The sequence below is a fragment of the Spirosoma panaciterrae DSM 21099 genome (genome assembly GCF_000374025.1).
Taxonomy (GTDB): domain Bacteria; phylum Bacteroidota; class Bacteroidia; order Cytophagales; family Spirosomataceae; genus Spirosoma; species Spirosoma panaciterrae.
This window is the reverse complement of the sequence record NZ_KB893183.1, coordinates 1-57,671: the sequence shown is the minus strand read 5'-3', so window position 1 is coordinate 57,671 and position 57,671 is coordinate 1. Positions and strand designations below refer to the sequence as shown.

Below are 57,671 nucleotides of genomic sequence, written 5' to 3'. Positions count from 1 at the left end.
GGAAACGATACCAAAATAAATGATTTGAAAGCTGATTTGATAGCTTTTAAAGGAATTGCCGGAGCCTGCTATAGAAACTGTATGAATTACAGTCAATCTGTAAAATTAAATAAAGATAAATTCATTAATGAAGTTTGCTCAAAGGCTCATGCGCCTAATAATTATAACTTAAAAGATATTATTGAGAATATAGCGTTTGATGAAAATGAGCAGCTCATCACCTTCAATGCTAAAATTTACGCGTACTTAGATAATTATGTTAAAAATAAAACACTAAATGACATTTCAAAATATATTGTTAGTGTCTTTATTGAGGGTGAGGACATTGAGAGACTGCATGCACTCGCAACTAAAGAGCCTGACAACCTCATGCATCGATTGATCCTATCAGCTCTACCTGACCTAAAAGAAGAAATAAGAGTCGATGAGTTTGTTTATAGAGCACCTAATAAAAGTAGAGAAAAGTTCAAGGAAGATTTCCTTACACTTACGAAAGATCATTCGTTATTTGTGTCAGGGTTCCCCCAGTTGCTTAAAGTTTATTTTTTCTTATACATCTCAGATCTCATTTTCCAATTGAATTCTTTCTTTGAAGAGAAAAGGGATAGATATTTCTTTTCCCTATCATGGGAGAAATTACAGGCTTCTCGGCTCCCCATGATAAACGGCTGGAAACTTTTTGAGAAACACATTGCCAGTATGTTTACCCATGCTAATACACTTGAACTTCTCAACCATATTAAAGGATTTACAATTCAAGGAATAACGTACGTTGAATTAAAAGAACTTGTAAAAAAATTAAGTGATCAAGAAAAGGCAATTCTTCAGCTTTCTATTGAAAACTTAATTTCTTTTTATCAAGAAAGAATTACGAAAGATAATAATCCTTTTGATTGGAAAAAGTATCCGCTGAAAGAAATAAACTCAGACGAACCAATATTTAATCTGGTATATAAACTTTGGCAAATGGTTGATGTCCAGTTTCAAGAAACAGAACGAAAAAAAGTGTATAGTGCTTATCGCAGATACTTTCTGTTATTTACCCAATATAATTATACTAGAAGAAGAGGCCGTAATGGATACTCCTTGAGTATAGATCAAGAAAGCCTTTTGTTTTTAACAACTCTTTGTATTGGCCCCGATGAAGACAAAATTAGATTGAGCAAGCTGTGGTCAGAGTTAGAGGATCGAGGGTTTTTGTTCGATCAAATTTCTAAGTCCGTCATTGTAGATTACTTTGAGAAGATAAACCTTCTTGAGAAGAAAAGCGATAGTGGCGATGCACAATATGTAAGAAAATTACGCTAAGTTAAATTCGCACATGGAAAAATACATATTTAGTTTTATTTCTGATTTATTAATTAATTTTTTTTCAAAATCTAATGCCTCGTCTGGTGGACGTTTCCATATTCGATATGAGCAGAGTGAGCAAGTTCTGGGTCAATATGAACTATTAAGAAGCCAAATTATTTCAGATTGGCCCCAGTTTAATATACTACCATTTAATTATTTAGATTATTCTACATACTGTATTGATTTTAAGAATTACAGGTTAATAATTTCAGCAAATATAAATGGTGTAGCTGAAGATTTTTTGACTAACCTAAGAAATAGTATTAGTGATAAAATAAATTCTACATTTTCGAATACATCTATCCTATTTATTCATAACACATCACTTGATAGTATAACAGGTGGATGTAAAAATTTAATGGAAGCAGGAATGCCTCTAAGTCGCGTTGAAGTACAAACTAGCATTAAAAAAAGTATATCTGAATTAACAACAATTCAAAATCATGAAAAAACCCTCTTAGAGATTTTACTGACTAGCATACAAGAGAAATCAGATGGTCTGTATTCTTTGTTTGATTATACAGCCTTCTTTGATATACTTGGGAAAAAGCGTATTGCCCAAAATGATTATATGCCTTTAGGCATATTTCCAGACAAAGGCCTTGCGTTGAGTAATACAAAAGATGAAATTAGAAAAAGGCTATTTAGAAACAAAGAACTCTTTGAAGAAATTAGTACTGGCGTTCAATATGGAAATTTAGAAAAAATACTAGAAAGAAATTTTAGCCCAGCGGGAGTAGAAAAATTACAAAAAGACGATTGGTATTTAAATGACTTTACGCAATTAGAAGCATGGGAACAAGAAAAAGATAAGGCAGAAACAATTGAATATCTAAATAGTAGCGTTGCTTCTGAAAATATGATCCATTGGGATAGATCAGAAGATGAAGAATCAGTTTCTAAGTCTCGAAAAAGACATTTGATAGTTTTCAATGTTGAAAAGCAAAACGACTTGGCTCTTTCATTCCATTTTGATAACCGGCCCAAAATAGCAGGGCTCCAACATGGAAATTTCAAACTAAGTGAATTAACCACTAGTGGAAAGATAATTAATGCTCAACTGACTCTAGATAATGTTGAACAAGTTCTTTTTAAACAGTTCACATATCAGCATCCAGATGTTGCCATTAAATTTACGTTTTCAATACTAATTGTCCCTTTTCCAGAAAATATTTTAATTGAGTTTAAAACAAATTTTTTAATTAATAAACGAGGCAATACTTTTTCCTTAGCTATAGGTAGTGATGAAGCTGTTTCGCTAAATCCTGGGTATGTTTCATATGTTCGTAAAGAACTCGTCGCTGCCGATAGTTATCAGGTTTCTCAAGATCAAACACTTGAATTGGTTATTGATCTTGAGAAATTGACAGATGAAGGACAGGATGAAGTTCCCTTCTTTATTACTATCGAGCAGGCAACATTGCCACTTAAACTTTCGCTTAGAGAGGAAAATAGGCCTATACAGATATCAGGATCTAGAGTTTGGGATTTAAAACGTATTTCTGGTGAGTCCTTTACTTACACTTCACGAATCGATAAGTATACCAATAAAGAAGTCGTCATTTTAACGCATGGAACAAACAAATTCTTTCCAATTGAAAACTTTAGAGGAAATCTGAAACTAGAGCAATTACTAATTGATTCAGGTTATTTATCGTGTTATCAAAATACTAGTAATGAACTAGTTAGTCTGGATGGTTTACAGGTATCGAATGAGCTACAAGCCGCTTATGATGCTTTAATCTCGTATTTTAGACGTAACAATTTACTGCCTAGTTTGGCGTTTCTCGATGATGAATTAGGTGATCTCTATCAGTCATTTGTTGACGTATATGTTGAACAGTTAGAGAGTCTTGAAGCAGGTAAACCACTAGATAAGACTGAACAGGACCTGTTCAGAATTGCAGTTATTGAAGAGCGGTTTGAAGACAAATTCATAAAGTACACACCTTTACACCCGCTTAACTTAGCATATAGACTCCTTCTTAAGGATGCTGTCAATCAGGACCCAATTCCGGAAATATTATTACGTAATCTTACTCCTTTAAATCTTGTTCCTTTAATAAAGGGTCAAACAAAACTTACTGGGATTGATAATTACTATTATCAGCCTTTGCACCAAGATCACACTTCTGAGTGGAATTACTTCTATTCAGAAGAACTTAGTAGCCAACAAGTATCAAGACGCTTTGTACCCAATCTTGTGCAAGAAAAGATAGACCAGTTTATCTTGCATTTCCCCTATTTATTTTTGGAGGGCAAAGCACCCCTAAAACTAAACTTAGTTAACCAAGGAGACTGCAAAGAAATATTGCAAGGGATTTTATCTTTTTATTTGGGATACTTACAAAAAAAAGCAAAAAGCAAAACGACTGGGATACCAGGAATGATAATAAGCATTTATAATTCGGATGAGTATTTTACTAAGTTTGAAGAATTAGCTTCCTGGCAAGGTAATTTTACATTAAATGTACCCTTCGATTTCTTTCCATTAGCTTCAGATGAAGATCGAGAGGATCTTTTTCAGCTTTACAATGAAAAAGTACGTTTTTACAAACTAGCCATAGATCTGTCGCCTTATGAATATTCCCATCTAACCTTTTATCAGTTCTCAAACAGGGAAGTCAAAAAATCGTATAGTAATATGTCAGAAATGCCTAGTGGAATTAGCTTAGGCGGCCTACTATCTGATGTACCCTCTTCTTTTCAAAAGAATTCATACAGGACCGGATTCGGTACGAAGTTCCTCCCGGAGACATATAATAACTTACTACATCTAGCTAAACTTTACAACTCGTTTGTCAAAGTAACTCATTCGGATGAGCAGTATTCAAAAGATCACGTTAATTCTTTTGTCATTAATAATGAAACTAATACCTCTTTAGAAAAGCTTTACTCTAGATCACAATGGGTAACGTTTATTGACCCTAAAGTAGATTTAAGTTTTTTCAAATTACACAAAGACGTGGTCATTATTCATTATAGTGATCAATATAATAATGCCAGCGGTTATGATGCGATTACGATTACGAGTAAATGGAAACCCTACGAAGCTACAATAAAAGAAATACTTTCGGAACAAGGCGTTGCTTCTGAGGAGGAAGAAATAAAAAGATTAATTGACATTTTTAACGCTGTTAATGGCCATTGGCTTTTAAAATTAAATAGTTTTCGGGAGGGTAATCAAGTTTCTTATTTTAGGGAAGAAAAGCTTAGCTTATTGAGTACGGTTAAAACAGCGCTGGCCTTCTTCTATCATCCAGAGATTACTTGGATTCCCATATCATTAGAAGAAATCCTTAGAGTATCTGGAGCGGTCGGGCTTCCCCCCAAAGAAGGACTTTTTTCCGTTAAAAATTTAGGATCGCATGGGGTGCATACAGATGACCTGTTGATGATCGGGTTAGAAAGTAAAGAACAAAATCTGTATATGCATCTTTACCCATTGGAAGTTAAGATTGGCAATAACCCATCGAATGTTCAAAACAAAGCTAAAGAGCAAGGTGCTAATACGGCCGATATGCTTACAAAATTCCTGGTTGAAGATACAACCTTCGCAGCTAAAATATATAGAAATTTCTTTGCCAAGTTAGCTATAATTGGCGCGGAGAAATTGGCTTTATATGAGGTTTGGCCTTCATACACAGAACGTTGGAAGCAAGTAGAGAATCTTAGAGGCTATTTATTAAATGACCATTTTGAAATTAGTTCTACGCTTAAAAATTTAATAGGCAAGTACGGAGTCTTCTCATTTAAGTATAGTGAAAATTATTTCCCTAGATCAGTAGAATACGCTGATGGAAGCTGCATGATCACCTTGCCTAAACAAGATGCTATAAATTTCTTAACTAAAGACATTGATCAGCTTAAAAGCTACTTTGAAGAGGAACAGCTTTCGCCAATAAAAAAGGATAAACTACTGGTAAATCGGTATGTAAAAAACAGCCCTGAGTCAACTACTGTGGAACTTTCAACTGGACCAGAAACTAAATTCATTCCACAACAACTAATCACAGATATTAGTAAGATAGATAATGAGGTTAATCCAGAAGCTGAGTTAGTCTCTATTTTTACGCCCAACTTCTGCAACATTAGCCCAGAAGAGATTAGAAAGATTAATCATTCTATTATTAATAAATTAACCGCGATCGGAATTGAGGTAAAAAAAGATTTAGATCCTGATATCAATTTCATGGAGGGGCCTGGATTTTACCGAATTGAATTGAAGCCAGCGCCTAGTACTACTTTAAAGAAAATAAAAGGAGCTATCGAAGAGTTAAATATTGCTCTACAGTTACCAGAGGAGCAAAATGTACGGATATTTCAAGATGTAGGAAAGATCTGGCTTGAAGCACCAAAGCCAGATTATCTAAAAGTTAAAGTGACGACCAACCACATCTGGAGCAAATTCACTAAAGACAAAGAATTCAAAGTCCCATTCGGGCTAGATATAGAAGGAAATTTATGTAGTTTGAATTTTTCATCGTCAAACTCACCACACCTACTAATCGCAGGCACAACAGGATCGGGTAAATCTGTGGTTCTGGATACCTTGCTTCGAGGAGCAGTTAATTTCTATGATTCCACCGAGCTTCAACTATTTTTAATTGATCCTAAAGGCAATGAACTCGTTGACTTTGAGGAGTTTCCTCATGTTCCAACACCTAATGGAATGTCCTCAGAGGACGCCATTCGGCTGCTTGAGCAGTGTGTGACTGAAATGGATCGACGGTATCTCTTATTTAGGGATAGTAAACCAATAGCGGGCCGGGCAGCTAAAGATATAATTGACTATAACTCAATGTCGCTGGCATTTGATTCATTTAAAAGTCTTCCTCGGTGGCTTATTGTGTTGGATGAATATTCAGATCTATTGGATGAAAATCCAGGCAACCGAAATTCAATCGAAAGTTTGTTAAGGCGTTTGGCCCAAAAGGCTCGGGCTGCGGGCATCCATGTAATTCTTGCGACTCAAAAACCACTAGTAAGCATTGTCAGTTCAGCCATTAAGTCTAATCTACCAGCTGTTATTGCCTTAAAAGTTAGAACAGCTACTGATAGTCGAGTTATTTTGGATGATAATGGCGCTGAATCGTTGGCAGGGCGTGGAGACGCTTTATATAAAAATGGGGCTGGCCAAATGGTTAGAGTTCAATGCGCAATTCACGAAAATTGAATTGGATCATTTACTGGTCTTTCCTTGTTTTATCAAATGAGGTTAATAACCTTTTTGACGAATGAACACAAATACTGATAGTATTATATACCTGGATTATGCTGCTACAACGCCAACCGACCCAAGGGTAGTTGACGAAATGTTACCCTATTTTACAAATAAGTTTGGTAATGCAGCTAGTCGCACACATGCCTTTGGTTGGGAAGCTGAAGAAGCTGTCAAAACAGCTCGTCATCAAATCGCTACTTTAATTGGTGCCAAAACTGAAGAAATTACATTCACATCCGGCGCTACAGAGGCTATAAACTTAGCTTTAAAAGGTATTTTCGAAAACTACAGACACAAAGGCAATCACATTATTACAGTTTCTACTGAGCATAAAGCTGTGCTTGACACGTGTACCTATCTCGAATCAAAAGGTGCAGACATTACATACCTAGCAGTAGATAAAGATGGTCTTATTGATCTCAAAGAACTTCAATTAGCTATTACTGAGCGGACGATTTTAATATCAGTAATGTTCGCTAACAATGAAACAGGCGTCATACAGCCAATAGGAGAAATTGCGAAAATAGCTCATGATCATAATATACTATTTATGACGGATGCCACTCAGGCAGTAGGTAAAATTATGGTAAATGTTGAACTGGATAATATAGACATATTAGCTTGTTCCGCGCATAAACTATACGGCCCTAATGGAATCGGAGCTTTATTTGTTAAAAGCCAGTTTCCTCGAATAAAACTTATTCCTCAAATGCATGGGGGGGGCCATGAACGGGGTTTTCGATCGGGCACTCTCAATACTCCTGCTATTGTTGGATTCGGTAAAGCCTGTGAATTAGCATTGGGAGAAATGAAGGCTGAATCAGAACGACTTATGGTCTTAAAGAATAAAATTGAAGAAAAATTAAAACTAATCGATGGCTTAATTATTCATGCAGAAGAAGCTTTGAAGCTACCGCACATAATTAATTTTCATGTACAAGGGATAGATGCTGAAGCACTAATCATTCAGTTTCGAGATCGAATAGCTGTGTCGAGCGGGTCCGCTTGTACCTCTTTAGAGGTACTGCCATCGCATGTGATTATGGCTATGTATAATGATGAGGAAATTGCCTACGGTTCTATTAGAATTAGTTTGGGAAGGTTCTTAAAAAACTCATCTATTGATGCAATAATATCATCAATTACGTCTTCTATTGATACAATGCGTATGGCTTACTAAACACAATTGATTATTACAGCCTATGCAATAGAATACTCAAAAAAGACTTAATTGAGATTCTATACCGCTCTCAATTGCTTTAAGCAAAAAATCAGTCCCATCGCTAGTAGAGTACTCTTTTAATTCATGTAGGCCATGATCTAAGTGTAGTTTAATGTACTTAGGAATATCTTTATCTGATTTATGTATTTGGTAGAGCTGGCAAATTAGGGCAATATAGACTTCTAAATGATTGCCAAATAATATTTTAACAGGGTATGTTTTCCCTTTAGCATCTTGTAAACCTTTCAGATCTAGCTTGTTCTCTTGAGCAATTGAGTATGCAAAAGCAAGCCTAGCGATAATGTTTTCGGTCCCTAGCGAAAACTTATTCGTTAATTCTGTTATAATTACTTTATTAGCTTCAGATGTTGTTATCGAATTAAACATATTGCTCTTCCTTATTATCTAATTCAGCCGCCACCGAAAAAAGAGAATTATTATCAACAGATATGAATGTAGATGAGTGTTCACTCCAATTTTTAATTAAATAGCAGCCTTGTACATTTACTTTAAAAAGCTCAAATTCTTCTACTGTCATCTCTTTGTTTAAAAGAGGTAAAATTACAACTTGTTTTGAAACTTTGGGGTAGAAATCGGTGATTATATTTTTTGCATGGGTTGCATCTAGCTTTTGCATTGGACTGTCAATAAATACAGGGAATTCAATATTTGATTCCTCAACAAGTGCTTGTAGAATTGAAGTAGCGTACAGCTGTTTTTCCCCCATTGAGAGATCTTCCTTTATAATTCGTTCATCTTTATCATTAAACAATTCAATATCAATAATCTCTCCGTCAACGACAACAGATACTCGTTTAATTAAGTCTTTTTTGTGCATCAATTTATTTAAACCTGTGCAAATTCGACTTTGTAATGTTGCTTGCTTTTCCTGCTGAATATTTAGGATAAACTCATCAAGTTCATGAATTAACCGTTCAGCTGTAATATCTTTCTCCAGCAAATCTTCCTTGATAGATAATTTTTTTCGCGTTTCTTGAAGTACTTTTTTCCTCGTATTTAGTTCATTTGTTCTAGCGCCGATCTCATGAGAAATTGAAATAATAAGATTTCTAATAGAGTTAATTTCGTTATCTATATTAGCTTTCTCTTGCTTATGTTTTTGAATAAGAATATCTCCTTCTTTCGATTCCGCTCTAGAAAGTTTTTTATTTACTTCATTTAACTCATAACGATTTCGTTTAATATCTCTACTCAAATGTCTGAATTGTTCTTTAAAAGTAGAGCTTAAATTCGTAGCAATTGCGCTGAAACTTCTATGTAACTGTTCATCAAATTCATGTAATACCTGAATGTCTAAATTTGGTATATCTTCTTGATTATTACCAATAAAGTATTGATTCAGTAATTCATTTATCTTGTTTTCGACATCTCCTTTACTTAAATATTCTGGAAATTCTTTTATCGATAAATTAATTTTATTAATTGATTCTTTTATTTCCTGGAGAGTAAATCCTCTCCGTTTATTATATTGTTGTTCTAATTTTAATTGCTGTTCTAATTTGAAAAATAATTTACCAGCAATTGCAAAAGGAGCAAAATCAAGCATACTATCAAAGCGGCTTTTATACTCACTTGCCCGATCTATTAGAGTTGCTTTTTCTTTTTTGAGTACTAATAATTGCTCAAGAGAAATAGAACTACCCTCTCGTACTAGCTTTTCTTGCAATTCTGATGATCTTTTACTTTTATCTTCTATGTCTTGATTATATTCTTTAATTACTTGTTCTCTTTGCAGTATTTCATGTTCTAATTTGCTAACATGAAGTTCATCCAACTCCAGTTTTTTTAATTCTTCTGGGCTGGCAGATTCTCTTTTATACTTTAACCTTAAATCATTGAGGCTATTCCTTAAGTCTATGTATTTTTTTATTCCTAGCACTTCAGAATAGGCACTTCCTAGTTGCTTTTTTTGGTCAAGAGATTGGATCTCAGCTATTGTAATAATCTTTTCAGCATCAAAAAAGAAGAATTTTGCAATTTCTTTTGGTAATATAAAATCTTGTATAAATATATCATTACCAACATCTTCAACGAGTTCATTATGATGGCCGTCAATTTTTATTTCTAAAATATCGTGCCTATCACCTAAAGAATACGACCGTTTGATTTCAACCTCTTGAGCTGTAATTCCAGGAATTTGTAAATCTGATACTTTTAGAGTAACAGAATAATTAGTGTCATTACTATTTTTAGAGTTTCTATTTAAGCAAGCTTCAAGGAACTCTAGATAGCCGCCAACTTCTTGGATTTTCTTTTTAAACAACTCATCAACATCTTGCATATATCGCCCATATAGGCACCACACCAATGATGTCAAAAAAGTAGTTTTACCATATCCATTATAACCAGCTATAATATAAATATTTCGGCGCGAGTCTTCAGTAAAAGAAATTTTGTTGTTTCCTTTATAAATCCTGAAATTGTTTAGGGTTATTTCTTTAATAAACATTTTAGTAGTCTTCTAACTTGGTAAATGTTGGCCTTACGTGTTCCTGCAAAATATTTTCTATGTCGTTTTGTAGGCCGCGTTTTTTAAGTAGAAGAACTTTATTTTTTTGTGCATTCAATAACCGATTGATTAAATTGTAATCCTCAGGATGATTTTGACAGACATCCTTTAGTATTTTTTTCTCTTTAAATATGCTGGCATTTCGTTGTTCAAAATCTACTTCTTTACCAAAAACTTCATTGTAAACTTCTGAAACACTATATTCATAAATGTGATCTCGATTCCAGATTATTTGAATAGCAGCTAATTCTTGCAAGGATATTAGTTGATTATGTGGATCTTCCTCTTGGGCAATTTTTTGCGCCCCAAGAACCATTTTTAAGACATGATATCTCCATCTTGGCCAGTAAGGCCCTAAACCCTCAGATTTATTTCTTCTGATCGGCATTCTATACTTATCTGGATCGTAGTTAGTAGCCTCTCTGTCTATTGTATTAAACAGGAAATCACGGATTTCGACCAGAGGTTGCATCCACTCTTCACCATTATCAATCAGAGCTTCCATTGATCGGTCCCGTTTAACCACTGTACAAACCCAACAACCGAATCGACTATTACCACAGGAAGGGGTTTTAACGTCCATTACGAGCGGACAATCACCGCCACTCCCATTTTTATAAAGGGTAATCAATTCCCGATTTTTCTTTCCTGTCCAAGGATTCGTGGTGTTTTGCAGATAGGTCCATACCTCATCGGTAGTCACATCCTTGATAGGGGCAAAAGCCATTGCATTGGGTAATGGATGTTTTCTTAGCCTTTGTCCTTTGATTTCATGGCGCTTTATTGAACCTGCCCGACTTGAGCTTTCATCAGATCGTGTTCCCAATAAGATGATAACTTCACCGTTTTGTGAAATCTTATCTTTGATGTATTGGGTTGTAGGAGAAATCTTTAGACGCTCTGTGCACCACCTAAACATGTTATTAGGAGCTGGGTATCCCCTACCGATCAAGTTAACCCAAAAGCTATCATCTAATCTTGGGGTTGTATGATCCACTGCGATTGGTAATCCTAATTCGAGTGCCTTTTCACGAATTAGCTCTAGTTGGCTGTTCACGAAGGTAAGTACCTGTGGATTTTCAACTAATGTATTATTACAAATGACGTATACAGGTCTTCTTTTTAGATCGATTGGATCAAGGTCGGTTAAGGCCTCCCATACGAGCATCAACAGAGTCGTGGAATCTTTACCTCCACTAAATGCTATAATCCATGGCTTATTGCCATCTTCCTCCAGAAACTGTTCCTGAACTTCAGCTATGAGTTCTCGTCTGTTAAAAGCCATAATCTTAATATCTACTGGCTAAAGTAACACTTCTGGGTAAGCTTTCATTGAGACTTGCCTACAAAATCAAGTATTGCATTGCTAATTTTAATAGTCAAGCTGACTTTTAAGCTTTTATGTATTCACTACTTTGATGGCAGAGTTCGAACCGAAATCGAGTATCTTAATAGAATCAAGGTGTATTGAAATAATCTGTTTGCAAAAAAGCAGCATCTTAACTTTTAATCGCCTAGAAAAATCATCAGACATAACTCTACTTTCAGTACAAAACATGTACTTTTCGCTTATCCCTGACAAATGATTCCCACATCGTAGATGCTACCTTCCAGAAGCCAACAAAGTAAAGAGAAGCACAATAATAGTGGTACGGAGAACAGACTAAGCGAAATCCGAGTATGGGGCGCTTACATCGATGCACAAAAGAACTTGCTTGAACGCTTATCGCAACCAATTCCGGTAGCTTCGTTTATATATTCAGATGAGACGCTTCAAGTCACGCTCAAACCGCATGATGACAAGCGGGATATCCTGCAATTACTGATCGATACACTAGGCGTCAATCCCAAGCATCTCCGCTTCGAGGATGGATATTTTCTGATGCCTAGTGATCATGAAGTTACTGCCGAAAAGATCGAAGCTGTCAACAAGCAATTAGATAATAACTACGCACGTATCATCCCAAAGCCCGCCATTGACGGCGTTTTTAAGCCACAAGTCGCCTATTTAAGCGAACTGATTGCCAAGTTATTACCTAACGAATCAGATCAGTCAAAAAGGTTTGCAGCCGATGGGGCGCTGCTACTGACACTTGAAGAGATAGAGCGACTCGATAAATTACTTACTAATCATCCCACCATTTCCCGTGAAGAGAAAATAGGGTGCATTTACCATTACAAAGTGGCCCCCATCGCTAATCTCATTCAGAGTTATACACAGGAACAAGTTGAGCTACAATTAGGTCTCGGCTTTACAAAAAAAGGCGATTTACTAAGGACATATCAGCCTCAGAAAGTTGAACTTGGCTCTTATCCCAAATATCTTTATAAAAACGAATTTACTGTCGAAGGAGAAGGGGTCAATTCAGATCTAATAACTAAGCTTGAAAATACCATTGGTTTAAAACGCTCAGAAGTTAAAATAAGAGTTACTGATAAAAAGACAGGCAATAGCTTTGACAAGTCGTTTCAAGACCGTCCGGCCCAAGACCCGGCACAGTCAGACACTAAAACTTTGCTTAACTATCAAGAATTGGGTATCACTGATCCACTGAAGGCTGCCGCCTGGTGGCTCAGACACATATTCCCGACCAGAAAGAGGTCTCAACAATATATAGTAAACTTTGTGTCCTCAACTTATAAGTTTGAAGGTGAACTCTTTAAAAACACCTACAGACAGCTAAGAGTAGAGATTGATGAGCGTTTAGTTGCAGGAATGGCTGACGCTTTATCTGCAATCTGTCAACACAATGAGATTCATCATGATTTAGAAAAGAAGCTGCTGGCATTTGATATCACGACGACTGAAGACCTGCTCCATAGATTAAACCTTATTTCAGAGATCCCCAACTTATTGATCGACCACCGGGGATCGGAACAGCGACTAAAAGTTCGACTGGTCTACACCACTCCTCTTGAACGATTATATACACTTATTGAAGAATATCTTCCCGAAGCCGATTTCATTTTTGAGCCACATAATGAGATCATTCGTTTTTTTTATCAGCAAAACTCTCGTAACGTCCGGGATATACTCAATATAAAACTTAGATCAAACGAATGGACATTCGTGGAGTCTCGTCAAACGGCACTTTATGATACATACGGTTTACTCTATGATGCAGAGAAACGTAAGGCCGATGATATTCAGCAATATAAATCATTAGCCAATTGTGAAATAGAGGTTGCAGGCAAAGTGATCGGCGAAGTAAGCAAAGCGGCTTACCCATTATTAGAGATAGAGTTAATACCGGATATTGATCCCATAGAAAGCCTGCCTGTTGTTCGCCCGGTGTTTACAGGCGAATACGAACGGATTTACCGTTTGAACGCGGTTTTAGAATCTGTTCAGGGACAGCAATCCGCTCACCCCAAGAATAAGCGCGTGGCTACGTATTTGTTTGACAGCTCGAAGGCTAAACCAATTCCGGAGCAAATCAGACCTAAAGAAGATTGTAGCGAATGGCAGACAATGATTCAACACTTATGGGCTACATCGCTAAATCAATCACAACGGGAGGCCATTTTTAAAGCCACCTACGCGCCCGAACTAGCGTTGATTCAGGGCCCTCCTGGAACGGGCAAATCCACGGCCATTGCCGAATTGGTTTGGCAGTTGGTACGGACGAATCCAAGAAAACGGCTGCTGCTTACCTCGGAAGCCCATTTGGCTGTTGATAATGCGATGGAGAAACTGGCCAACTCAACACACAACCTGGTCAAGCCGGTACGTTTCGGTAATGAAGAGAAACTGGAAACGGAAGGGGCTCGGTTCGCTTTCGACCGTATGAAGAATTGGGTTGATGCCGATCCGCTAACGCAATCTGAGTCTGATGATAACATCCTCGTCCGATGGCACCAAAACATTCAAAACCGCAGCCAGGCTTGTGACGACATCGACACCGTCGATCTACGCAAGCGGTGGAATCAGGTTTTCACCACCGATGACTTATCGGTTCGACAGCTACTGTTCAACCAGTACATAACCTATGCTAATGTGATCGGAGCTACCTCCGGTTCGATAGGCTGGCAGGGATCACTAAAGAAGCCAACCAGTTTTTTTAGAAACTGGCTCAATTTGTATCCAGGCGATCGGAGCAAACAGGAGAACCCAATTCGTTTTGATGCGGTAATCATCGATGAAGCCAGTAAGGCTACGCCACCAGAGTTGGCTTTACCGATGCTTTACGCCCAAAAAACAATCGTCGTGGGGGATCATCGACAACTGCCACCCATGTTAGATGAGGGGGATTTTATCGAAACCCTAGAGCGGGTAGGCGAATCTGAATTGGCCACCTTTTTTCGACAGCAGGATAATCAAAAATCACTTTTCGAGAAGCTATTCTTAAATCCCAATCTGTCGCCCACCTTGAGGGCCACATTTAACCTACAGTACCGAATGCACCCGGCCATCAATGATGTTATTAAACAGTTTTACATTGACGATGGTGGGTTGTTATGCGGACTGAATGAACAACTTGTCGAAATCCCTCAACTCAACGAACCCCAGAGTCGGTATCATGGCCTATCCTATCCCGGCTTGTTTGACGTGAACACGCACTGCGTGTGGGTTGACGTTAAAACGCCCGAAATAAAGGATAAAACATCACGGATCAATCCCGGCGAAGTACGTGCTATCCGGCAAGTGCTCCGGGCCATCGCAAAAGCCGATGGCTTCGCTACTTACATGGCTCATTGGCAGCAGCCTAAATATAAACCGGAAGAGCAAGAAATAGGCATTATTTCTTTTTATGGCAGCCAGCTAGGTCAGCTGAGACAGATGACGAATGAGCTGAGCCGCGAGGTGTCTGAACTTCCTATCCGACTTTCTACCGTTGACCGATTCCAGGGTATGGAGCGGAATATTGTTATTGTCTCTATGGTCCGCAGCAATGGGTTGGCGACTGCCATTCATCAACCTCCAAACGTAGAGGCTTACCCGCAGACTGGATATGCTCCACAGTCAAGCCTGGGGTTTGCTGAATTTCCTAACCGGCTGAACGTAGCCCTGTCACGAGCCAAGCGCTTACTGATCATCGTTGGTAACTCAGATCACTTCAGCCGGAAGCAGATCTATAAGAATGTGTATCAGACCATCGCTGATTCCCCCCAAGGCCGTGTAATAGATGCAACTTTACTACCTAACTTTTAACCCGCCCTACTTACTGATTCATGCAATTGCTTAGTACAGTCAATCATAAGTTCGTTATTGGGCGCTTACAATTTCCTGTAGCGTACATTCTCTCTCAACCAGTCAACGAAGTGGACCTGGTACTCTGCGAGATCGTTCAACGTAAAGGGGGTAGCATACCTACTGAAGAATTAGCCTACCTGCTTGGATTTTCGATTGTGGAGGATGCGCAGCAAAAACGATACGCTGACCCGGCGGAACGGATGATTTTTCAGCATTATTTACGAACCCAACAGGCCTTTTATCTGCTTGAGGAAGTGAGATTGGGCTGGTTGGAGAGTCACACTGAGAAGCTATCCATTGTACTGACAGAGTGGGGTAAGCTGGCACTTGAGAATCAAAAGAAGCTTTTATTTTACCAGGATAGTACCCACTCAGGTTACTACTTTCGTAATCTGTCCGTTGCGGACGACTTTCCTTATCAGTGGTATTTTAATCTTGCCAGCAACCTCACCGAAGGCAATTCGTGTAAGCCAGCTAAATTCATGGAATTAATGGCCTTATCGCTTCCCTTTGGGAAAGAAAGCGAGCGATTCCAGGCAGAGCTTGGTAAGGATAGTGGCACATCGATTATGTGTCTTGGCGACGGCAAGTTTGCGGGCAATGAAGAAGTGACTTTTACCTGTGAGGTATGGCAATCTGATGGGCAATCGCATCAAATCTTTGTTTTGATTAACGGCAACCGGGATGATTATTTAACTGCCGTTCTGGCTGATCCCCGTAATCGTGAACAGCATGATGCCATAATCAAGCAAGCTCAGTTTCAGGCCTTATGGGACGATCCCGATGGTGTGTTCAACGCAGAAACGATTGCCGAATTTACAGAGAAGTGGGATTGGAATACCCTAGTAAAGGATACTCGAATTGACTGGTCTGACCCCACTATCTTGGATGCTTTTCATCTACAGAATGCTACGATTTGGTATACGATCAGTCAGCTCGCACCGGTAGAACTAATTCAGGAGCAGATAGCTGTATACCCCAGTTTATGGGACTGGTCTGTATTATCAAAGAGGCTGGCAGATGAGTTCATATTTGAGACTTTAACGGATGAGCTCTATTTCTGGGATTTTGAGGTGCTATCCGAACGAGGAAGCTCCTTCATGGCTCAGGCACTGCCAATAGCTGCCCAAAAAGGCTATTTCCCACACTGGAACCTGGTAGCTTGTCAGCGTGAACTTAGTACGACCTTCCTAATTGACCACTTTCATCCGGATATTAATTATGATTATCCTGAACTTCAGTCCCGAGGAAGTCAGGTAGTCGTTGACATATTGATAAATGCGGTCAAATACCAATTCAGGCCCCCTTTTGATTACACGTTGTTTTCCAACACCCTCACTGCGGATGTGTTGACCAGGCAGCTTGCGCTACTTGGGCGCGTCATCGATTGGAACGTAGTTATTCCAATGGTTGCTGCAAAAGCAAGATGGTTGTTCAACGAAGATGAGTTTGTCACAGCGCTTAAGCAAAATGCCGGCCGCACGACTGGGTTTACACTTGAACAACTTGAATGGGATGAACCCCTAATTCGATTACTGGATGAATGTAGTTTACTGCGCTGGCGAAGTTATGGAGCGGATCGGGGCTTTGAATGTAATGCCAATATTGAATGGACTTTACCCCTTTTTAACGAATATCATTCACGAATCGTAACCCAGCAAGGACGCACCTACCTGAGTAGTATAATTACTTCTCTGGAATTTATCCGTCAACAACCTCAGTTTGGCTGGGAATGGGTGCAAATCATATTAAACGATCACCTCCAGATCGACGATTCCCTTTTAGATGAGTTCGGTGATATCGTTGACTGGTCGATCCTGTCGGCACGTTTGCCTGAACACTATATAGTTACCCGGTTAGAGCGTTACCGCCACCGCTGGAACTGGACGGATCTCTCGGAGCGGTTGAACGTCGATGTAATCAGCTACTCGCTTGGCGCATTTCCGTGGGATTACAGGGTGCTTTCAAGTAGAGGAGGGGATTTTCTGGAAAAAGCCCTGCGCTTAGACCGAACACTTCGGCAAGCCTGGCATTGGCCGACAATTGCCCGTAGCCTATCCGAGACTTCCCTACTTAACATTTTACCTAAATTCGCTGAGCTAATCCCAGAGGGTGAGTTACAACAGGCCTTTTGGCTGGAAGTAACGCGACGAGTATCCATCGACTTTGTATCTACTCAGCCCCATTATCCCTGGGAGTGGAGCTTTCTTACCAGGAACACAGACAAAGAATTCATCTTATCTTATCTCGTAGCATTGAAAGATAAGTGGGATTGGGCTTTTTTGACAACCAACGTTTTTACACTCGAAGAAATTAAGCAACTGTGTGGTGAGCAGCCTGTCACAACCTCCCATTGGGACTGGTCGTATCTTTTGGACCAATCGTATACGACTGAGTCAATCGAACTTGACGTTGAGTTCATTTGCCGAGCGTTAAGCCAGATAGAGGAGGAAGCGAATTTTAGAAAGGCGTGGTCACTACTAACAAAAAAGGTCACGGTAGATTTCCTCTATGAAAGATTGATGCCGGAAGATGATGGTAAATTAATCGCCTTGGATTGGACTTACCTGTCGTCCTTAAAACGGTTTCGTTGGGAGAGCGTTGATTTTATAAATCAATACATATCGAAATGGGATTGGAAGACATTATCAAGAAATAATAAAGTTACTGGTGACTATAAGCACCTTCGTCGATACCGGCAATATTGGGACTGGAATTACATCTCTGAAAAAGGCCCGTTCTTAATAAACGAAGTTAAAGCGAGTAACATCAAAAGGGGTAGTTTTACTGTAGACCTAAGATCAAGAAAAGAAAATCTTCAAAGGCTACAGGCGTTAAAGCCTCATGTTGACTGGAAAGCGTTATCAAGTAGGGAAGACTTAGTATTAGATAACGAGTTATTAGATTTTTCGACCGAATGGGATTACGGGCTTTTATCACAAAAGCCCACTCTAGTTATTAATAATGACTATTTAGAAGAGCATAATGATAAGGACTGGAATTGGGAGGTACTTTCAGCTTACAAAAATATAAGCTTCTATGATGAAGAAGGAAAGGGGCTTTTTGAGGATGATACCTTACTAAACAAACCGTGGGATTGGCGTATATTGACGCAAAGGGAAGATATAGTAATCACCTATGACTTAGTCAGAAGGACTAAAGACAAGCCGTGGAATTACCATTCTCTTACTGCCAAAGTATTTAAAGACCAAACGATCACTCGTCAACTCTTAGGAGAGATTGGCACGAAGCCACTCGATTGGAGCTTTCTATCAAGTTACATTGATTTCAAAATTGCGGATGAGGAAGTTGATAATGATAAACAATCTATACTTGATTTATATCGAGATTCGTGGGATTGGTCGGTTTTATCCAAGTCAGGGCATATCGGAGAAAAGCTCTGTCAATCAGCCTTTGTAGAACGCTACGCTGATAAGTGGGATTATTCGAAATTAAGTTATCGACAAGAAATAGCTAAACAGCCCGATATACTTCTCAAGTTGAAGCACAAGCCCTGGGACTGGGCTTATCTGAGCGGAGTCATCAAGGCTGAGGCTGCTCTTTTGGAGGAGCTTAAAGATAAACTTGATTGGACGAAACTGTCGGCTTCGATGGTAATAAACGCAACCGAGGACCTGCTGATCCGATACAAACGCTACTGGAATTGGAATTCTCTGACAAGCGGCTTACATAAGGAAGCGGAGTCAGAGACGTATAAAGCAGCAAGCAGGATTTTAAATCAAGATAGTCGGTTATTGTTTTTGTCTAGAATTGAGAAGCAGTCATCGAACTGGAAGGGATTTCTCTACCACTATGCCCACCTTGAAAACGCTGCGTCTATTCTAAACGACGGAAAAATAAAATCACGAGAAAAAGCTAGTTTTAAAGATACTGCTGCCCAACAAATTGTGTATCGTCGGCTTGACCCTCATAATTTCGCCCGTTTCTATTTTCGCCCCCAAACACCCTATCAATATTTCACGGAACGATTGGGGAGACCTTTCGGCGACATAACCAGACGTGAATACCCAAAATGTCCGGTTCCAATCTTCTTTAGACTGAAATTATCCGAGGTGATGTTTGATGCTACAGTCGAAAATCATTATTTCATAACGAATAACAATTCGCACGCGGACTCGGCCATCAGGCAGACCATACATCAGGCAGTTCATTATTTTGAATACGAGGGTGTCTATCGCAGGTTCAATTCTTCAGATACTGACAGGGATAGATATAAAAAACAGGTTCAACAAGAGTTCGTAGTAAAAGATGAGATAGCAATTGATCAGTACGGTTCGTTACAAATTATCTGTGCGAACAGCGCTGATGCAAAATCGCTTTTAAATAAACTAAATAGTCCTGAACGATGGATAGACAAAATTTTAGTTAGTGATGAAGACTGCTACATGAATAGAAATCCGTCTGTGAACGTGCGGTATTCGGATAACATTGTTTCGGTTAGGTTAAGGGGCACTAATCCAGTGATTGGGAAAATCAAATTTGTCGTAGATGGTGGATCATTCAGGCGGATTGACTCCGGTAAAGTTATAAATGAGACTGATAGGTTAATAACTGTGCTTAATTCACTTGACGTTGAAATAAATGATTCGACCACTCCTTTCATCGTCCAATGGATTGATGAAGAGGAGAAGGTTTGGGAGATCTACAGACATAAGTCTACTTTTGAAAAAAAGTAATACCTTGAGCAGAATATATTGAACAAACCAAGTGATCATTTGTGATCACCTTTTTTGTGTAACGCATGAGATACGAATCCAAATAAGCCTATATATTGCATACGGCATCAATCCCTCATATTGTTTTCCACAACTAATTTGTTGATATAAGCAATACCTTCGGAGGTGTGTAAAAATTGTATTTCTTTCCATGCCTTAACTGCTCCCTGCTCAAGCTGTTGCATAGTTTGCCAATCTAAGGTGGAATTGAAAATATTATGGCGCATATATTCTTCAATTTCATATGCATCAGATTCCGAGCACTTCACGGTCTGAATGATTAATTTCTGATAGAAAGACATAGACAAGTAAAGGTTGGTTTTAGTTTTTTCATTCAAGCAATAAATTGTCAAATAACCAGCTACAGTTGCCTAAGCATGTTCCAGAATAAAATCGGCGTCAATCTTAAGTTTAGTACGAAGTGTTTTGGCTAGATCCATTGACACTCGGCGTTTGCCCCGTAGAACTTCCGAAAGCCTGGTTTCGGGCACTTCTAAAAGCCGAGCCATATCCCGCTGCTTCATTTTCTTTTCATACATCTTAAACTCAATCATTTCTGCGATGGATTGAGGCACTTTGATCGGCATTAGCGGGATGCTGTCTTCATAAGCTTCCGCTAGTTCAGATAGTTGAGCCAATTCCGTACCTTCTTCCGGTGTTAGCGTGTCAAATCCCCCTCCTACCGTTGCTTTCTGTAACAAGGTTTCAATTTGGGCCATGAGTTGTTGATACTCAGTTGGGTTGGTTGGCAGTTGCATAATCAAGGTAGTTAGATGATCGAACAATCAGGAATTTTATCGTACTGTGCGTGGGTACCCACAAAGCGGATATAAACAGTCCGTTTATCAAAAAAGATCATAGCAATAATCCGGTAGCGGTTACCCCGAACATTAAATACATAGTGATCATTGCCTACATAGTCCACTGAATTGAAAGTTTGCTTAACATCCGCCAGACTTTTCCAGTCAGCGGCTTTTACAGTAGCATACCAGTCATTAAGGGCTAAAGCCGAATCGGTATGTTGAAGACCAAACTCGTTCAGAATGGTTTTGGTAATGATGACCATTTAATTGCCTGTTTCAATTTATTAAAGATATATTATTTTAATTACATAATCAAGTATTTACTTACATATTTTGTAAATAATTCATGTACTCCTTTGCTTTATATAATTTGTACATTCTTTCCGGTTTCTAAAGGTTGGCTTGTTTAGAGTGAAGTAATTTAATAAATGCAGCTTACTGATATTATAATATCTTTAATAGCTGTTAATGCGCTCGTTCAAGGCCTATTATAAACACCCAACTTCCCTATTTCTAAAACAAAATCACTGTGACGCCCGATTTACACCTGCTTACTGTACTAGAATAATTAGTTGCCGATCTACCAGATCCCAACTGCCATTATATGGTGTCAGCGAGCTACATCGATTTTATTGATACCGATAGAGACCATTCCCGGCAGTATATGTGCCCGATCTTTGTTCATCAGGATTCAGCAGCCAATATTGATTTTGATGAGCAGGATATGCTGCTTGATACCTTCTTTAGTCCGGAGCCTGGCGCTCCTGCTAAGCGTATTCGAATTCCCTATGATCAAATTTACCAGATCGCCCGAAATTCGGTCGGTGGGATGTTTATTAAGGAGGATTCGGTGTACCGTGAATCGTCCCGATTTAAAGTGCCTCCCCTTCATTAAACGATGCGACAACCAATCGAAAAATACAATCAGCAACAGACGGAGGCCTTGGCGGCCCTGCCAGAGTCCCAGCGGGAGTGGATGGCTCGCATGTTTCGCATTGGCAATGCGACTTATTGCTATTACAACCGGGCAAAAGACCTGGCTGTATTTGGCAACACTGAACACACGACTGAAACGTCGGTCGATCTGGCTGACTGGCTGGAGCAGCAAATTGATCCGCAAACAGAAAACCGATCATCGCGCGAATTATTACAGGTCTATTTTAAGGAATACCTGGAAGGATTACCGAATGACAGGCTGAGAAGGGCAGAAAAAGCGGGTGGACTAGACAACGCAAAACGAAGTTTCCCGTTCCGTCGGTATGTACTGGAGAGACACGACATCGGTATGGAGGAATTTCTGCGCTTAAACCTGAGCGCTGAAGACTACGCCTTTCATCGGTCTAACGCTCCCACCGATTGATTTCTCTTATAGCTGAAATTGACTTCAACAAAAAGCCAGGCAAAATTGGGACAGGCTGGCTACGTTGCTTATTACCAGGTATCGACCCGCGCTCAGGGGAGTCGGGGCTAGGGCTGGATGCCCAACGCGCAGCCGTTGAAGGTAATGCGGTTATTAGATCGGGTAATGATAGATTAGACGTTGTAAGTTGTAAGCAATGCAGGTAAGCGACAAAACAAGCAAAACAGAGGTGGTGCAAATCCATTTTGAACGATTTACAGGTAAATAAATAACAACTATGGTCTTGCCTAAAGAAGACATTGATGGGCTAAAATCTATCATATCAAGTTCCTTGGATTACTTATATGAGTACGATTTTCCTCTGATACAAATACGTGGTATGGAGCAAAGTGCCGCCTTTCGCTTTGCTATTTATTTGCATGAAGAGATAATGAACTTTGCCTGGCTGAGTCAACTCAATTTAGATATCGAGTATAATAAAAATGGAGAAGGGCCAAAGATTACACCCCGACGTGAATACGGAACTAAGCCTGATTTAATCATTCACGGCAGAGGGCACAACAACTTAAACGTTCTTATTATAGAATTTAAGCATTGGTCAAATACAGCAAGAGAGCAGAATGATATTGAAAAACTAGAAGACTTTACAAATCAGGACGGAGCATATAAGTATGGCTTAGGTGCATTTATTAGGCTACGACCAGATGTCTGCAATCCAGTTTACTTTATTAATGGGCAGGCTGAGAATGACATTGCAGAGGAAGTACCCGGCATTGATTGATCTGAATTTTGGATGATCATAAATGCAATTTTACGCATTCAGTCAGACTTGAGTTTATTATAATGAATAGTGTAGCCTCCAAAGTTGGATTACATGTCTACCCATAAACTAGTTGAAAAGATAAAGTGCAGGCATAGGCTAATCGTTCAGAAAAAGGTAGGAATATCCAAAAACGCTGACCAATTAAACTGAACGGATTTATTGAACGCAAAAAAGCCCGTTTCCGGGCACTTCCCTCCTACCCAACCACCGTTCAGAAAAACGTCGGTAAATTTTCAGGACAAGACAGATGGAAAACTTTAGTATTTCTGTAGAATTTTCCCGTTGATTTGATCAAAAACAACATTATGCAAAAGATCATGTTAGTTGGCGTGGCTGTTCTCCTGGCCGGAGTATCGTAGGCTCAGCCCCTAAAGGAATCGGCAGTTCCCGATGCTGTGAAGAGTTCGTTCACGAAGATGTTCCCCAATGCGAAGTCCGCCAAGTGGTCGAAAGAAAGCAAGACGGAATTCGAAGCTGAATTCAAAAACGGTTCATTAATCCAAGCCGCTAATTTAGATGCGTCGGGAAGCTGGGTCGTCACGGAAACAGAAATCAAAAAGGCGGAGTTGCCAGATCCCTTGGCAAAAGCAATCGCCAGGGCGTTTGCGGGCTACAAGACGGGAGAGAGTGAAAAAGTTGAAAAGCCGAACAAACACATATATTTTGAAGTGAAAGTAGAAAAGGGTGAAATGGTCTATGTTTTAGAGATTTCTCCAGCGAAAAAACCTGAGTGTTGTTGAGGGTATGGCCTTTCGGATCGAAGGTTAGTTGACGTTCGGCAGGAAACGGCTGCGACTCGGCGGCCGAACTGCCTGTAAACGCCAGCCAGCCGGGTAAGACTTATTTTAAAACAGTAGCCACAATCGATTTTATCTTCATTCAGTAAGCTGAACTAACCTAATCGTGTTATTAATGAAGTTTTTTAAAAAAGAAAGTGGTTCACGCAACTGGTGAAACTTTACTGAATTACCAACCTATGATGCGACTTACGACCGATAGACATAAGCCATTCACGTTTTTGTTATCCCTCCTTTAAGGATGTTCAATGCACCACTTAACCAACTCATAATCAGACGAAAATCCCGCAATTTACATTACTTCAGTACAGCAAAGTCAGTAATGCCTTCCAACAGGGGAAGCCACTCAGTCGGCGTGCGGTACGTTCGGAAGTCTGTAATACGATGAAAGGTCAGAAAATTGGAATCGTGCTGGCTTTTAGCATCCGTCTGTCCATCATTATAGGCCGTTCGGGAGGCTATAATGATGTCTTTTCCGTCGAATTGCCAATCCAGATACTGGAATCCATAATGATCCACGTCCGGATGATACAAAATGATGCCCCGAATGGTCCAGGTTTCCAGATTGGGCGACGAAAGCATAACCTGGGCGTTACGGACTCGTTCCAGATTGCGGCCTCGGTATTTAGGAAGCACATAATTGGTAAACGTGTAGTACAGTTTCGTTTTGGCATCGTAGCGGATCGTAAACTTTTTACAGGCTCCGGGCAATTTGATGAACTTAATCGTGGATGAATCAGCCGTTTGCCCATCATCACTCACCCGGTACATGGCAGCCTGGTCGTCCTCAGGGTTGTTGACTCGTAGAATATTCCAGATCTCGCCCTTTGGAGTCATCACTACGTTGCCTTCCAACCAGGCATCGCCCGGTTTCCAGTTGGTTCGGTCGTACTTGATCGGGTGCGTAAACGACCAGCTTTTCGGATCGAGCAGATTGGATTCTACCGGTGCCGAAGCAACAAAACTGTGAAAATGCCCCCAGCCCTTTCCGGGTCCAATGATTTCCATGCCTTTCCAGACACGACCTTTAAACACCTGAACCGGTACGGAAGCACAATGGTAGCCCCGGCCCGTTCCGAGAATTCCTTCCTCAACGCTGCTCCAGGTATGCCCGCCATCGGTCGAACGCCGGATAGCCTTACGCCCAAAATCTTTAGTCGTTCCGAGTAGGTACAATGCCCCTTTGTTCACAAACAGCGTGGCCCAGTACATACTGTCCAGTTCTGCCACTTTCTGCCAGCTTTTACCCCGGTCGCCGGATTCAAATACATGCGTATGCAGGGGCGTCGGGCCTTTCCCGAAAATATCATGCGATGCGATGTATTTACCGCTGGGCAGAATAACAAGGCTGGGCGACCCCAGGAAATTATTGGTCGACTTCGCCAGATGATCAATAACTACCCCCGGTACGTTCGGAAAATCCTGACCAAAACTTGTGTGAAATGAGAACAAACATCCGAGGCAAAACAGACTAAACAGCTTTACTTGATACATAACAGATTCTCCTTTTTTTATTAAAAACCTGGTCGTGGTGTCAGGTTTGAGAACCTGACACCTCCCGTCACTAATAGCCCGAATTCTGCTGTAAAGCTTTTGATTGGGACAAATCAATTTGCGCTTGCGGGACAGGCATAACATACAATTTATCGGTCCAGGTCCGTTGCTGCGCCAGACCGTTACGGATGCTGTAAATGTTTTTCATGACCTGGGGAGCCGTTTTCCAACGGCGAATATCCATATAGCGTTGCCCTTCCAGCACCAGCTCGATACGTCGTTCGTTTCGAATCAATTCACGTACTAAGGCCTGAGTATTGTATTTTGTCCGGTCAACCGGAGGCATACCTGCTCTGGCTCGTATAGCGTCGAGTGAACGAAATACGTCCTCCGAAGGCCCACTGACTTCATTTCGTGCTTCGGCATTAATCAATAAAATCTCCGCATATCGTAGCAGGATAATATTACTGTAGTTAGCCACATTGGCTTTGTAGGCATCCGGGTCTACCATTTTCCGGAAGTTATAGCCTGTTTGAGAATTATTCGATCCGCCCTGAACCCACTTAAAGGCATACCCCGTCTGCAACGTATTCCAGGGATTTCCGTTGAACAGAATCGTGGCATAAAATCGAGGGTCCCGATTTTTATATTCATTGGCGAAAGCAGGGTTATTTGTGTCGTAATAGGTTGCTCGTTGCGCTGCACTCAACGGGGTAATGGGTTCGCCGGTACGATAGTCATTATACGCATTGACTAACTCCTGGGTTGGCGTTACGGAACTCCATCCACCCAAATCAGCCGCTGGCAACAGGGTATTTAAGGTATTGGGCTGAACCGTATTGATGTATTGCCGGTCAAGAATAACCTCACTATTTCCTTTATTGGCACTTTCAAATAGTTTCTGGTAACTACGCAACCCTAACCGAAACTTTTTTTCGTCAGCCGCATCCGTGAAGTTGACCCAGTTAGCGTAATTATCTAACAGATCACTACCCGTTTCGGTCGATACAGTGAAAAGTTTATACGTACCGTCCATTAATTTGGCTGATTCCGTAACGGCTTCCTGCCATCTACTTTCGTCAAGTAAAATTCGGGCTCTCAGCCCAATTGCCGCCCCTTTGGTTGCCCGGCCCACTTCATTGGTTTTGCCGCCTGTATATTTGGCCGGTAGCACAGCAGAAGCCTCATTTAACTCATTTAAAATGAAGGTAATGACATCGGCCCGTGGAGTACGGGGAACATCAACTTCATCTACCTGCAAGGTTTTGGTAACTAACGGTACATCACCGAAGAGCTTCACCATCAAATAGTAATTATACGCTCGCAGAAAGCGGGCTTCTGCCTTATAGCGGTCTTTTAAGGATTGAGTGCCCGTTGCCTGGTCAGCATGTTCCAGAAAATTATTGGCCCGTCTGATGTAGAAATAGCTCCAGCCTGCGTTCGTTGCCGCCGTTATATCGCCAGCCGAGGCCAGGGTAGCAAAACTTTCCCAGGGATATTGGGAGTACGCATTATCGGAAACAGACTCCTGATAAATAATCGACTGGTTTTCAAGCAGCGGATAAAATGCATTGAGAGCCAGATATAAATCGTCGGTCGTTTTCCAGAATGTCGCGTCGGATACCTGATTTTGGGGTAATCGTTCCAGAAAATCATCCTTACAGGACGTCAGAACCAGCGTCGATACCAGCAGAAAATAGTATGTTGGTTTCATGTTGTTCGTTTAGACTAAAATTTTGCGTTGATTCCTATTGACCACGTTTTAATGCCGGGATAGTTGGCTCCCCGTCCGGAAACCAGCTCCGGGTCGAAATCACCCAGCCGTTTATCGGCCAGAAAGGTGAATGGATTATTGGCCGCTACGTACAGTCGTAATCTTGACAAACCGATATGCCGGATCAGGTTATTGCTAAAATTGTAGCCCACCGATAAGTTCCTGACCCGTAAATAAGCCGCGTTGAATAGCCAGAATGAGCTGGTGCCAAAATTGTAATTGTTAGCCCCATCGGCCGAAAGCAGTAACCGGGGCCATTTGGCATTCACATTGGGGTTTGTGGTCGTCCATCGATCCTTCATTTGTTCTTTTACACCAGCCCCATTAAAAAAGGGATAGCTGGCTTCGTTATTCAAATAAATGTCAACATTACTCACCCCATACAGGATGGCCGAGACATCAAACTGTTTGTAGCTGGCCGATAGATTAAATCCGTAATTAAACCAGGGAACATCATTACCAATTACGGCTCGGTCGGCCGCGTTAATGACATTGTCGTTATTCAAATCCCGGTATATAATATCGCCGGGTTTGGTGTTGTTCGTCTGAAAAGCATGGTTTTTAACATCGCTTTCGTTCGCAAATAATCCATCGGCAATGTATCCATAGAGCGAACCCACTTTTTGACCTACCTGACTGATATACGGATCACCAATGAAGTTATTGACTCCACCCAAATCGATGATTCGGTTTCTGATGGAAGACATATTCCCGCCCACGGTGTATTTGAAATCGGACCCGATAGAACCGCTGTAATTCAGGTCGATCTCGATACCATCGTTTCGGGTAGTACCTGCATTGGTATAGGGGCTGGTTAAGGCATACGTCGCCAGAACCGGCAACTGAAGGAGAATACCTTTGGTTGTTTTTCGGTAGACTTCTATGGTTCCCGATAATTTATTGCCAAACAACGTGAAATCAAGGCCCAGGTTTGTCATGTACACTTTTTCCCACTGGGTAGCATAGTTTGCGCCTGCGTTCTGAGCCGCTCCATCTACAGCCGCTCCTTCAAAATTATAGGCGCTGAATATGTTAATCAGTTGATAGTAGTTTCCGGGCGTTACAACGTCCTGGTTGCCTAATGAACCATACGAGCCGCGCAGTTTCAATTCATTGATCCACGCGTTAGTCTTTAAAAAATCTTCCTGCGACAGTCGCCAACCGGCTGAGAAAGATGGGAATATAGCTTTACGATATTCGGGACTGAAACGCGAGGAATAATCGGCTCTGATGTTCCCCTCCAGCAAATATTTATCGTTATAGGCATAGTTCACCCGGCCGAAAAAGGAGCGGATAGCCCACTGAACTTCGGAGGAGTAATTCTGTCCGGAAATAAGATCGGTAGCCTGTGAAGAGCCCGTTATCACCGTTCTTAAATCGTTGTTGGGGAAATTTCGTCGGCCCACGCCAATACTACGGTCAATGTTGCTCTCCTGACTGGCCCCTACGGTAATTTTAGCCAGATGTTTACCGAATGATCGCTCATAATCGACAAGTCCCTGCACCAGAAAGCCCTGCTGTTTTTGCCAGGTTTCCGTCATCGAGTTAGGCGTAACCAGGGTTGACGTGATCAACTGTTTGGTCAAAAAGTTAGGGACTGGGGCAATCGTGCTGACAAAGTTGTAGCCTTGAAGATTGTTGATTTTCAGCGAAGCCAATCCACTGATGGTCAAGCCCGGCAAGGGGGTAAGCGCGGCATTGGTTATAGCCTGAAAATAATCGTCCTTATTTCTGGCCTGTCCACCCTCCTGTATCCGCCGGAGCTGATTAACCCCAACAGCAACCGCATTGACCGTCCCCCCGCTAATGCTGCCCCATTGCCCGTCCGACTGACGTAGCACGGTGATTGGCAAGGATCGGTTCATTTGCAGCCAGTCCAGATCGGCCCCATTCCGGTTATAATCATTGCGCAAAAATGAGAGGTTTGTGCTAACGGTTAGCAGGTTTGGAATGAGCTTACTTTCGGTATTTATCTTAAAATTATACCGATCAAGGGCTTTGCCAGGGATCAGCGATTGCTGATTGAAGTAAGAAGCCCCCAAATAATACCGGGTTGTCTGGCCCGACCCATTGATATTCAGGTTATAATCAGCCTGTGGAGCAGCTGCCCTAAGCACTTCCTTGTACCAGTTCGTATTCGGATATAAATCGGGATTACTGCCATTGCCCAGGGCCTGAATTTGGTCGGCCGTATACAGGGCTGCTTTGCCAGCATTGGTTAAGGCCTCGTTATACAGCGTAGCGTAATCGGCCGAATTGACGTACCTCGGCAAATAAGTGGCCGACTGCACCCCATAGTTGGCGTTAAACTCAATCGACGATTTTCCGGTCGAACCGCGCCGGGTGGTCACCAGTATAACGCCATTGGCGGCCCGTGAGCCGTACAGCGACGCAGAGGCTGCATCCTTAAGTACGCTGATGCTGGCAATATCATTCTGGTTGAGCGCTGTAAATTCCTGGGTACTGATAGCCGGAACGCCATCGATAATGATCATGGGACCGGGCGACCCCAAATTCGTTCGGCCACGCACAACAATGGAAGTATTGCCACTGGCGTTCACATCAGCCGTTCGGTTAAGCACCGTCAGGCCCGGTACTACCCCCTGCAAGGCATTTTGCATCGAACTGGTTGGGCGGTTTCTGATCTCTTCCAGATTAACTGAAGCCACGGCTCCCGAAACCAGAGCTTTATTTTGCTTCCCATAGGCAACGACCACTTCGGCCAGTTGATTGACACTCGGAACAAGTTTAACGTTTATGATTGGCCGAACCGCTATTTCAACTGTTTCATAACCTACTGAGCTGATTACCAATGTAGCATTATCAGGTGATTCCAGGTTGAATTCGCCCTTGGCATCGGTTGTTGTTCCTCGCGATGTGCCCTTTATGACCACACTCACACCCGGCAAACCCTGTCCAGATTCGTCGGTTATTTGCCCGACAATACTGCGATCAGCAGGCCGTTCGAAACCGGGCAGAATTGGACTCATTGGCTGATGTTCCGGTACAGTTGCCGTCACTTTTTTCTGTCGGGTCAGCACAATCTGCTCATTAACCACTTTGTAGTCAATCTGAAAGGGTCTTAACAAGCGATTAAGAACTGAGTGGAGCGGTTCATTGGTAGCCTCCAGGTCCACTGATTCGCTCAATTGAATTCGGGTACTATAAATAAATCGGATCTGCGATTGACTTTGCAGTTGATCGACCACGTTCTTCAACGATTGGTTTTTGACCTGAATGGAGATCATTCGGTTCAGGATATTCTGCGTATGACCATCAAACGTAGCTCCAGCGCTTGTCAGAAAAACGAGTAATAATCCTTGCAAAAAGACAATACGAGATGTAAGGCCCCGAAATTGGGGCCTGGCATGTATACCAAAAAGCATAATGAGTATGTAGTTAAGTTAAGGTAGAAACTGGTATAGCGGATCAGGAACAGCCATCACCCTCAAGCATGATCGTATCTCCCGACAGAGTATACGTAGCGTCTAGAGATATGCAGAGTAAATCAAGAATATCCGCTAACGATTGCTGAGTAAAATTGGCAGTTAACCGACAGTGATACAGGGCTGGATTCGACACTCGAAAGCTTACTTTAAACCGCCCTTCCAACTGGGTCAATACGTTTTTAATGGGCGTATCGGCAAAAGCAATCGACACCGGCTGGTAAAATTCCTGACGAGCCTGAAGGATCTGCTCATGAAAGGTTAACCGATCCGTCGACACGTTATACAAAGCCTCCTGATGCGGAAGCAACGTAACGGTTTTTACTGATTTCGGCCCATGTTGAGCTACGGAACTAACGACGACCTTTCCGGTTACCACAGCCACTTCAAACAACGCCTGTCGAGGTGTTGCCTTTACGTTGAAGCTTGTGCCCAATACCTGAACCTGCATCTTCCCCGACCGGATGCGAAAAGGCCGACTGGCATCTTTTGCAACATCGAAGAAGGCCTCGCCAGCAAAATCAACATCACGTCGCATAGACGGAAACACCGTCGGATAATGGAGTTCAGCCAGTGGATGCAACCAGACAACCGTACCATCGGGTAATCGCTTTTGGACAATACGAGCCTGCTTATTGACAAAGTGGATATACGACGAATTATTGACAGCGACTGACGAATTTGTAGGCTGATGGACAGGGTGGTTCAGCCATAAACCAATGCCAACAGTTAGTAAGATCACAGCCGCTACGGCACTAGCCACTGCCCACAACGATCTGGACCTGAAATAAGTAGTAGGCAACGCCCGTACATTATTCAACTCACGGGTATTCAGCCGCTCAGAAATGGCCCGAAACGTTTCCTCCCGAAGGGCTTTCTGCTCAATATCAGGTAAAGTTCCCAGATAATCAGGGCTATGACGCAGCGAATCATACCAGGCTTCAACAATCTCGCGTTCAGCCTCGCTAGCCGTACCGTTAAGATATTTTTTTAGTAAATCAGGGGGAATAAAGGGGGCATTCATACAAATCAGATTTGTCCGACTACCCACAAGACGCACACCAGCCAGAGTAACCCTTACTCTAAAATGAAATTTTTTACTTAAAAAATGAAATAATAAACAGTATAAGTAATTGCTGAGGAAATTGAGCCCGTAGCTGTCGAAGGGCTTTAGTAATATGCTGTTCGACGGTTTTCTCTGAAATGTTCATTTGCTCAGCAATTTCCCGATTGGAGAACCCTTCACGGCTTAAGCTGAACACACACCGGCATTTATCAGGCAATTGATTCAGGAAATTCATATACGTTCGCTGTAGTTCATTAACCCGAATCTGCTCTTCGGTTTGGTTGCTAACAGACGTTTGATACGTAACAAATTGATCTGTGTGGTGATTACGGGTAACTTCCCGACGATGTTGATCAATAATCAGGTGTTTAGCTGCTGTATACAAGTAGCCGTTTACAGATCTATTGATAAATAGTTGTTTACGTTGCTGCCAAAAGTTGATAAATAACTCCTGAACAATCTCCTGGGCGATAAATTGATCGCCCGATTTTTCATAGGTATAATTAAAAAGTCGGGTGAAGTATCGATTGTATAATGCCTCAAAGGCTATGGAATCGTCATCCGCCAACATCTCAATAAGCTGGCTATCCGAATATGCTTGGTAAGAATGATGTTCCATTTGCTCTCAAGACAGTCTGTAATTTTATCAGACAAAATTAAACTATTTTACTTGGTCGAAGAACAATAGTGAGACTGTGGTATTTCTTCCAATAGTATCCCGTTTGTGCTTCTTTTATAACGTATCCAGGACTTACGCAAAGCTCAATGAGGGGTTGACCAATTGTACAAATGGTCTAAATGATTGAGCAGAAGTACGTTATTCAGGGAGGCTAATTTTTCGAATCTGTAAAAAACGGTCTCCGTTTAGGCCTTTGGTATACTGATTGAAAACCAACAAATGATCAGAAGGAGAAAAAGAAGGAGCGCCTACGATTTTTCCCTCCTCTTTACGGGTCATTTGTTTAGAAACACCTTTTACCAGATCAAAAAGAAAGATAGAATTTCGAGCTACATAGGCTATCATGGTACCGTCACTGTTCAGATTGAATGAGTAATCAATTGAAAAATTAGTATTGGTCAGAAACTTTATCTCACCCGTATTTACCTCGATTTGAACAAGTTGGTTAAGCTCATTAAGATCCTTCGCTAACGCATAAATAAATTTACCGTCAGGGCTTGAACGTAACCAGTGTCGGGTATCGGAAAGCCCTTTTTCTGAAAAAGTGATCCGTCTTTGGTGTATACCTTCCGGCACGCGAGGGCCTTCGCCAGGTTTTCCAACGGCTGTAGAATCCGCCAGAATCTTTTCTGGATCGATATCGACAATGAAAACCTCCGTAATTTGCTTACCCGCTTTGTTTATCACGTTGCCCTGAAAAGCAATGGCATGCGGAATATGCTTCCCTGATTTTAGCGTATAGCCGTTTCTTCCTACCCAACACTCGTCAAACGCCTTATTGATTTCGTCAGAACCAGGCCTGGGATTGCTCACTACCTTCGTCACCAAAGATGAAAACATAATTCCTCCGTTATTTCCTGCGGCCGTGTCTACCTTAACTTCTTTGGGAGAGGGGAGCATCACGCCCACCCTCCTCAGGTTGGGATCTACTAATTCATCGTTATACGTAAAACTTATGAGTTTTCCATCCCCGCTCCAGCAGTGCGAATGAGTGCCACCACGGAGTGATCCGGGGGTGTAAGGAAAACTTATGTCTCGGGCATCATAAAAGAAAGGGCGGTACGGATACCGAATGTCAATGCCGACACCTGTTCTTCTGGACATGGCATAGGGTTTTTCTGCATTGGCATCCGGTAATCCGTGGATGAATATCACTTTATCCTCTGCCGGACTGAACGAGGCTGCCCCCACGCCCGGCCCGTAAACAGTCTGATTGGACGTTTTATAAATGATCTTTTCTTCTCCGGTTTTGACATTTACGATACCGATCGTAGACGTTTCTCCGATTTTAGTGTCGTCATTTCGTCCATCAAAAACGATCCATTGCCCGTCTTTCGAAAACACACCGTTATGGTGCAATGTGTGACCTGCAGCCAAAACCGTCAGGCTATTGTTATTCAATGTCATACAACTATTTAACAAGACAAGACTAATACACCAGAGCCTGTTTATAGAATTACCTTTCTTCATAATTAGCCATACAGGAGTTTACTTCCAATAATTCAAAAAGCCTGAACAGCGACCTATTGGAAGCTGTTCATTAAACTTTTATACTACAAGATAGCTATGGCAGCAGCCTGGTTTGTTTTAAACAGGTTTACGGTTAAAAAAGAAAGTGGTTCACGCAATTGGTGAAACTTTACTGAATTACCAACCTATGATGTGGCTTATGCCAGAACCGTAGCCATAAGCCATTCATTTTTTTGCGTTTCTCTATAGACGTTCGGCATGTCTTTTAATCGACTAATAATCAGAGGTAAATTCCATAACTTCTATTACTACAGGACCACAAAGTCCATAATGCCTTCCAGCGTAGATCGTTGTAAAGCGACACTTATTTTCTCTTGGGTAAACGTGCCTTTACGTTGCTTAAATAATCGGCTAGCTCTTTCTTCATTTTTTCGGCAATGTCAGGGTGGCGTTTACTTAAATCGACCTTTTCACCGATGTCGTTGGTTAAGTCAAACAGTTCAACTCGATCATCCTCAAAAAAATGAATGAGTTTATACTGGTTTTTACGGATGGCCGACTGCGGTTTTGTGAAACTAATGTATTGATCTTCAATGCCTATTGGTAGATTTTTTACTTTATCAACATTTCCTTCTGGATGATAATACGGGAAATGCCAATACAAAGCCCGGTTTTCAAGGTCTTTGCCATTCCCGGAGGTTAGCAGTGAAACCATAGATTTGCCGTCAATATCTTTCTGGGTGTTTTTCTTCCCTGAGGCCAGTTCGTAAAATGTGGGGAAAAAGTCGGTCTGGACTACGGGCGTGTTGTTCCGTGTGTTTTCTTTTATCACACCAGGGTACCTGATCAGCATCGGCACTCTCAGCCCACCTTCGTATAAATTCCATTTACTGCCCCTGAACGGCCGGTTAAAGGCCACTTCCGGCATTCCGCCGTTATCAGACGTAAATACGATCAGGGTGTTATCTCTTAGTCCGGCCTGCTCGACAGCCTTTAGCAAATCGCCTACGTAATGATCCAGCGTCTCTACAAAGGCCGCATATTTGATTCGTTCATTATTGTATCCTAACCCTGATTTCTCCGATTTGGCTTTGTATTTTTCGACCAGCCAGTTCAAGGCGGTGTTCAGCGGGGTGTGTACGTAATAATGACTCACGTACAGGAAAAAAGGGGTATCGTGTTTTTCCTTTATGTATGAAATGGCTTTGTCGGTAAGGGCATCAGCGGGAAACACGCCTGGTTTTTCGTCTTTTGGGGTCGCTGCCCATGCGCCAACGATTTCTTCGGCCCAGTCAAACCCTTGTTGTTGAGGGCCAAACGTTTTGTCCCACCCATTATACACCTTATTATGGGCGGAAACATGCCATTTCCCGACAATACCGGTTTCATAGCCGAACGACTTCAGCATTTCAGCCAGGGTCGTTTCTTCCAGCGGGAGATTTAAGGTATATGGTGGCGGAATTAACGGGAAGTCATTGAATTTTTTCACCCACGCATCATCGTTCCACTGAAAATCGTCGGACGGATATTTTGTAACAAACTCAAATTTCAGCCGGGCCGGCGATTTTCCCGTCAGCAGGGCGGCTCTGGATGGGGAACATAACGGAGCTGACGCATAAGCCTCTGTAAACAGCATGGACTCTTTGGCCAGTTTGTCAAGGTTAGGGGTTTCGATGAAATGGGTACCATACTGATTTCCATAGCAGCCCAGGTCTGAGTACCCCAGATCATCCACATAAATGAACAGGATGTTAGGTTTTGTTTTGCGGTTTGTCTGTGCGTCTGCCGTGGTGGCCGTAATCCAGCTCACAACCGAAAAAAACAATAGGCTTAACAACCTGTGATTCCCCAAAACAGAAATGTCCATAGCAGGTGTCAGTTTTTCAGTTTTCGGAAGTTTTCTATTCGATGAAACGTCAGATAATTCGCATCATGGTTGTTTGCCGCATTGGTGTTCCCATCGAAATACGCCGTTCTGGAAAGGACAATAATGTCATTGCCTTCGAATGACCAGTCAACGTACTGAAATCCGTGATTGAGCACATCGTCATGCTCCAGGATAACCTTTACGTCGTCCCATTTCTTTAAATCGTCCGAACGTCTCAGCATCAGGACATTTCGGAACCCGGATGGATTCCGGTCGGGAAACTGCTTCCGGAATTTATCGGGTATCACATTCGCCAGCGTCCAGTATTTCCGGCTCAGGGTATCATACTTTATTACAAACTTCTTGCTACCGCCGTCGAAAGGTATGAACCCTGAATTGGGATCGAAGGAAAGGGTTTTACCGTCGGCTGCAATGGATACCATGGCGGCTTTTTCTTCTGTAGACTTTTTATTGGCAACCCGGAGCATATCCCACATTCTCTGATCTTTATCGACCACAAAATTTCCTTCGAGCCACCCGGCAAAATCACCCTTGTTAAACGTGCTGTCGTACAGAACAGGCGTACTGGCCTGCCACGACTTTGCATTCAGAAGATCAGCCTCTACGGGAGCCGACATCACCATGGCTCCATATCGTTTTCCCCATTGTAACACAGGGCCATGTGCGGTTTCCATTGGTCGCCAAAGGCGACCCTTGTAGGCTACCACCGGCATGGGAGCACAGTGGAATTCGCCAGTTAGGAGCACCCCGTTTTCTTTGTTCGTCGGTTCCGTCCAGGTTTTCCCGCCGTCAACGGATTTTCTGATGAGCACGGTGCCGTGGTGTCGGTCTGGTCCCAACAGGTAAAGTTCACCTTTGTGGACAAATAATGAACTCCAGAAGGCGCCCCTGATTTCGGCGAGATAACGCCAGGTTTTTCCTTTGTTGTTGGACGTATAAATCCGGGAGGCAGCCTGCTGCCATTCGGAGCTTTTTGGGCCAAAAAAATCGTGCGAAGCCACATAGTCTCCGTTTGGCAGTGTCACTAAACTGGGTGAGCCAATATACCGCTGGGCTGAACTGGGTTCGTAGCAAACGATAGTACCAGGAACTGTTTGAGCCAGCCCTACAGCCCAACTGACCCAAAGGCATAGCAGGAGAATTGCTTTACGTTTTATACTTATCATGACTTTTATCGTGAATCATGGATTAGTTGATCGCTACGCGATCAGGCCAACCCATGATTCATCTTACTATTTAATGTTAAAACAGCCTCTAATAATTAGGGTTTTGTTTAATCGCCGGGTCCGAATCAATCACCACCTGCGGAATCGGAAATAACAGATGAAATGACTGCGCGTTTTTGCCTCTTGCCTGGGCATCTGAAATGAACTTCCCGGTACGTATGAGATCCATTCGTCGGTGTCCTTCATTGAAAAACTCGTGGCCTCGTTCCAGAAGGATCATATCCCGGAAGGCCTCTTTGGTAGCGACGCTTTCCAGCTTCAAAGCCGGAAGACCAGCTCTGGACCTGACCTGATTAACCAGGTCAAGAGCGTCGGCATTGGGGCCGTTCAGTTCGTTGAGGGCTTCGGCACGCGACAGTAAAATGTCGGCTAACCGTATTTCAGGAATATCATTTCCGTGGGCAGCCCCTACGTTATTAGGGTCGGGCCAGTACTTGAACGAACGGATGTTATCGCTACCGCGAAGCTCAACTCGCTGATCGGAGGTATTCGTATAATACGTAATCATCAAGTCTTTTCGTTTATCAGCCGCTTCAAACGTGTTATAGAATTTGTCGTAAATCCGGAATTCGTTAGGCCAGTTGAGCCAGGTCGATTTAAACGTAAGCCCTACTTCAGGCGCTGATTTGAAGTTGTCAGGAAATGAAACATTACTCCAGCTATTGGCTGTTACCCGATCGGAAGAAGCGATGGCTGGCCTTACCCAGATGTATTCAGGATTGTTTTCATTTTCAACTTTGAACAAATCCTTGTATTGGGCATATAACGAGTAATTCTTAAACGAACTCAAAAACTGGGCAGAAAGCGTACTGGCCTCATTCCAGTTCTTTGTATTGAGATAGAATTTGATCAGGTAGCCAGATGCTGCGGCCTTATGTGCCCTGTACTTCTGCGCTTCCGCTCCCGGATTGGGTAAGTTTTCGATAGCAAATTTCAGTTCTGTCGTGATAAACTGCTTGAGTTCATCATCAGACGCTCTTGGCAAACTCAGTGCCTGCGACGTACTGGTTCGTAAAGGCACTGTTCCGAAAAAGAAATACAGCTTGTAATAACTCACGGCTCTTAAAAACCGAGCCTCTGCCTGGTACAGGGTTTTTTCAGCGGCTGTCAGGTTCGAATTCGGAATATTCTCCAGCAGAATATTGGCATCTCGGATACACTGATAATACGTATCCCAGTTTTGTACGAGAAAATCCATGTTCGGGTCCCAGGTAAATTCTCTGAAATTTCGGATCGTAGCTTCTACATTGTCTCCGCTCTGATACAAAATATCCGTCACAAACTCCTGTGGTCCGAGCACATAAATAGAGTTATTGCCATTCATGTTTGCCGCTTTGGCATAGGCTTCGTAAAGTACCGACGTCAGTCCTTCTTTTGTGTTCAGATAGTTTTCGGGAGCCAACTGAGAAAAAACCTCTTCTTTCAAATAATCCTTGCACCCAGTCAGGAATAGGGTTGCCGACACCAGAGTGCCCAGCAAACTATATTTTATGGTCTTTTTCATGATTTTCAAAGATTTAGGTTTACGCCAAACAGGATAGTTCTGGCCGTTGGAAACGCATTCCAATCGATTCTGACGCCACCACCATTCGGATTTATCGAAGGGTCATAGCCTGTATAGTTCGTCCACATCGCCAGGTTTTGGCCTGTCACAAAAACGCCCAGACCTTTCACCGCAGACTTTTTGATGGTAAAATCATAGCCCAGTTTTACCGTATTCAGCCGCAGGAAATCGGCACTTTCAACCGTATAGGTGTTTACTTCTTTCTTACCCTGTCCCAGCGGATTGATAAATGACGGGTAAACGGTTGACGGGTTTGACGAAGTCCAGCGGTTCAGCAAGGGGTCTGCTAGCCGGTTTCTCATCAGGTTAGCCGGGAAATACGTATCCACCAGGTTATTGTTCAGCATTTTGGAACCCCAATTACCATCCAGAAAAATGTTAAGATTGAAACCTTTGTAACTGAAATTATTCGTTATAGAGGCCATAAAGCTGGGAAACGGATTACCTATTACCTGACGGTCATCCGCATTGACAATCTTGTCACCGTTTAAATCCCGGTATCTGAAATCACCCGGTTTCACAACGTCTTTTGTCGCAGTAAAATCATCACCCGTTTGCCATACGCCATCTATCGTGTAGCCATAAAAGGAGTACATCGGCAACCCTTCCTTGATGATCGCGATGTTGGAGGTGCCGCCTGCGCTTCCGGTAAAAATATTACTGATACCACCTAGGTTGAGTACTTTGTTGGTTAGCCAGGTCAGGTTGAGGGTGGTTTCCCATTTCAGCGGCCCCGCCAGGTTGATGCTGTTGACCAACACTTCGAACCCACTGTTTCGGACAGACCCGATGTTGGTCATCATGGTCGTAAACCCGGTCGTGCGCGGGATAGGCAAGTCCAGAAGCATATCGCGCGTGGTTTTGGTAAACCAGTCCAGGCTACCCGTGATCCGGTTATTGCGGAAACCAAAGTCGAGGCCGAAATTCAGTTGTTCTGACGTTTCCCATTTCAGGTCAGGATTGGGTACCCGGTTGGGGGTGGTGGTACTTACCTGCTGATTGCCGATGACCGCTTTTTGACCGGTTGTATACGTAGTTATCGATTGATAGTTGCCTATCGCCTGGTTGCCCGTTTGCCCCCAGCTTGACCTTAGTTTTAAGGACGTAATGGCACTAAGGTTCTTGATAAACTCTTCATTTTCAAGTCGCCAGGCAAACGCGAAAGAAGGGAACACCCCATACTTGTTGTTTTCGCCAAAGCGGGAAGACCCATCCACGCGTAAGGAGGCTGTAAGCAAATATTTCTCGGCGATATTATAGTTGATTCGTCCCAGATAAGACAACAAACTGTTTCTTGACCGACTGCTTGTTGCAATAAAACGAGTCGGGTCGCCCAGGCTGAGGTTGTCTGTTTTGGTAGCATCGGAAGGGAAACCACTTCCCTGCGAGGTTTGATCGTTCGAGTTAAACTGTTGACCCGTAGTACCCAAAAGAACATTCAGGTCATGAGTACCAAACCGTTTCCGATAGTTCAGCGTCAATTCCGACAGAATGCTGCTGTTTGTTCCGGATAAAACGCTGGCAATTCCACCGTTTGCCCGGCCTTCTATGGTTTGTCTGTCCACATACGTATCCCGACGTTGTGAGGTTATATCAGCCCCCAGGTTTAGTCGGGCGGTAAAATCCGTCAGGAATCGAACTTCGCCATAGACATTCCCCAACGTCCGGTAAAGATTTGACGTAGAGGTCTTTCCATTGGCAATAGCAAGCGGGTTATCGATGTTCATGTTCGTCGAGAGAACATAGTTGTTGTTCTGATCGAAAACGGAAAGAGTGGGTTCATACGCAATAGCCGCATAGATGATCCCTGCCCGTTCGTTCAGATCCATCCCGTTAGCCACGTAGGAGTCAGCAACATAAGACGACGTAAGGTTTGTGCCAACCGTAAAATTCTTGTTGGTATGCTCCAGATTGACTCGGGCACTGTATCGTTTATTCCCTGAGTTGATCAATACGCCATCCTGATTGAAGTAATTCAATGACGTGTAGTATTTCGTGGACTGGTTTCCGCCCGAAAACGAAATATTGTGACTTTGAATCGGGGCATTTTTATGATACATGCGCTTCAACCAGTCGGTTCCTCCCGAAAAATCGCCAATCTTTAAACTGGCGCTTCCGGCTCCGGCGTCAATCAAACTGTTCATGACCGTCTTGTAGTCGTTGGCTCCCAAAATGTTAATATCATGCATCACATTCTGCACTCCGTAGTAGGAATCATAACTTACTTTTAGTCCGCCGTCTTTCCCTCTTTTGGTCGTAATCATAACCACCCCGTTCGCTCCTCTGGAGCCATAAATGGCCGTTGCTGAGGCATCTTTCAGTACCTCAATGGAGGCAATATCACCAGGGTTGATCGAGTTTAACGGGTTTCTCGCGGTCCGCATTCCCGTAAAATTGGCTCCGGTGCCGCTTACCGTGGACGAGTTATCAATCGGAAACCCATCCACTACGTAGAGCGGTGAATTTCCGGCATTCAGCGACCCCATGCCCCTGATGTTCACATTAATGCCACCACCGGGTTCTCCGCTGCTCTGAACAATCTGGACGCCCGAGACTTTTCCGGCGATAAGCTGTTCGGCAGATACGTTGACGCCTTTATTAAAATCTTTTTCGGTTATGCTCGCCACAGAGCCGGTTATATCGCTCTTCTTGGCCGTTCCATAGCCGATTACCACCACATCGTCCAGTAACGAAGCCTTTGGTTCAAGCTCTATATCGATGCGTTTCTGATTGAGAAGCTCAACATCTTTGGTTACGAAACCGACATAACTAATGTAAATTTTCCCGCTCAAATTAGGAACGGTAAGACTATACGTTCCCTCTGCATTGGTGATCGTGGCAATGTTAGTTCCTTTCAGTACAATGGTGGCTCCGGGCAAGGGCTCCCTGGTTTTGGCATCGATTACCTTTCCGGTAATTACATTCTGTGCCAGGGCCGTTATCGAAAACAACAGCATTAGCCCTGCCAGCCGAAATTTGTTTAGATTTCGATTCATGGTTTTAAATCAGTTAAGGTACGTCTGTTTAGAAATTGATTACTGTTCGTTGTCTGGATCACATTTTATTTTCATAGGCTATCACGTTTAAATTTATCTCCTGTGCCAGTTCTTTGAATTGATCGAACAGCGTATCCAGCTTATCGTAATCGGTTGTGTTTCTTAGTTCGCTTCCATTACGGCAAATTTGGGTGATACCCAATCCTCGTTTTTCGAGAATATACTTTGCACTGGCGGGATAGGTATCGTGCATGACACCCATGTTTTGCGCAAAAAACTGCTGCACTTTGTCGACTTCTGCGGAGTCGTCGTCGTAATGATTGCACAACCAGACAATTAACTCCGGAAAATAATTTCCCTGAATACAGGACAGCCCTGCCGAACCGGCTTTCATCGAATCGACTGCATGCACCATGTAGGCGTCGTAGAGGGCAAAGTCATCGGCGTCTTTACTGGCCGCAATCTTAGCCCGCACGCTGTCCATCGTTAACGACGTGTCTTTATGGTACTTGATACGGCCTGTCCTGACCAATTTTCCCAGAAAATCAGGTCTTAAAATCCGTTTGTAGGGTACCGGGCATTCATAAAACCCAAGTGGCACATCACCCGTTAACGCAAGCAATTGGTTTACATTGGCTTCAAACACGGCCTCAGCATCCGTTTCATCGGCCAGCAGACTTGTAATAACAATCACACAGTCGATTCCGGTACCATACATTTCTTTTACAAAGGCGGCCTGGTTTTCAAGGCTGTCGGGGAACGTGCCTGTGGCTACTATGGGCACTCGTCCGGCCACTTTCTGCACGATAAACGACACAGACGTCAGCATTTCTTCTTTGGAGAGCTGATACATTTCACTCGACAGGCAGTTGGCAAAAAGACCACCCGCTCCGGCTTCCAGGTAGAATTCAATCAAGTCCTCCAGGATTTTGTAGTCAATAGCCTTCCCGTCCTGAAAGGGAGTGAGCATTACGGGGACAAATTTTTTAGTCGTCATATGCCTTATTGTCTTCTTAGTTTTTGCGATAGGTTACCCGTGAGGAAAATCGACAGAGTACCCACCACAATAATCATATTAGCATGGAGCGGATAGCGTAAATAGTCGTATTGAACCGGTATGAGGTATGAGAAGCTCATCCAAAGAATAACCAGAATACCAATGACCGTACCTGTAAGCGCATCTGTATTCGTCGCCTTTTTGCTGATCAAACCGAGTAAAAAGAGCCCTAACATCCCCCCTGCAAATATTCCGGAAAGTGTCCACCAGACGTCTAAAAGGCTTTTAACGCCAATCATGGCTATTCCGCAGAGCATACCCGTTAACCCCACGATAACCGTGGCGATGTAAAGAATTTTCAAACTGTTTTTTTCGGTTGAACTTGGATTAACGTATCGTTTGTAGATGTCTTCGGTAAAGACGGTGGCCGACGCGTTCATGCCGGAACTGATTGTACTCATTGCCGCCGACAGAATGGCCGAGACAATCAACCCTAAAAGACCGGTTGGAATCATATGCACCATAAAGTGCGGCATCACTTTATCGGCATAATCGGACGGCTTCATCCTGGCTGCCAACTGAGCTACTTCCGCATTGTTTACAGCAAGACCGAGTTGCTCAGAAGCCGCCTTCAGTTGAATGCTCCGGAGCAACTCCGGGTTTTGCATGTAGTACGTATACAAACAGGTTCCTATACTAAAAAACAGGAGTGATACCGGAACATAAATCCACACACAAAGCCATACCGACTTGTTGGCTTCTGCTGCGCTGGTGGCGGCATGATAACGCTGGACGTAGTTCTGGTCCATTCCGAAATTATTCAGATTGATAAAAAAGCCGTATAGCAGCACCACCCAGAACGAGGAATGGACCAGATCGAACTCGATAGTACCGAGGCTGAATTTATTCTCGGCCAATCCCATGTTAAGTATGTCGTTGAAACCGCCAGGCACCTGGTTTACCGCCAGATAAATAATGATAACGGCCCCCAACGTTTTCAGTACACCTTGTACAACCTCGGTCCAGATTACGGCCTCAATACCCCCCATCACGGTATAGATTACGATACAGATTCCGGTAACCACCATGATGGTCACCATACTATACCCGGTAAGCGCCTGTAAGGTCAGTGAAATGCCAAAAAAGATAGATCCGATCCGGGCTAGCTGAGTGGACAAGAAACAGATCACGACATAGGTTCTGGCCCAGGTACCGAATCGTTTTTCGAGATTGGTATAAGCCGATACTTCGCCGGTGCTCCGGTAAAAGGGGACAAAATATTTGGTGGCAAACCAGGCTGCCAGAGGCATAGAAAGGCTAAACACAAAGGCATTCCAGGTACCGCCAAACGCTTTGCCCGGAACGCCGAGAAACGTGTTCGAACTAAGAAAGGTGGCATAAATCGATATGCCTATCGCCCAGCCAGGAATCCGGCCGGATGCTCGGGTAAATTCATCGGCAGACGTGTTTCGTCTGGAAAAGAAAACGCCGACCAACACCATCGCAATCAGATAGGCGATTATAATGGTAATATCCAATATGGGTAAATTAGTCATAGGCTAATTTTTTATATCGGCTATACAGAATCTCGTAGATTTTTTGCTTCTCAGGATTGGGGCTGTACGTTTTTACAATCGTTGCCGCTATTGTCTTTTTAGCCTCCTGAACAGTAGGGAAAATGCCGCAGGCAGTGGCGGCAAAAATAGTAGAACCCAATGCGCAGGTCTGGTCGCTATCGACTACCTGAATGTTCACGCCCATTACATCAGCCAGAACCTGCACCACATAGGGTGATTTATTAGGGATGCCTCCGATGGCTATCACCTGCTCTATCGGAATCCCGAAAGCCATGAAACGCTCCAGGATGGATTTTGACCCAAATGCTGTTGCTTCCACTAACGCTTTGAAGAAGTGACCGGCCTGTGTAGCCAGACTAAAACCGGAAGCCGATGCATGAATCCCAAAGTCAGCATCTGGTGTTCTTCTTCCATTATGATAATCGGTGAATACCAGATCTGACGCTGTCACCTCAAGTTGGCGGGCCTCGGTAGTTACATAGGTAAAGAAGTCGTCGTCCAGCTTCGTGGCTAATTCAGCACTAAGCTGATCGCCAATAATCTTCCGGGTAGGTTCCAGCATTATTCGTTTGAACCAATTGAAAATATCTCCGAAAGCGGACTGCCCAGCCTCAAAACCAATCATACCAGGGTCAATGGAACCATCTACCTGCCCGCAAATGCCTTCTACCAAAGGCGGTTGGTCTGCTACGGGCACAACCAGCATGTCGCAGGTCGATGTTCCGATGACTTTTACCAGGGTATAAGGGGAGATTCCTGCGCCTACCGCTCCATGATGAGCGTCAATGGCGCCAACGGTCACGATTGTGTCTGGATTAAACCCAAACTTATTCGTGAAATAGGGAGCAATCGTACCAAATACCTGATCGGAAGTGTAGGTTTCAGAGTAGAACCGGTTGCTCAACTTGGCAAATGTGGGATCTAAAGCATTTAGAAACGCAGTAGAAGGCAAACCGCCAAATTCCTCGTTCCACATGGCCTTATGCCCGGCGGCACAGCGGTTTCTCTTTACAGCGGTCAGTTTATCGGTTCCGCATAAATAGGCGGGAATCCAGTCGGATTGTTCCAGCCAGCTGTATGCGTTCTGGTATACAGCTTCATCGGTCCGGTTGATGTGAAGAATTTTTGACCAGAACCATTCGGACGAGTATATGCCTCCGCTGTATCGAGTATAATCGGTTACCCACTTTTTTGAAAGCGCATTTAGTTCGCTGGCCTCTTCAATGGCAGTGTGGTCTTTCCAGAGGACAAACATGGCATTGTGGTTTTCGGAAAACTCCGTTGACAAAGCCAAAGGGCGGCATGTCGCATCGACGGCTACCGGCGTAGAACCAGTCGTATTAGTTCCAATGGCCAACACATTAGCCGCGCTTTCTACGTCGAAGAGTTTGCTGAACACCTCATCAATGGATTCTATATAATCCAACGGGTGCTGACGGTACTGGTCCTTTTCCGGGTTGCAGTATAATCCGGCTTTCCATCGTTTAAAATGAGAGACGCCAGTAGCTACCACTTCGCCCTTAACTGGGTTGAGAAGCACCCCCCGAACGGAATCCGTACCAAAGTCCAGGCCTATGACGAACTTCCTTTCCATAGGCTTAGATTCCGCAAAAATTTACGTTGATTCCCAGATTCACGAACGTGGCGGCCTTAATTTCTGCGGCTTTGCGCACATCAAAGTCGCCGTCGACATAGACTACCTGAATATGGTTTGCTTTGTGCTTGGCCATCATCTGATCACGGCTCACACCATCCAGAACACCGTGCATTACCGGCCATTGCGGATCGGTCAGTTTCCAGAGACGCTCCACGTCTGCATCCGGCAATTCCACGCATCGACCCGTACCGATATCACACCAAAGCTCGTTGTTTTCAATATAGACCCGGCTCCATACAATCTTTCCGGGTCGGCTCACGCCACGAAGCGTACCGCCCCCTTTTCCGAAAAACATAGGTGGCTGACGCAGACTGTCGGCACCGGCATAACCGCCTTTAAAATGCGAGGCAGGAGCCGCTCCTGAAATCAAAAACACCCAGACAAACTCATCTTTGCCCGCTATCGTGAAGGTTTCACCATATCGTAAATCATGCAGAGTGTTATCGCCGTTGAGTCCAAGTTCTCGCCAGAGATGATAGGTAACGTAGCCGTCTATACCGGCACACTCGTCTACCTCATTGAAGTGAGGCAGGGCTACGTTCGGATATAACTCTTTACCCTGAGCATCAAAAACCGGCGGGCGATCGGTGTTATTGAGCAACCCTTCGGCCAGATCACTCGCTGCGGTCAATTCCTTTAGCCCTTGCTGATACTGAATCCCGATCGTGTCGCAGCCAAATTCGTCGGCCAACCGCACAGCCGCAACGTACATTTTGCATTGTTCCAGCGTTTGCTCTCTGGTCAGTTCATTGGCCGGGTCAGTTCCCCAAACAAAGGTCATTCCTTTTTGAAGCATCCACTCCAGCACGTCGTTGGCTTCGGCATCTGAAACGGTCAGCATTTTAGCATATAAGGTGGACTGACTTAAGCGTTCCTTATAGATACCCAGCGCATGCATAAGATTATCCGGTACGATGGCATTGAACATACCCATGCAGCCCTCGTCAAATACCCCCATAATTACGTTGTCATTCTTTATGCGGGTAGCTAATTTTTCGGCCACGGCTAAGTCATCCGCCTGTAGAGTAGTACGATCAAACCGGTTTACATGGGATAGATCATGGGTAACCTTACCGGTGTCCAGCCATTCCTTTAACCCTGTACCGAAGAAGGCATCGGTAAAGTCTTTACTCCATAAGAAACTGTAGTTCACACCGGCTTTGGTCAACGAGCCCGTAAGATTCAGCGCACCAACCAGGCCAGGATAGGTACCGTCCCAGTTGGCCACCACCAAAATCGGTCCTTTGTGCGAAACAAGTCCGGCCAAAACGTGATGACTGTACTGCCAAACACTCTCGGCTACTATCAGCGGCTTCGTTTTGTCTATTTCTCTGAAGACTTTTATGCCTACGTGCTGGTAATCGATAAAACCATGCCCTTTTTCTTCATTGTAAGCGTGGGCTCTTTTAATCTCCCATGAATGTTTACGTAAGGCCTCGGCAAGGTCTTCTTCCATTTTTTGTTGCATTGGCCAACAGGTAAGGTTGGCCGACGGTCTGAGGTCTCCGCTACAGACTAGTAAGGCATAGTTACGTTCCATCTTTCCTTGCTACTTAGAGTAGCACAAAGATTGAAGGCTTGTAGATTGGATGGACTCATTGAATTTTTCCAATTTATCCAACATATTATCACATTAATTAAAAATTTAATAGAATCTCTATAATTTCGTATATAACAGCAACCTTACCTGAAAATGGTACCTAAGCTTCATATTGTTCCTAGGCCTCTAGACAATGCGTTTAGTATTCGTCACGATATAGTGCCACAGTTTGGCTCTATCTGGCACTACCATCCAGAAATAGAACTTCATTATCTTATAAAAGGTGAAGGGATTCGGTTTATAGGGGATAGCATAGGCAACTTCCAGCCTGATGACATGATTCTCATGGGTTCAAATGTGCCACACACCTGGAAGTGTAATATTCCATTTTCTTCGGATTATCATGTGGAAGCGTTAGTGCTTCACTTTCATCCTGAATGTCTGGGGAAGGAATTTCTCAACGTAAACGAAACGCAAGGGATTTCGAAACTCTTTGAAAAAGCCAAAAACGGGCTTGTCATCAAAGGAAGTGCAAAGGAGAAAATTAAACGGCTTATGTGGCGAATGACACGGGAGATGGGCTTGAATAAAGTTGTTTACTTGCTCAGAATTTACGCCATTTTACTGGAAAGCAGCGAATGTGAAATGCTATCGAACAGTGTTGAATACACAAAATTTAATCAGCATGATGGAAATCGAATGGAAAAGGTACTTTCATTCACTTTACAAAATTTCAGGAATAAAATTCTAATTGACGATGTAGCACAACTGACAAACCTGAGCGTTACTTCATTTTGCCGCTATTTTAAAATGATGTCCAATAAATCGTACTTTGATTTCCTTACGGAAGTACGCCTTAGCCATGCTTGTCGGTTACTTATTAAAACGGACCTTACGATAGCGAGTATAGCTCTGGACAGTGGGTTTGAAAATACCTCTAATTTTTACAGGCATTTTAAGAATGTCAAAGGAATTACACCGAAAGAATACAAGAGTCGTTTTTTTCCAGGGTAAATTGTCATTGTGTTGGTCAAGACTTGAGTTGACACGGGTGGTTGTTATGGGTATTTAACGTAATCGGATGATTTCAGGTCGGATCGGTCAAGAAATCGTCCAGAAAAAGGGTGGTGATACGTCACCACCGCTCTATAACGGTCTATAGATAAATCATTTATACGAAACTACAGTTCATGTCAAATCGTCCACGAAAACCTCGGTATTTTGAATCAGGCGATTACACTAGTTCGCTTCTCAACGAGTTAAAGTCACATCCATATTCAACGGACAATGCTTTTCTCTGAGTTGATTATTACGATACACCTTACTTCTCTTGATATACCCAATTAATTTCTCGGACACAAACAGACGCGCTGCATCGTATCGCCCGTGGTGACTCTCCCCGGCCGGGCCGCAGCCGGGGACGCTCGCCGAAGCGGTCGGAAATTTACAGACAGAGACCAGCCACCTCTTTGTATGGTTATGCCAATATTAGGCCCAGAATAAACTTTTAGGAAAGCATCTATTCAAACGCCCTACTCTTGAGATGGAGACAGATATAGCCCAAGTAAAGTCTTTCATTATGAATAGGACTTTCGCTTAGAGTGTGATTGCTTGAATTCTGGGATTGGCTAACTCGTGTCTTAAGTAGTCAGAGAATAACCCTGTCCGCAATTGATAGATGGTTTGGCCAACTTGGTTAGCCTTGACTTGCAAAGCAACCCATGCCTGATAGCAACAGGCTAAATGGTTCCGTTGCGAACGAGCTTTGCGGCATTGACACCGTTCCGAGCCCGTCAACTGCTTGAAACTCCGGTGGAAAGTTTCGATCTGCCACCGGGTGTCGTTAGCTAATTCGGCCACAAACCGGTTTACTGATACGTCTAAGTCATTGGTGATGACCCAGTCAATGTCGCCGTTTGGGGCAACCAGCTTGAACAACTTTACCTTGAACGGAATCTCTTTTAGCTTGACTAGCAACCCTGTAATCAGCGTTTGCTCAGTGAAGCCTAGGGTGTCTAAATGCTGATAACCTGTATCCCGATGCAGACTCACCAGCCGGTTGCTCTTCAGTGTGGTGAAGAAGGTCCACTCGGCCCGATGAATTAGTCTGAGGTTATCCACCGATGCGTACCAGGAGTCGAATAAAATCCGTCTAGCTTTGAGGTGTTTATGGGTGATAAGCCGCTTAAACATCTCCTGGAAATGATCGTTTTTGGTCTTGCCATCCGTTTCGGGATGGAAGATGCGGTAGTCGATGGGCCAGTGTGGCTCGTCGTTACCGGCTGTGTGAACGAAATTGACTAAGCCAATGCCCTTGACTGTACCATGCTCATTACCAGAATATTGTTTCTTGACCAGTTCAATAAAATGGGAGTACCTTTTGTCTTGAACGCTGTCATCAACCAGCACCGATGCGGTCACGGAGTCAGTGATGTATGGCTGAACAATGGCCCATAAATCAGCAGGCGTGAAACGCTCTCGCCGTAGGAAATCACTGACCACGTCGTGACTCAGATTAGGTTTATGGTCAGCCATGTTAGTGCAAGTGTAGTTGAAGGGCGTACTGAGCAGATACTCAATATATTCCTGTTTTACAATCATAGAGCTAAACTCTCAAATTTGACCCACAAGCGAAAGTCCTAATGAAATAAAGTCTCATAAAGTTATCTCATTAATCAAACCAAAAATCTTACATTTTAGCTGAGTTTGTGAGACTTATATTCAAACAAAATTATTTTTTTCGGCATTTTAGGCTCAACAGTAAGCGTTGCTCTATTTGTTGGGCATGCTCTCTATCAAGTTTTATACTTGAGTTATTTTTCTAATTATAAATTTGTAATTAGAAAAATAATAAAACTGTGACATTACTTTTAATTGGGTGATTATGAATTAAATCCCTAAGCTACCTCTCCTCCTATTCGACAAATCCTTTAAAATTTCTCTGTCGTCATCTTTATTGACATTGGCACCTTTAAGTACTGACTCAACTGCAAAACTTATTGATTTTGTCCTTATTGGCTGATTGACCTGATTTCTGGCAAAAACCCGAGTTTCCTGTCTGTCTGCTTTACGAAGATTTTCAAATTCTGGTAGTTCATCTTTCCTCCCCTCTCCCCTATTAAGACGTTTGGTGTATTCTTTCATCGCTTGATAAAACTCTTTCGAATAGCCGGTTTCAAGGGCTTTATTTCGTAGGTTAGTTACCGTCGTTTCGTTTAAATCGTACTTTTCCGCTAATTGATTGATGCGCTTTTCAAAATAGCGAATTTGATCTATATGGGTTCGCTCCCTAAGAGGTTTGTCTTTGTGATAGTGGGTTTGTTTTTCGTACTTGAATTGTTTTTGAAACAACTCAGCACTGCTTCTTTGAAACTCAATGATATTGAATCGAGCCCTACTAGTTTTGGGGTTTAGGGAGACTTTCTGTTCCTTATCCCGGGTTGAAACAACAATATGGACATGGGTTTGTATTCCCGATTTTTGGTCACCCCGCCTAACATCCCCGTCCCTTACCCCTTTATCATTCCAGTGGTATTTTCGGGTTTTATGCACGATTCCATACCAAACTAAATCTTTCCCTTCTAGCTCTTTCCCATTCTTCAGTTTAAAGTGTCTCGCGTAATTGTCCATTACCTGGCGCGTATATTCTTTTAACTTTTCCGAGTTGTCCTTTATGTGAGACAACTCTTCACTGGATGGCGATATAACCAGGGACACAAACTTGGTATCTTCCCGCTTTAAACCCTTCACATTTCCGTCTATTTGCTGCACTACTTCTTCCTTACTCAAACCATCTTCCTCTTGCGAAAAATAGTAAGCCTCCTGATCAAGCTCTTTCCCTTCGTGCTCAAAATAATTAACTAATCGTTTACAAGACCCTTTGTTATCGTAGTTGATCTCTCGGTTTTTTGTCGGTGGTAGTATCTTCGTTATCATCCGACATTCTGTTTACGACTCGCTTTCTTTTGAGCAAACGCTTGGGCTGCTCTGGCTTTATACTTATCCTGTTCCTGCTCACTCAGTCCCAATCCTGCCAACAGTAAATCAATGAATATTTCCATTAGATTCAGCATGTCTACGCTAGTTTCCTCCAAGCCCTCTGTTCGATTTCTCAACTCATAAACATCCTGAACAAATGGCATTAGATAGGTTCGTTCTTGTACCTGCATAAATGAAAAGACATTGTTCCGCAACTTCTTCACCTCTGCTACCACATCCTTCTCTTCACCCAACGACCTTGGATCAATATGGTTTTTTCGGAAGTATTCTAGCGCACTTTCTGTGTATGACTTCAACGTTAGTTTTTCAGGTTTTTTTAGCTTTCTACGTCTTGTGGTATCAGCTAATTTGTACTGATCCTGATATTCGCGGTTAGCATTTGCATTTAACTGCTCTACTTCCTCGATCATTACGTCATGTACAGTTTCATCTATTGCAACTACTCTATTTGCCATTTTCTCGTACATTTTTAGCCATAGATATAAAAAAATCTATTATAACTAAAAGACTATCAATACTTTATTAATATAAATCATATTTTATAAAAAGCTATGCTTTTGATTTACAATGATTTATGTATGATAATATCATTCCTTCTTGCTGAAAAATACATGTATAGTTTCTTCCTATCTCTTACTACCGCGAAAATAAATGATAAAAATCTCATATTGTTAACAATGTAACATAAATAATTTATTTACTTTTCTACATTATATTTATTTAATTTTAAAACATAAAATATATAATATTTTATTAACAATGTTATGTATTATACATAGTACACAAATTAACATAAATCACATTGCATCACTAAAGTACCTGGTAGTATGATTTTCACACGATTCTTTCCATTTGTTCGTAATGTTACTTTGTCTATTACGCAGTAAAAATAAAATGTAATTAACATACATTGTTAACTCAGTAACTATACAGATTCTATAATTTTATACAATAGGTAACAATGTCAAATAATTACTTAAATAACTAAGTACATAATAAATTTGTATTGTTTGTATTGTTTGAAATTAAGAAATTATTTGCATAATTAATTAATTCTCTAGTATGTTTTGTATATTTGTTAACAAATATACAAAGTAACATTTAAAACCAAATATGTATGAGAGTCATTTGCGCATCGACCATGAAGGGTGGGGCCGGTAAAACAGCAACAACCTGCTGGATCGCGAACGTGTTGGCTAAGCATAGTGACCAAAAGGTACTGGTTATTGACGCCGATAATCAGAAGTCAATAACTGACCTCCGACAGGAGGATAAGGAAATTGCTGAATCGGGTGGGGGAGGAGTAACTTTTGACTGGGATCTCAAAACGGCCACTCCCGAAGAAGCCCAGGCAATTATTGAGGAAGCTTATGAAAATGAAAGTTACGATCTCATTTTCATCGATATGCCCCGTATGACAGGCCTGGAAGATGATGCGATCATTGCTCTGTTAGCCATGTGTGACAGCTTTATCATCCCCATTAAACCAGCCAGGGCTGACGCCCTGGCGACTGGCCACTTTATGGCCACTATGGCTGAACTAAAAAAAATTAGACAGGACGAAGGCTATCCAACGTACGTCTATGCGTTTCACAACTTTTTCCGAAACATTAAGGAGAATACATATCTGCCTGAATTTGCCGAAGAAATTGGGATCCAGTTATTTCAATCAAAAATCAAGCTTAAAAAAATCTTCGAGAACTATAACACATATACCTCGCTGTTAGAAAGCCAAGAAGGCAGAGATGAGTTTTTGCCCTTTATCAAAGAGTTTTTAGAGAAGTATGAAATAGAAGCGGATCTGAACATTCCAACCACTAAATAAGACACCGATGGCAAAAAGCTTTGGATTAATCTCGAAAAGTGCTAGAAATAAAGCCGCCGAGCAAGGTACCAAAACACTTAATAACACAGACAGTACCGAGTCTTCTTCGGAAATAGAAGCAGTACTTATACAAAATGAATCAGCTCCTGAAGTTAAGGTACCGGCTGCTCACGTTCAAGACTCGAAGGAATCGGGCTCTAATGCGCCAGTCGTTCCACCGGTGCAAGAAGCTGTGGCTGATGTGAAGTCATCAACTAACATGCCTGTCGTGAATTCTGTGGAGACTGAACCGGCCGTAACTGAATCGGCAGACAAGGGGAGCACGGTTAATACAAGGGGCGCAAAATCAAAAAAGAAAATGGAGACACCAGCGCCATCGCCATTGAATGCAGCACGAGTATCAGCTAGGGCTCACAAGCTACTCAATATGATTAGTTCGCTGGAAAATAAAACCCAGAGTGCCATTATTGATGAACTGATTGTATTACACCCATTATATCCTAAGCTAAAAGCATTAGTCGAAGCGGTAGGGTAGGGGGATTAATCATCCTCCTTATCCACGTCACCTGCTGATTCATTCATTTCGCGAAGAATTATCTTAACAACAGCGGTAGGCGTTTTCTTAAGCATTTTCGCCAGGGTAACAATTTCTAAAATTGTGTATAACTCTGGGTTCTTTTTGCGTACCCTTATAGTGGCACGGTTATAATTCAAGACCTCTGCCAGGTCCTGCATAGTTATATTTGACTCTTTTATAAGGTCTGATAATTTTTTTGAATCAGACTTATCAGAATCTTTCATAGGTCGATTCCTCCGGTTTCTCGTAAAATAACAGCTAAGGGGCGATTATTAAAAATTGCAATAACTGATTTGTCTTTATACACTAATCAAGACACGCTATTTTTAACAGTCAGATCTGAGATACCAGAATACAGGAGGGTCTCATAATATATCATTTACTTTTGGTATGACCAAAAAAAGGGGATAATCTAAGATTTACTGTCATTTTGGCACAAACAGTTAGTGTATTCGAATCTTCTACTTTGAATTTGGACAAAATGCTAAAAGCTATAATAACTACAAATATAGTTGCCGGAAGATTTTTTTTAGTAATTTAGGCTGTTTATAACAAATGGTTTTAGTAAAATATGAACATTTAAACATATTTTGTCTCTCTTTTTTTCCCCTTTGTTCTTTTTTTAGCAAGATTGTCAAATATTTCTAAAAATTTCTAAAATTAGATAGATTAGGAATGACTTAATTAGTTGATTATTAGTATTTTACTAAAAGAAAAGCGACTAATGTACGAAGCTAAAGCGACTAATGTACGAAGCAATAACGACTAATGTACGAAGCTAAAGCGACTAATATACGAAGCAATAACGACTTGTGTACGAATTAACTAGGCGAAAAACGACCAGGGTACGAAGCATATAGAACCCCCTTAAAAGCGACCAGAGTACGAAGCAATATGTCCTAAGAACCTTTCAGCGAAAAGCGACCAGAGTACGAAGTAGAAGGCAAGTTCAACTTATTAGTTTATTACAATTTCTGTATCAATATAATACAATAATAACTCCTCTACTAGTCCGTAAAACGGACAAAATTAGATCTAAATAAGCGTAATGGATGGCTCGCTAAGTCCTTAGAACCAATGATTTAACAAATGGTAGAAAAATCTACCATTTGTTAAATCAAGAAAACGACTCAGATACGAAGCAAAAGCGACTTGGCAACGAAGATCGATTTTAATAACATTCTGAGAGATAAGTAGTTGTAGTTACATCAATTTTGTACAATTCGATTTGGTAGTGCTTATTTTATTTCTAAATTGCGGATGTTTTTCTTGAAAACTTATTTTTATTCGCTATGTCGGATTCAACGGAAAATTTGATGGTGGTGCCCAGTAAGAAGCAAAAAAACAATTACCAGCCCAACCTGATAACTGAGTCTCGGCAGATGTTCACGGCTTTGGAGAAGAATATAGTCGTTATGATTATTAATCAGTTGACTATACGCTACTTTGAGAAAAGCCAGCCCTTGTTCCCTAATCAAAATGTTGAGTTCCTAATCCCGTTTGCTGAGCTCAGTAAGAGTAGAAACTACAGCGAAATTGAGCGGGCTGCAAAATCGTTGCAGCTAAAGCAACAGGGATTCGCCTTTACCAATGAAAAGGGTGAACGCTATTTTAAGTATATGATCCCTTTTCCACTGGTTGAGAACCTGATGAACAAGGGGAAGATGTGTTTAAAAATTACCATGTTCTCTGGCGCTGTACCTTACTACACTGAGCTAGGAAAAACATGGACAAGTTATGATTATGAAGTAATGCGCTCGTTAGGTTCCCTCTATTCAAAACGGGTATATGAAATTCTAATGAGTCACTACCGAAGCGATACTTTTACCTATGAGGTCGATCACTTGAGGCATATTCTTAACGTACCCGAAACGTTCAAGTATTTTGATTTTACGCGTAAGTGCTTAGATGTAGCGTATAATGAAATCAAGGAGAAGACGGGCATTGAATTTACTTACGAACCGGTTAAGAAAGAGGGTAAACGGGTAACCCGCTTAAAGTTTACCAAGAAAACACCGCTTAGTCAGATTGAAAGCGAAGTAGATGCGAGCAGAGAATATATCCAGAAAATGCCCATTGGAGAAGCCGTTGCATTAGCGTGGCAATGGTTTGCAGGCTACACACTCAACGAGGCTCAGAAAGCAGCCATAACCGACAACTCTGATAAGTTAGAAACATTCCTGCGAATCCATACAGAGGTAGCTTCAGGAAAGCGGAAAAACGTTAAAAATGCTACGGCTTACATGGTAAAATCCCTTGGTATTGAAAACGTTAAAGTAAAAAAGAAAGAAACTACTCCCAAGTCGGCCACTCCACGTCGAACAGGTACACCTAAAGCAATTAGCTCAATCATTGGCACCATGAGTTTATTTCAATCCGAAGAATAAGAACAGCGGGGAAAAAAAGTGTAATTGTACGGCCAATCTAAGAAAATCTTATCCTATGAGCACATATAAAATCATAAGTTACATTGGGGTTTTGCTTATTCTGGTAAGTGGATGCAAAAAAGAGCCTGACCCAATTGCGTTAAATAACCAAATCGAGTTAGGTGAAAATCCTGACCCAATTCAACGGGTATCAGGTACGTACAATGCAGTATTCGTCGATGCGGGGTTTAAAGTAGGAGATGGCTTTAAAGCATATCAAGAAGGTAGCTACAGTCTTAGTCAGCCTGATGGAAGTATAAAAGGGGGAGGATATCAATTAACGGTGAAACCGGCTGGAGCGCAAACGGTAGCGGTTACGGTTGAAGGATCAAGCACCAATTTCGCCAAAGTGCCAAACCATACAATTGGTACCTACACAGTATATACCGTACAAAATGGTAGTACAACTGAATATCAATTACGAAAGTCAATGGCTGAACCCATTGCCTTATTAATAAAACGGTACGATGCTTTTAGCACCTTAACGAGTTATGAATATGACGTAGCTCTCAACTACTATTACAACAAAGCCACTGGGGATTTTCATTGGGGGAAACAAAATGAAATAGAGCCAGATCCATCATCCTGGTTCTATTTGAATGGAGATTCTTATACTGTGTACTTCAAAATGCTTCGTAAGGTGTCAAAGAGTTAAGGTTGATTGGGTAACTTACTTAGCATCATATTATAGAAGAAATCGCTACTACTTCAAAATAAAATCAGCTAAAAAGAGCATTTTTGTAATTAGAAATTTCTAATTACAAAAAGCTTCCCTAATAGTTCTTGAACAAAAAAGTCGTATTGCTTCCGATAAAACCACGATTGCCATATGGGAGTGAAATGACAAGTATGCTGTGTTATTGGTACCGCAGCTCAATTAAAGACCAGTCGTCAATTAAGTACCCTTACCTTAAATTACAAAAACTCTACCCATACAAATAAAGTTGAACTTAGAAATACAACCTTAAAATGGAAACCGAAAAAGTCCCTATAAATCAGCCTACAAAGCCATCACCTACTGAAATCACTAAGCCACCTCGGCCCAAACGACCACGGATAAAAAAAGAACGGATTCATTCAAATACCTACGGTGTGAACTTGAAGTTGGGTTATTCTAATAATCTTATTCTCAAACGTTTACAGTCATAACACAAGCCATGTTATATTAAAAATGGATTCTTATTTAATCAAAGATCTTATTCCTATAGGGGGTTCTTCTTCCAACGGGGCATTTCTACACGTTAAGCAACTAAGGTCTTAGTTTTAAGCCTGATTTTCTGTACATAATTGTAAACTGTGCCATAGGCCACCCCAATCTGTTTGCTAATTTGATTCATCGATACGCCTTGGCTGTACAACCTCGCAATCTCGGTCTGTTTTGATTCAACTAATGGGGGACGCGCGATGTGTTTGCCCTGAGCTTTAGCA

At 42.2% G+C, this 57,671-nt stretch carries 39 protein-coding genes (1 of these 39 running past the window's edge); 14 read left to right on the top strand and 25 right to left on the bottom strand.

Features of this window, described 5'->3' with window-relative positions; translation table 11 throughout:
• The 3 genes from dptG to B153_RS0113715 all read left to right on the top strand — a co-directional run.
• Window positions 1-1,308, top strand: the 3' portion of a protein-coding gene (gene dptG, locus B153_RS0113725; RefSeq protein WP_020597298.1) for a DNA phosphorothioation-dependent restriction protein DptG. The gene continues 108 nt to the left of window position 1, outside the view; only the last 1,308 of its 1,416 coding nucleotides appear in the window; the start codon falls outside the window, past its left edge; it ends in the stop codon at window positions 1,306-1,308.
• Between the two features lie 13 nt (window positions 1,309-1,321).
• Window positions 1,322-6,529, top strand: coding sequence for an FtsK/SpoIIIE domain-containing protein (locus tag B153_RS0113720; protein WP_026262138.1), 5,208 nt, complete (start codon window positions 1,322-1,324; stop codon window positions 6,527-6,529).
• Window positions 6,530-6,590: 61 nt separating this feature from the next.
• On the top strand, window positions 6,591-7,757 hold the full coding sequence (locus B153_RS0113715) for a cysteine desulfurase family protein (protein ID WP_020597296.1): 1,167 nt from the start codon (window positions 6,591-6,593) through the stop codon (window positions 7,755-7,757).
• 36 nt (window positions 7,758-7,793) lie between these two features.
• Here B153_RS0113715 and B153_RS0113710 read toward each other — a convergent pair whose 3' ends face one another.
• The 3 genes from B153_RS0113710 to dndC are packed head-to-tail and all read right to left on the bottom strand — an operon-like array spanning window position 7,794 to window position 11,614.
• Complete coding sequence (locus B153_RS0113710) at window positions 7,794-8,186, bottom strand: DndE family protein (protein ID WP_020597295.1); 393 nt, start codon at window positions 8,184-8,186, stop codon at window positions 7,794-7,796.
• Window positions 8,179-10,269 carry an AAA family ATPase gene (locus tag B153_RS35130; RefSeq protein WP_020597294.1) on the bottom strand — a complete coding sequence of 697 codons (2,091 nt, stop codon included), beginning with the start codon at window positions 10,267-10,269 and terminating at the stop codon, window positions 8,179-8,181. Before B153_RS35130 ends, B153_RS0113710 begins: the two co-directional genes overlap by 8 nt.
• 1 nt (window position 10,270) lies before the next feature.
• The gene (gene dndC / locus B153_RS0113700; protein ID WP_020597293.1) at window positions 10,271-11,614 is read right to left on the bottom strand and encodes a DNA phosphorothioation system sulfurtransferase DndC; all 1,344 of its coding nucleotides are present in this window, start codon (window positions 11,612-11,614) and stop codon (window positions 10,271-10,273) included.
• Window positions 11,615-11,929: 315 nt separating this feature from the next.
• On the opposite strand from dndC, the gene B153_RS36645 reads away from it, so the two are divergent.
• Window positions 11,930-15,481 (top strand): DEAD/DEAH box helicase, encoded by a 3,552-nt coding sequence (locus B153_RS36645; RefSeq protein WP_020597292.1) that lies wholly within the window; start codon window positions 11,930-11,932, stop codon window positions 15,479-15,481.
• 20 nt (window positions 15,482-15,501) lie between these two features.
• Window positions 15,502-20,220, top strand: coding sequence for a DarT ssDNA thymidine ADP-ribosyltransferase family protein (locus tag B153_RS0113690; RefSeq protein WP_020597291.1), 4,719 nt, complete (start codon window positions 15,502-15,504; stop codon window positions 20,218-20,220).
• Window positions 20,221-20,327: 107 nt separating this feature from the next.
• Here the strand turns inward: B153_RS0113690 and B153_RS0113685 are convergent, their stop codons facing one another.
• From B153_RS0113685 to B153_RS0113675, 3 genes are all read right to left on the bottom strand, one after another.
• Window positions 20,328-20,561: a hypothetical protein gene (locus B153_RS0113685; protein ID WP_020597290.1), complete on the bottom strand. Its 234-nt coding sequence runs from the start codon at window positions 20,559-20,561 to the stop codon at window positions 20,328-20,330.
• A 69-nt stretch (window positions 20,562-20,630) separates the two neighbouring features.
• Window positions 20,631-21,017, bottom strand: a complete 387-nt coding sequence (locus tag B153_RS0113680) for a helix-turn-helix domain-containing protein (protein ID WP_026262137.1) — start codon at window positions 21,015-21,017, stop codon at window positions 20,631-20,633.
• Between the two features lie 11 nt (window positions 21,018-21,028).
• Window positions 21,029-21,325 carry a type II toxin-antitoxin system HigB family toxin gene (locus tag B153_RS0113675; RefSeq protein WP_020597288.1) on the bottom strand — a complete coding sequence of 99 codons (297 nt, stop codon included), beginning with the start codon at window positions 21,323-21,325 and terminating at the stop codon, window positions 21,029-21,031.
• Window positions 21,326-21,666: 341 nt separating this feature from the next.
• Between B153_RS0113675 and B153_RS0113670 the strand changes: the two genes are divergently transcribed.
• From B153_RS0113670 to B153_RS35115, 4 genes are all read left to right on the top strand, one after another.
• Window positions 21,667-21,957, top strand: a complete 291-nt coding sequence (locus B153_RS0113670; protein ID WP_020597287.1) for a hypothetical protein — start codon at window positions 21,667-21,669, stop codon at window positions 21,955-21,957.
• Between the two features lie 3 nt (window positions 21,958-21,960).
• Entirely contained in the window at window positions 21,961-22,422 is a 462-nt protein-coding gene (locus B153_RS0113665) for a hypothetical protein (RefSeq protein ID WP_020597286.1), read from the top strand.
• A 277-nt stretch (window positions 22,423-22,699) separates the two neighbouring features.
• On the top strand, window positions 22,700-23,203 hold the full coding sequence (locus tag B153_RS36640) for a hypothetical protein (RefSeq protein ID WP_020597285.1): 504 nt from the start codon (window positions 22,700-22,702) through the stop codon (window positions 23,201-23,203).
• Between the two features lie 458 nt (window positions 23,204-23,661).
• On the top strand, window positions 23,662-23,985 hold the full coding sequence (locus tag B153_RS35115) for a PepSY-like domain-containing protein (RefSeq protein ID WP_211221675.1): 324 nt from the start codon (window positions 23,662-23,664) through the stop codon (window positions 23,983-23,985).
• A gap of 354 nt (window positions 23,986-24,339) precedes the next feature.
• On the opposite strand, the gene B153_RS0113650 is transcribed toward B153_RS35115, so the two are convergent.
• The 14 genes from B153_RS0113650 to B153_RS0113585 all read right to left on the bottom strand — a co-directional run bounded on the left by B153_RS0113650 (window position 24,340) and on the right by B153_RS0113585 (window position 47,344).
• Window positions 24,340-25,494 carry a sialidase family protein gene (locus B153_RS0113650; RefSeq protein ID WP_040761393.1) on the bottom strand — a complete coding sequence of 385 codons (1,155 nt, stop codon included), beginning with the start codon at window positions 25,492-25,494 and terminating at the stop codon, window positions 24,340-24,342.
• A 112-nt stretch (window positions 25,495-25,606) separates the two neighbouring features.
• Window positions 25,607-27,250, bottom strand: coding sequence for a RagB/SusD family nutrient uptake outer membrane protein (locus tag B153_RS0113645; protein ID WP_020597282.1), 1,644 nt, complete (start codon window positions 27,248-27,250; stop codon window positions 25,607-25,609).
• A 14-nt stretch (window positions 27,251-27,264) separates the two neighbouring features.
• Window positions 27,265-30,696: a SusC/RagA family TonB-linked outer membrane protein gene (locus B153_RS0113640; protein WP_020597281.1), complete on the bottom strand. Its 3,432-nt coding sequence runs from the start codon at window positions 30,694-30,696 to the stop codon at window positions 27,265-27,267.
• A gap of 43 nt (window positions 30,697-30,739) precedes the next feature.
• Window positions 30,740-31,780: a FecR family protein gene (locus B153_RS0113635; protein ID WP_020597280.1), complete on the bottom strand. Its 1,041-nt coding sequence runs from the start codon at window positions 31,778-31,780 to the stop codon at window positions 30,740-30,742.
• 73 nt (window positions 31,781-31,853) lie between these two features.
• Window positions 31,854-32,441: an RNA polymerase sigma factor gene (locus B153_RS0113630; protein ID WP_020597279.1), complete on the bottom strand. Its 588-nt coding sequence runs from the start codon at window positions 32,439-32,441 to the stop codon at window positions 31,854-31,856.
• A gap of 198 nt (window positions 32,442-32,639) precedes the next feature.
• Window positions 32,640-33,908, bottom strand: a complete 1,269-nt coding sequence (locus tag B153_RS0113625) for a DUF3748 domain-containing protein (protein WP_020597278.1) — start codon at window positions 33,906-33,908, stop codon at window positions 32,640-32,642.
• A gap of 427 nt (window positions 33,909-34,335) precedes the next feature.
• Window positions 34,336-35,838, bottom strand: a complete 1,503-nt coding sequence (locus B153_RS0113620; protein WP_157634679.1) for a sulfatase — start codon at window positions 35,836-35,838, stop codon at window positions 34,336-34,338.
• Window positions 35,839-35,846: 8 nt separating this feature from the next.
• Window positions 35,847-37,025 (bottom strand): sialidase family protein, encoded by a 1,179-nt coding sequence (locus B153_RS0113615; protein WP_020597276.1) that lies wholly within the window; start codon window positions 37,023-37,025, stop codon window positions 35,847-35,849.
• Window positions 37,026-37,113: 88 nt separating this feature from the next.
• Window positions 37,114-38,589, bottom strand: a complete 1,476-nt coding sequence (locus tag B153_RS0113610) for a RagB/SusD family nutrient uptake outer membrane protein (RefSeq protein ID WP_020597275.1) — start codon at window positions 38,587-38,589, stop codon at window positions 37,114-37,116.
• Between the two features lie 5 nt (window positions 38,590-38,594).
• Complete coding sequence (locus B153_RS0113605; protein WP_020597274.1) at window positions 38,595-41,645, bottom strand: SusC/RagA family TonB-linked outer membrane protein; 3,051 nt, start codon at window positions 41,643-41,645, stop codon at window positions 38,595-38,597.
• A 58-nt stretch (window positions 41,646-41,703) separates the two neighbouring features.
• A complete protein-coding gene (locus B153_RS0113600) occupies window positions 41,704-42,642 on the bottom strand; it encodes a dihydrodipicolinate synthase family protein (protein ID WP_020597273.1) in 939 nt (312 codons plus the stop codon).
• Between the two features lie 5 nt (window positions 42,643-42,647).
• Window positions 42,648-44,198: a sodium:solute symporter family protein gene (locus B153_RS0113595; protein WP_020597272.1), complete on the bottom strand. Its 1,551-nt coding sequence runs from the start codon at window positions 44,196-44,198 to the stop codon at window positions 42,648-42,650.
• Window positions 44,191-45,813, bottom strand: coding sequence for a ribulokinase (locus B153_RS0113590; RefSeq protein ID WP_020597271.1), 1,623 nt, complete (start codon window positions 45,811-45,813; stop codon window positions 44,191-44,193). Before B153_RS0113590 ends, B153_RS0113595 begins: the two co-directional genes overlap by 8 nt.
• Before the next feature lie 4 nt (window positions 45,814-45,817).
• Window positions 45,818-47,344, bottom strand: a complete 1,527-nt coding sequence (locus B153_RS0113585; protein ID WP_245564884.1) for a fucose isomerase — start codon at window positions 47,342-47,344, stop codon at window positions 45,818-45,820.
• A 225-nt stretch (window positions 47,345-47,569) separates the two neighbouring features.
• Between B153_RS0113585 and B153_RS0113580 the strand changes: the two genes are divergently transcribed.
• A complete protein-coding gene (locus tag B153_RS0113580; protein WP_020597269.1) occupies window positions 47,570-48,430 on the top strand; it encodes an AraC family transcriptional regulator in 861 nt (286 codons plus the stop codon).
• 582 nt (window positions 48,431-49,012) lie between these two features.
• Here the strand turns inward: B153_RS0113580 and B153_RS0113575 are convergent.
• The 3 genes from B153_RS0113575 to B153_RS0113565 form a co-directional block, all read right to left on the bottom strand.
• On the bottom strand, window positions 49,013-50,017 hold the full coding sequence (locus tag B153_RS0113575) for an IS701 family transposase (RefSeq protein ID WP_026262133.1): 1,005 nt from the start codon (window positions 50,015-50,017) through the stop codon (window positions 49,013-49,015).
• Window positions 50,018-50,305: 288 nt separating this feature from the next.
• Entirely contained in the window at window positions 50,306-51,352 is a 1,047-nt protein-coding gene (locus B153_RS36635) for a DUF5712 family protein (protein ID WP_020597267.1), read from the bottom strand.
• Window positions 51,349-51,870 carry a BfmA/BtgA family mobilization protein gene (locus B153_RS0113565; RefSeq protein ID WP_157634678.1) on the bottom strand — a complete coding sequence of 174 codons (522 nt, stop codon included), beginning with the start codon at window positions 51,868-51,870 and terminating at the stop codon, window positions 51,349-51,351. The genes B153_RS36635 and B153_RS0113565 overlap by 4 nt, the downstream gene beginning before the upstream one ends.
• A 662-nt stretch (window positions 51,871-52,532) precedes the next feature.
• Here B153_RS0113565 and B153_RS0113560 point away from each other — a divergent pair.
• Together B153_RS0113560 and B153_RS0113555 are read left to right on the top strand one after the other, a co-directional pair.
• Complete coding sequence (locus tag B153_RS0113560) at window positions 52,533-53,240, top strand: ParA family protein (protein ID WP_083928200.1); 708 nt, start codon at window positions 52,533-52,535, stop codon at window positions 53,238-53,240.
• Between the two features lie 7 nt (window positions 53,241-53,247).
• Window positions 53,248-53,775: a hypothetical protein gene (locus tag B153_RS0113555; protein WP_020597264.1), complete on the top strand. Its 528-nt coding sequence runs from the start codon at window positions 53,248-53,250 to the stop codon at window positions 53,773-53,775.
• A gap of 5 nt (window positions 53,776-53,780) precedes the next feature.
• Here B153_RS0113555 and B153_RS0113550 read toward each other — a convergent pair whose 3' ends face one another.
• Window positions 53,781-54,041 carry a hypothetical protein gene (locus tag B153_RS0113550; protein ID WP_020597263.1) on the bottom strand — a complete coding sequence of 87 codons (261 nt, stop codon included), beginning with the start codon at window positions 54,039-54,041 and terminating at the stop codon, window positions 53,781-53,783.
• 1,068 nt (window positions 54,042-55,109) lie between these two features.
• Here B153_RS0113550 and B153_RS0113545 point away from each other — a divergent pair.
• The gene (locus B153_RS0113545) at window positions 55,110-56,204 is read left to right on the top strand and encodes a replication initiation protein (RefSeq protein ID WP_020597262.1); all 1,095 of its coding nucleotides are present in this window, start codon (window positions 55,110-55,112) and stop codon (window positions 56,202-56,204) included.
• A 55-nt stretch (window positions 56,205-56,259) separates the two neighbouring features.
• Complete coding sequence (locus B153_RS0113540; protein WP_020597261.1) at window positions 56,260-56,898, top strand: hypothetical protein; 639 nt, start codon at window positions 56,260-56,262, stop codon at window positions 56,896-56,898.
• Window positions 56,899-57,484: 586 nt separating this feature from the next.
• Here B153_RS0113540 and B153_RS35105 read toward each other — a convergent pair.
• Window positions 57,485-57,671: helix-turn-helix transcriptional regulator (locus B153_RS35105; protein ID WP_040761367.1), on the bottom strand; the 187-nt coding region annotated here is incomplete at its 5' end.

Coding starts and splice junctions, on each gene's coding strand:
- B153_RS35115 (WP_211221675.1), top strand. CDS start 23,662: ATGTTCCCCAATGCGAAGTCCGCCAAGTGGTCGAAAGAAAGCAAGACG.
- B153_RS36635 (WP_020597267.1), bottom strand. CDS start 51,352: ATGATAACGAAGATACTACCACCGACAAAAAACCGAGAGATCAACTAC.
- B153_RS0113635 (WP_020597280.1), bottom strand. CDS start 31,780: ATGAATGCCCCCTTTATTCCCCCTGATTTACTAAAAAAATATCTTAAC.
- B153_RS0113600 (WP_020597273.1), bottom strand. CDS start 42,642: ATGACGACTAAAAAATTTGTCCCCGTAATGCTCACTCCCTTTCAGGAC.
- B153_RS0113590 (WP_020597271.1), bottom strand. CDS start 45,813: ATGGAAAGGAAGTTCGTCATAGGCCTGGACTTTGGTACGGATTCCGTT.
- dndC (WP_020597293.1), bottom strand. CDS start 11,614: ATGGCTTTTAACAGACGAGAACTCATAGCTGAAGTTCAGGAACAGTTT.
- B153_RS0113675 (WP_020597288.1), bottom strand. CDS start 21,325: ATGGTCATCATTACCAAAACCATTCTGAACGAGTTTGGTCTTCAACAT.
- B153_RS0113715 (WP_020597296.1), top strand. CDS start 6,591: ATGAACACAAATACTGATAGTATTATATACCTGGATTATGCTGCTACA.
- B153_RS0113640 (WP_020597281.1), bottom strand. CDS start 30,696: ATGCTTTTTGGTATACATGCCAGGCCCCAATTTCGGGGCCTTACATCT.
- B153_RS0113575 (WP_026262133.1), bottom strand. CDS start 50,017: ATGATTGTAAAACAGGAATATATTGAGTATCTGCTCAGTACGCCCTTC.
- B153_RS0113555 (WP_020597264.1), top strand. CDS start 53,248: ATGGCAAAAAGCTTTGGATTAATCTCGAAAAGTGCTAGAAATAAAGCC.
- B153_RS0113620 (WP_157634679.1), bottom strand. CDS start 35,838: ATGGACATTTCTGTTTTGGGGAATCACAGGTTGTTAAGCCTATTGTTT.
- B153_RS0113550 (WP_020597263.1), bottom strand. CDS start 54,041: ATGAAAGATTCTGATAAGTCTGATTCAAAAAAATTATCAGACCTTATA.
- B153_RS0113625 (WP_020597278.1), bottom strand. CDS start 33,908: ATGACATTGAATAACAATAGCCTGACGGTTTTGGCTGCAGGTCACACA.
- B153_RS36645 (WP_020597292.1), top strand. CDS start 11,930: ATGCTACCTTCCAGAAGCCAACAAAGTAAAGAGAAGCACAATAATAGT.
- B153_RS0113680 (WP_026262137.1), bottom strand. CDS start 21,017: ATGCAACTGCCAACCAACCCAACTGAGTATCAACAACTCATGGCCCAA.
- B153_RS0113605 (WP_020597274.1), bottom strand. CDS start 41,645: ATGAATCGAAATCTAAACAAATTTCGGCTGGCAGGGCTAATGCTGTTG.
- B153_RS0113720 (WP_026262138.1), top strand. CDS start 1,322: ATGGAAAAATACATATTTAGTTTTATTTCTGATTTATTAATTAATTTT.
- B153_RS0113580 (WP_020597269.1), top strand. CDS start 47,570: ATGGTACCTAAGCTTCATATTGTTCCTAGGCCTCTAGACAATGCGTTT.
- B153_RS0113690 (WP_020597291.1), top strand. CDS start 15,502: ATGCAATTGCTTAGTACAGTCAATCATAAGTTCGTTATTGGGCGCTTA.
- B153_RS0113565 (WP_157634678.1), bottom strand. CDS start 51,870: ATGGCAAATAGAGTAGTTGCAATAGATGAAACTGTACATGACGTAATG.
- B153_RS0113540 (WP_020597261.1), top strand. CDS start 56,260: ATGAGCACATATAAAATCATAAGTTACATTGGGGTTTTGCTTATTCTG.
- B153_RS0113685 (WP_020597290.1), bottom strand. CDS start 20,561: ATGTCTTTCTATCAGAAATTAATCATTCAGACCGTGAAGTGCTCGGAA.
- B153_RS0113585 (WP_245564884.1), bottom strand. CDS start 47,344: ATGCAACAAAAAATGGAAGAAGACCTTGCCGAGGCCTTACGTAAACAT.
- B153_RS0113545 (WP_020597262.1), top strand. CDS start 55,110: ATGTCGGATTCAACGGAAAATTTGATGGTGGTGCCCAGTAAGAAGCAA.
- B153_RS0113615 (WP_020597276.1), bottom strand. CDS start 37,025: ATGATAAGTATAAAACGTAAAGCAATTCTCCTGCTATGCCTTTGGGTC.
- B153_RS0113645 (WP_020597282.1), bottom strand. CDS start 27,250: ATGAAACCAACATACTATTTTCTGCTGGTATCGACGCTGGTTCTGACG.
- B153_RS36640 (WP_020597285.1), top strand. CDS start 22,700: ATGGTCTTGCCTAAAGAAGACATTGATGGGCTAAAATCTATCATATCA.
- B153_RS0113560 (WP_083928200.1), top strand. CDS start 52,533: ATGAGAGTCATTTGCGCATCGACCATGAAGGGTGGGGCCGGTAAAACA.
- B153_RS0113665 (WP_020597286.1), top strand. CDS start 21,961: ATGCGACAACCAATCGAAAAATACAATCAGCAACAGACGGAGGCCTTG.
- B153_RS0113595 (WP_020597272.1), bottom strand. CDS start 44,198: ATGACTAATTTACCCATATTGGATATTACCATTATAATCGCCTATCTG.
- B153_RS35130 (WP_020597294.1), bottom strand. CDS start 10,269: ATGTTTATTAAAGAAATAACCCTAAACAATTTCAGGATTTATAAAGGA.
- B153_RS0113710 (WP_020597295.1), bottom strand. CDS start 8,186: ATGTTTAATTCGATAACAACATCTGAAGCTAATAAAGTAATTATAACA.
- B153_RS0113610 (WP_020597275.1), bottom strand. CDS start 38,589: ATGAAAAAGACCATAAAATATAGTTTGCTGGGCACTCTGGTGTCGGCA.
- B153_RS0113670 (WP_020597287.1), top strand. CDS start 21,667: ATGGTGTCAGCGAGCTACATCGATTTTATTGATACCGATAGAGACCAT.
- B153_RS0113630 (WP_020597279.1), bottom strand. CDS start 32,441: ATGGAACATCATTCTTACCAAGCATATTCGGATAGCCAGCTTATTGAG.